Origin of the sequence: Acetobacter oryzifermentans (genome assembly GCF_001628715.1) — a bacterium.
GTDB classification, from domain to species: Bacteria; Pseudomonadota; Alphaproteobacteria; order Acetobacterales; family Acetobacteraceae; genus Acetobacter; species Acetobacter oryzifermentans.
Genome location: NZ_CP011120.1, coordinates 2,682,501 through 2,740,171 on the forward strand (window position 1 = coordinate 2,682,501; position 57,671 = coordinate 2,740,171).

The following is a 57,671-nucleotide window of genomic DNA, read 5'->3' on the forward strand; positions in this document are numbered from 1 at the left end:
TCAATCCGCCTGGAGGCGCGCCCATCAGCAGATTGATCGCATTGATCTGCATAGCAATGCGCTGTTCAAACTGAGGGATAAGCGCACTTGTCCGCTCCACCTCTGAACGCGCGCTATCCACATCCAGCTCGCTGACCAAGCCGCTTTTATAACGTGATGAGCTCAATTGCAGGATTGCTGATGCTGCATCACGATTCTCTTTCGTGATGTGCAACTGTTCCTGCAAGTTACGCAGAGTCATGTAATCTGACGCCAATTCCGCCTGCCGTGCAATCAGAATACCTCGGCGCTCTTCCATAGTCGCGTTCATATACGCTTTAGCAGCTTCGTACTGCCTGCGCACACGGCCCCAAAGATCTACTTCCCAACTGGCCTGCACCCCATCCTGCCACTGATTCAGCAAAGGAATGGAGATGGAAGAGGACTGCGCAGAAAGCATTTCCCCCATACCTGTTCCAGCCGCGTTTTCACCAATACGCTCTACAATACGCTGCAACTGTTTGCTGCTATACTGCGCCCTGCGGTATGATCCAGAAGCTGCAAGATCTGGAAACCGCTCTGCTCCAGCTAGCAGTAACTGACCACGACTAACTGCAAATTGTTCAGTGGCTTGCTGTACATCAAGGTTCTGATCTGCCAGACGTTTTTCAAGCGATGTGAGTTCGGGATCATTAAAAATGGCCCACCACTGCGGATCTGGCGCTTGCGTTGTAGGAACACTCAGCATCTGTGATGTATCTTTATTTGCTGCGCGCTGCCACTGGGAGGGAGACCATGTATCCGGCTTTTTATAATCTGGCCCCACCATGCACCCCGCCAGCATGAAAACCAGCGCCAACGCGCCTGTGCGCTGTGCATTCCGTTTTGCCACCCGTTCACCCTCACCGAAAATGATATGCCTGATAGAAAATACCAGCCCTTGCACTGACCGACCAGTTCGGTCAGCATGGTAACCTACCTTCTTTCCTCTGTGCGTCAATCGCCTGATCTTTAAAGTCTGAAATCCTGATGTCCGAATCTTCCTCCGTTTCCTCCCTCACTTCTGCTTGCACGGGGGAATCAGAAGCAAAGCGAGAGCAGATTTTAAAAGGGGCTTACAACGTGTTTGCTGAACACGGTTACGAAGGCGCCAGCATGTCTGCCATTGCACGGGAGGCTGGTGTTTCTAAGGGCACATTATATAATTATTTCACCAATAAAGCTGATCTCTTTGGGGCTTTTGTAGAAAAATGCTGCCGGGAAAAACTCCCCCCTGCCTTGGCTCCCGTACAAAAAGAGGCATCCCCCAAAGAAACACTTACAGCCGTAGCCCGTGCCATGGTGCAACTGATTACGCAGCCTGAAAGCTTGATGCTTTACAGGATGATTGTTTCTGAGGCCCCGCACTTCCCGCAACTTGCAACCATCTTTTGGTCTCATGGCCCACGCATTGCCATTGAAACTCTGTCTAACTGGATTCGCGAACAAACCCTGCGCGGCACATTAAAAACAGATGATCCTGTTTTTGCTGCAGAGCAGTTTTTCTCACTTTGCCAGACACGAATTGCGCATAGAAAGCGCTTCAACATGCCCTATGACAACATGACTGAGGACGAAGAAAAAATCATTCATGCCTCTGTAAACATGTTTCTGGCCACTTATGGCACATAAAATACCCACTAAAAACAAACCCCGCACACATGATTGTATGCGGGGCTGCTTAAGCAAATAGCTTGGGAGCAAAGATTTATTTCTTCAGCTCTTCAACCAACTGCGGCACAACTTCAAACAAGTCAGCTTCCATTCCATAATCAGCAACCTGGAAAATGGGAGCTTCTGGGTCTTTATTGATCGCCACAATCACGCGGCTATCTTTCATGCCAGCAAGATGCTGGATAGCTCCGGAAATACCGAAGGCCATGTAGAGTTCAGGCGCAACAATCTTGCCTGTCTGCCCCACCTGATATTCGTTCGGCACAAAACCAGAATCCACAGCAGCGCGAGATGCCCCAATAGCTGCACCCAGAGCATCTGCCAGTGGGTCTAACGTATGGAATTTTTCTTCGCTCTGCATTCCGCGCCCACCGGACACCACCACACGGGCTGTTTCCAGATCTGGACGTTCAGAATCAGATAGCTGCACAGCTTCAAACTTAGAAACTGCTGGCGCATCCACTGCTTCCACAGCTTCTACCGGAGCATTGCCGCCCGTAGATGCTGCTGCATCAAAGGAAGCATTGCGCACTGTCAGCACTTTTTTAGCATCTGAGGATTTGACCGTAGCCAGAGCATTGCCTGCATAAATGGGGCGCACAAATGTTTCTGCATCCACAATGCGAACAACGTCTGGAATAGGCTGCACATCCAGCAGAGCAGCTGCTCGTGGCAGCACGTTTTTGCCCGTGGCGCCCGCAGCCGCAACGATATGATCGTACCGGCCTGCCAGAGAAACAATAAGAGCAGCCAGAGGTTCAGCCAGTTCATGTGCATAGCGTGCATCTGCTGCGTGCAGCACCTTGGCAACGCCCGGCACAGCAGCCGCAGCCTGCGCGATGGAGGCATCACCCGCCACCAGCACATGCACTTCACCCAACTGGGTAGCTGCCGTTACAGCAGACAGAGCGGCCTTTCTGATCTGGCCTTCTTCATGATCCAGAAGAACAAGAGCGGTCATGATCAGATCACCTTTGCTTCGTTACGCAGTTTTTCCACCAGTTCCGCAACGGAACCAACCTTGATGCCAGCCTTGCGTTCCGGCGGCTCAGCCACGGAAACAACACTTAGGCGGGGTGTCATATCCACACCCAGCTCAGCGGCTTCAATGGTTTCCAGCGGCTTTTTCTTGGCCTTCATGATGTTCGGCAAAGACGCATAGCGTGGCTCGTTCAGGCGCAGGTCGGCCGTGATGATAGCGGGAAGCGTGAGGGAAACTTCCTCCGTGCCACCATCAATTTCACGGCTAACACGTGCATGGCCATCAGCAATTTCTACCTTGCTGGCAAATGTGCCCTGCCCCCAGCCAAGCAGGCCAGCAAGCATCTGGCCTGTGGCGTTCATGTCATCATCAATGGCCTGCTTGCCCAGAATAACCAGACCGGGCTCTTCCTTTTCAACCAGCTTACGCAGCACTTTGGCTACGGCCAGAGGTTCAGGGCTTTCTTCTGACAGAACGAGAATGGCGCGGTCTGCACCCATAGCCATGGCAGTGCGCAGCGTATCCTGCGCTTTCTGAACACCAACAGAAACCACAACAACTTCAGAAGCAGCGCCTTTTTCACGCAGGCGCACGGCTTCTTCCACCGCGATTTCATCAAACGGGTTCATGGACATCTTGACGCCAGTGGTATCAACACCACTGCCATCTGCCTTCACACGCGGTTTGATGTTGTAATCAACAACCCGCTTTACAGGTACAAGTATCTTCATGACTTCTTTCGCTTGCAGACGCAGGATGGTTCGGACGCAGCCTTACCGTACTTTACTCCAAATTCACATACCGGCCGGATAATTAGGACCACCACCACCTTCTGGCGTAGTCCAATCTATATTCTGGGCGGGATCCTTGATGTCACACGTTTTGCAGTGCACGCAGTTCTGGGCATTGATCTGCAAATGTGGATTTGTGGCTTCGTCTGCCACTTCATACACTCCAGCGGGGCAATAACGGCTTTCCGGCGCACGGAAAACATCCCAGTTCACCGGCTTCCACAGGCTGGGGTTGCGCAGGCGCAGATGCACCGGCTGATCTTCCTCATGATTCGTAGCAGACAAGAAGACCGAAGAAAGACGATCAAACGTTAGCTTGCCATCGGGCTTCGGATAGAACGGCTTTTCAGACAAAGAAGCAGGCTTAAGGGTATCGCTATCTTCATGCTTAAAGTGCAGTGTCCACGGGGCACGGCCACGCAGCAACATGGCATCAATAGCCGCGTACACGGCACCACCCTTGGCACCAAAATGCGCAAAAGCCGGACGAATATTGCGGGCAGAACGTAGTTCTGGCCACAACCATGAACGCCGCACTTTTTCTGTAAATACGCCGGGTTCAACACGGTCGGTTTTTATGGCTTCTACAACGGCTTCTGCCGCCAGCATGCCGGACTTCATCGCTGTATGGGTGCCCTTGATTTTAGGCACGTTCAGGAAGCCAGCAGAATCCCCAATCAGAGCGCCACCGGGGAAAGTTAGGCGCGGGATAGCCTGCAACCCACCTTCAGAAAGAGCACGTGCACCGTAAGAGATGCGACGACCACCTTCCAGATGCTGGCGGAAAGCCGGATGCAGCTTGATCCGTTGCATTTCTTCAAAAGGAGAAAGCCACGTATTGGCGTAATCCAGCCCAACCACAAAACCATAGGACACCAGATTTTCGCCAAAGTGGTACAACCATGCACCACCATAAGTGCTGTCATCCAACGGCCAGCCAAAGCTATGCTGCACCAAACCGGGGCGATGTTTTTCCGCCGGAATTTCCCACACTTCCTTAATGCCAAGGCCGTATGTTTGTGGGTCCACATCCTTGCGCAGATCGTAATGCCCCATCACCTGCTTGGTCAGAGAGCCTCGGCACCCTTCTGCAAACAAGGTGTAACGGGCACGCAGTTCCATACCGGGCTGGTAATTGGGGCCGGGCGTGCCTTCTTTGGTTACACCCATGTCTCCCGTTACAACACCAACCACGCGGTTACGCTCGATAATTACATCGGCACCGGCAAAACCTGGATAGATTTCCACGCCCAGTTCTTCTGCCTGCGTGGCTAACCAGCGGCAGACTTCCCCAAGGCTGACAATATAATTGCCGTGGTTGGCCATGTGCGGCATGACTTTATCCAGCAGGGGCACGCGCAGGCTGCCCGTTTCGGTCAGATACAACATATCTTCCGATGTTACCGGCGTGTTCAGCGGCGCACCACGTTCCTTCCAATCAGGAATGAGTTCTGCCAGTGCGCGGGGTTCAATAACGGCCCCGGAAACAATATGCGCCCCGATCTCGCTGCCTTTTTCAATCAGGCAGACGCTCAGATCTGGAGAAAGCTGGCGTAGGCGAATTGCAGCAGCCAACCCAGCCGGGCCGCCCCCAACAATAACGACATCAAATTCCATCGATTCCCGCACAGGCTCGCTCATTCCCGTTTCATCCCCGTTTAAAGATATGCTGCTTCCCTAAACCCGATTTGGCGCAGAATTGCAAAAACGGGCACGCAGGCCCGTTCTGCCAGAAACAGCCATGTCAGAAAAATTAGTGCTGAACAGAGCGCGGCCCAAACGCCAGTTCGTGCACTGCCCGCCAGTTCTGATCAACAAAATTAACAATCAATGTGCGACGCGTACCTTTAATGGGCCGCTTTACAAAACCGTGCCATGTTTTGTCAGACGGAATAAAAAGCACAGCCGAATTAAATGCCCCAGAAGCACGCGCAACTGATTTGCCATCTGGAGTCATCAAATCTGTCCCCAGTTCATCAGCCCCTTCCCCAGTGGAAAGGGAGATAAGCAGGGTAAGTTTTTTAGCCCCAATATCTGTATGTGGCTCTAACCAGAAACCATCCGAATCCAGACACAATTCCAGACGCAGCGCTGCTGTATCCAATTTTACATTACAGACACGTTCAAACGCATGCCGCATGGCATCACTATCCAGCAAATGCGCCATACGGTTTAAGCGCTCATCTTGCTGACGAACCGCGGGATCAACAAACACGCGAGACTTGTTCCGTGTTTCACGCCGACCGCCCACATCCCCTGCAATAGCCGACTCGCCTGGATCCCATGCCAATAATGCCTTGCAGGCATCTGGCTCCAGCACATTTGCCAACATCCAATGTGGAAAAGGGTGAGAAGCCACTGGCGTTTGCGCCAGCAAATTTGGCAGAGAGAATGTCCCGCTCTGATCGGGAGCAGTGGCATCAGGACTCATGGCGTCCGATCCTTCAGCTGTCACAGAATATCGGCTGGATAAAGGCAGCGCTATGGCTGTCTTGCATAGCTCCCTTTCATGGGAAGCTTTCCTTCCTTGCGCCAAAATACTGGCACAATCAAGGCTTGGTTCTACTTAAAGGGCAGCGGAAAACTGTGGTGCAGCACCTTGCCCTGTTGCCTGTGCCTGCTGCTGCAAAGCACGCCGCCGCGTATCAAACACAGCAGCCACATGCCTTACAAAAGGCCGCCCAAACGCAGTAACACTGATGTTCTGGCCATCAATCTTCACCAACTCATCCTGCTCAAATGGACGAAGTTGTGCAAGCTCTTCAGAAAAATCATACCCCTGCCCTACAGCGGCAAGGTCAACAGCCATATCGCACATAATGCGTTCAATAATGGCCCCGCGCAGTTTGTCATCTTCCGTAAAAGCAACGCCACGCGCTACCGGGAGAGAATCGGAATTTTCAGCCATTGCCCGCGCATAAGCGGCCACACTTGTAATGTTCTGGGCAAATCCAGCAGGCAACATGGAAATGGCCGAAGCCCCCATCCCTAACAAAACAGGGCAGGAATCTGTTGTATAACCCTGAAAGTTACGATGTAGCGCCCCAGCTTTGGCTGCTTTAGCCAAACCATCTTCTGGTAGAGCGTAATGATCTAACCCTATGGGTTGGTAGCCCTGTGCCTGCAAAACCCGATCTATTTCCGCCCGCTGCGCCAGTCTTTCATCAGACTTCGGCAAGGAGGCTTCCGGGATCAGGCGCTGCCGCTTTTGCTTCCACGGCACATGCGCATACCCAAATACCGCCAGCCGATCTGGCCGTAAGGAGGCAATTTTAAGCGCCGTTGCGCCCACGCTTTCTACTGTCTGGTAAGGTAAGCCGTAAATCAGATCAATATTCACGCCAGACACACCAGCGGCACGCGCTGCCTGAATACTTGCTTGCGTCTGCTCAAAAGACTGATGACGACCACACGCTTCCTGCACCCGAGGCTCCAGATCCTGCACGCCGAGGCTAATACGGGTAAAACCCAAATCACCTAGCAACGCAGGATAATCCTGCGGCACATGCCGAGGATCAAGCTCCATCGCCAATTCGGCTTGTGGATCAAACTGAAAAAATGTTCGGATAGAGCGTATAATCTGCCGCAAAGCATGCGGAGGCAAAGTGGTAGGCGTGCCGCCACCAAACTGCACATGCTTTACTGTGCGTTGTTCCCCCACAAGGGCCACAATACGGCGCATTTCCTCACGCAGAAGATCACCGTAAGCTAAGCGCCCATCCTCATGCCGCATAACGGATGTGTTGCACCCACAAAACCGGCAGAGTTCATCGCAAAAAGGAACATGAAAATAGAGGGAGACAGGTTCATTCTCAGGCAGTGCTTTCAACCAACCTGCAACCTGTTGGGGGCCGACCGCTTCCGTAAAGCTGGCTGCGGTCGGGTAACTTGTATAGCGCGGCAGATTCCCACCGTAGCGGGAAATCAGATCAGATACGGATACCGCGCCCATAATGTGCCTTAGAACCGGTAAGCGATACCGGCGGAAACCACTGTCGGATCCAGAGATTCGTGTGCTTTCACCTTCAGGCTTTCTGCCGGGTTTTCAACCCAAGCATGCATACGCACGAACATCTGTTTGACATCTGCGTTGAAGAACCAGTTGCCCACGATCTGGTAATCGAAACCAACGTTAACAGACGGGCCTCCGGTGAAGCCAGCGTTCAGCTTGGTCAGACCCAGAGCAGAACCACGGTTGCCATTCATGTTGTGGAACCACATAGCCGTTGCACCCACACCCACATATGGGTTGAAGCGCTTATGCGGGCGGAAATGCCAAGCGAATGTTAGCGTTGGGGGCAGAACCCATGCGCTACCAACATCCAGCTTGCGGGGGCCACCCAGAGAAGGCACATCGCTACCCAGCGCAGCCACTTCATGACGGGTGCTGGTGGCAATCAGATCAACAGACAGGTTGTCTGTGATGAAGTATTCCACCGTCAGTTCCGGCATGGCCTGATTGGTGGTGGAAAGATGCGTGTTGTTCAATGGCAGATGGTTCAGACCAAGGCCAGGAGCTGTCAGCCAAGCCTTGCTATCACGATCCTGCGGCAGAACGCCCACACCGGACAAACGGATCATGAAGTCCCCACGGCCAAGACCGATTTTTGTGCTGGCGCAGGTTTCAAACAAGCCACAATGCCCCGCACCCGGCTTTGGTGCATCGGGAATGCGCTGCATGACCGGTGCATTCACATATGCAGCGTTAGGAGCTGTTGTCTGAGCTTTGGCGGTACCGGCCAGAGCGGCAACGCCAGCCACCACTGCCGTAAAAAGGGAACGGAACTTGACCATGCCTGTGTGTCTTTCCACTGCGCTAGAGAACAATATCTGAAGCGGGAAAAATCATGCGCGCGTTCTTCCAGCCTTGATTTAGATCAAATCCCACACATCTCCGCCCCATATGCGACAATACTGTGTCATTTTAACCACAGCGCATTTTAAGGCCTATAGCTAGGGCAAATTGTAACCAATCCACCCCAGACAACTGCGCATTATTGATTTATATCAACAAGGACATAATAGTTACGCCACATATTCCTTTTCTTTCCGGTCCAGCACGTTCGCCATAATGCTGAAGGTACCGGGTTTTCCGGATTCTGCTTCCATGCCACCTTCTCCTTCCGCTCAGGCACTTCATCCCGTTGGCAAACGCACCGGACGCACAGATACCGATTCCACTCGATGTTTGATGTGCAAGGTGCGCGAGTATAACCTGTGCAGCAGCATAGAAGATCAGGATGTGGCGGTTTTGGCACACGCCACACGTCAGATTTCCTTGCCTCCGGGCACGGCAGTTATTGAAGAAGGCACACCGGCATCTGCTTTTTTCAATGTTATTAGCGGCACAGTTAAACTGTTTAAATCTCTACCAGATGGACGCCGCCAGATTACCGGATTTGCAGATGCAGGCCAGTTTGTTGGCCTTAGTAACTCACGCACCTATTCTTTTGGGGCAGAAACCGTAAGCACTGTATTATTGTGCCGCTGCACACATGCGCAGATAGAAAATTTATTGGCCGAATACCCAGGATTTGCCCGCCATCTCCTCTCGGCTGTCACGCATGAATTAGCTGATGCACAGGAACAGATGCTGCTGTTAGGGCGCAAAACCGCCAAAGAAAAAGTTGCCAGCTTTCTTCTAGACCGGATCAAACAATATCACCGCACCTATCCGCATGATCCCGATGCAGAAACCACAGCTTCTGTGCCCATGACACGTGTGGATATTGCAGACTATCTGGGACTGACAATTGAAACGGTAAGCCGCACCATCAGCGCCCTCCGCCGTGATAAAATTATTTCGGGCACAGAAAATCACTGCATCCGCATTCTTTCCCTGCCCAATCTGCAAGACATCGCTTACGGCCTTAAATCCATTTAGCCCATAAAAGAAAAAGGCTGGCCCATTTCTGAACCAGCCTTTCCAACGATTCGGATAACCTCAATTTTTTAGTTATCGTCGTCATCACCGCCATCATCAGATGACGGGGCATTATTACTGCCATCTGGAGAGATCGCGATAAACAGAGACTGATTATCGCGCATAACCCGCAACAACACAGGCTTTTTAGACGCCAGTGCGGCCTTTACGCTGGCCACCGCCGCCCGCGGGGAATCCACAGCCTGACTGCCAATTGCCTGAATGACATCTCCTGGCCGAATACCCGCCTGATCTGCCGGGGAACCAGGATCAACGTCACTCACAACAACGCCGCGCACATCTGCCGAAAGCCCCAACTGCTGGCGCACATCGCGAGAAAGGGGTGCCAAGGCAATACCAAGCCGCTGGCCACGTGCAACATCCGTATTGCTGCCGCTGCTGCCATCACTGGAAGCAGTTTTCAGATCTCCGATTGTAACGGCAGCTGTCTGGGCTTTACCGCCACGTAGATAACCGATTGTAGCCTGCTTACCCGGTGCCATAGACGCCACGCGCACAGCCAGATCATGTGGGTTGCTGACTTTCTGCCCATTAAAATCGGTAATCACATCTTCCGATTTCAGGCCAACTTTTTCAGCCGGACTACCGGGGCTTACGCTTGCAACCAGCGCACCCACTGGCGGTGCCCCCGGTGTGGAGGGAGCCGGCAAACCAAGGGCGCGCGCCATAACAGGAGAAATAACCTGTGCATTTACGCCCAGATAGCCGCGCACCACATGCCCCGTTTTGCGAAGCTGCTCGACCACATTGCGCACGGTATCCGATGGAATCGCAAACCCGATGCCAATAGACCCCCCGCCAGAAGGTGAGAGAATGGCGGTATTCACCCCAACAACCTTACCGTCCTGCGTAAACAGCGGGCCGCCGGAATTCCCACGATTAATGGGCGCATCAACCTGAATGAAGTTATCGTAAGGGCCTTCGTTAATATCTCGGCCACGGGCAGAAACAATACCAGCCGTAACAGTGCCACCCAGCCCATACGGATTGCCAACGGCAATCACCCATTCACCGGGCTGCACATCATCTGATTCCCCCAGTTCAATAAAGGGTAGTTTTTCAGACGTTGTCACCTTCAGAAGCGCCAGATCGGTTTTGCCATCACGCCCTACCACCTTGGCAGGCAGCGTTGTGCCATCATCCAATGTTACCGTAACCTTGGTGGCGCCTTTGACCACATGGTTGTTGGTCACCACGTAACCATCGGCTGAAATCACAAAGCCGGAGCCTCTGGCCTCAATCGTCTGATGAGAAGGCTGCGGCATCATCTGGAAAGGAAACGGGAACGGGAAAGGCATGCCGCCCATACCGCCGCCATCCCCTTCCACGGCATCTGCCCGGATCATGGATGTAATAGACACCACGGCCGGCTTAACCTGCTTAACCAGACTGACAAAATCCGGAATACGCTGAGAAGTGGGGGTGTTCGGCTTAATAACACTATCAGCTTCTGCGCGTGCTGGCGTGCTGCACCAGGGAGCGGCGGCCGTTACCAATACACAGCTTGCCAGAAGGGCTGAGAGCCAATTACGGCGTCTGTTCCGCGCCCAAACTTTTGTCACAGATTTTCCCGACATCACGACTTCGACTGTTCCTTGTTTTATCCCGACAGGACAATTCCCGGACGGTCCAAACACCCCTCTCTGGCAGCCACCACAGATTGCCCAGAGTTTACAGTGCCTTACGCCTACAACGCTAACATGGTTTCTCAACCAAGAAAAAAAAGCTGTCTCTTTGATAATTTCACAAGATGTTATCGGCAGCGTAATGTCTGGAAAAAAGTTTTCAGCATTTCCGCCGATTCCTGCTCCCTTACGCCGCCTATAACTTCCATACGATGTAAGGTTTCGGGGCGATGCGGCAAGCGTGCACCGTGCTCTACGCCACCGCCTTTGGGGTCATACGCGCCAAACACCACCCTCCCCAGCCGAAAGTGCGCCATAGCCGCCGCGCACATAGGACATGGTTCAAGCGAGACAAATAAGGTGCAGTCTGCCAGCTTTTGCCCCTGCCGCTGTTGCACGGCTTCGCGCATGACCAACATTTCAGCATGAGCTGATGGATCATGCAGCTCTTCAACGCGGTTACCTGCCTGCGCCAACACTTTTCCGGCGCTATCTAACAGCACGGCCCCCACCGGCACTTCTCCGTTTGCAGCAGCAAGATGCGCCTGCCACAACGCCAGCTCCATGCCGTTTTGTTTAGTCATGCCGTATGCTCACGAAATGTTACTCTCTACCATCCGAAACGTTCAGGTTTTTTTCGCTTTTATCTACTAGAAAATATCCAGATTCTTCTTGCAATCGTGCATGCTTTTTTGTCATCCTGCCTTAAAGGAGCCTTAATCTGTTCTGTAACAGAGCGTGAGGGTGCCTTTGGGGTTGTTTTTCAAGCATACCAAACCCGATTGAGGAGGGTCAGAAACATGCATAGCCTGTCTTTCATTCTGGCTGCTGCGGCCATTGGATTTGGTCTCGCCATTGCAGACGGTGTCAATTACGAACCGGCAACCTTGGCGCCGCCCCCCACCGCCACCAAAACGCTTCCTATCAGTATTCCTTCCTTTCTATCTCGCTAACAAGGCAAGTCAGAAACAGATTGGCCGCACGAGTTTTTGTTTCCCGCGCCAGTACTTTGCTACATACCCCTGAAAGAACGGTATTGCCTCTCTTCCTCCTCCGTTCTTTCAGGATAGTGGCATATGATAGAAAAACGTCCCGTTATTGGTATTACGCTTGATTTGGAAGATGGCGGTGAAGGCCGTTATTCCCGCTTCAAATGGTATGCCATGCGGGAAAATTATATGTCTGCCGTTTCCACCGCAGGCGGGCTGCCTGTTGCGTTGCCTTTGTTTCCGCAGCTTTGTGCCGATTACATGCACCTGCTGGACGGATTGATTATAACGGGTGGCGCATTTGATATTGATCCCTCTTTATATGGGGAAACGCATGTGCACCCCACCGTAAGCCTGCGCCCTCGCCGCACGCAGGCTGAGGCTGCTTATCTGGCTGAGGCCTTACAACGTGATATGCCGGTTTTAGGTATATGCGGTGGCATGCAACTTATAGCCGTGGCCCTTGGCGGCAGCCTGATCCAGCACATTCCAGAAGAATGCCCCACAGCCCTTCCGCACGAACAGCCAAACCCACGGGATGAAGCAAGCCACAGTGTAACGGTCACGCCGGATACCTTATTGGCCCGTATTACGCACAACCCCGCACGTATTGGCGTTAATTCATCCCACCATCAGGCTGTCAAAACACCGGGAAGATGCATTATTAACGCTGTAGCAGAAGATGATATTATTGAGGGGATTGAAGATCCCACACATTCTTTCTGCCTTGGGGTGCAATGGCACCCGGAATTTGGCATAGACCCCGCAGACAAAGCACTTTTCAAAGCCTTCATACAGGCAGCAGGAGATTCAGCGTGACGCAGGAAACCCGAGGGGAACGCATAGCAAAATGGCTGGCCCGCAGTGGCGTTGCCAGCCGCCGTGATGCGGAGCGCATGATAGAGGAAAACCGCATCCGCCTGAATGGCCAGCCGGTAACACACCCTGCCACCTTTGTAACAAATGGCGATATTGTGCAGGTTGATGGAGAACCCGTTTCAGCCCCGGAACGCACCCGTTTGTGGCGTTACCATAAGCCAGATGGCTTGGTGACAACGCACAAAGACCCGGAAGGTCGGCCTACGGTTTTTGCCTCCCTGCCAGAGGGTATGCCACGCGTTATCAGCGTTGGACGCCTTGATCTGAACAGTGAAGGACTGCTGCTACTCACCAATGATGGCGAGCTAGCCCGCAGGCTGGAACTTCCCTCCAACGGCTGGCTACGCCGCTACCGAGTGCGCGTCTTTGGCGTGGTGGATGAAGAACGCTTGGCAAGCCTTGCCCAAGGCAGCGTGTTTGATGGTGTGCGTTACGGCCCTATCCATGCTGTTCTGGATTCGCGCAAGGGTGACAATGCGTGGCTGACAGTTTCCCTCAAGGAAGGGAAAAACCGTGAAATCCGTAAGGTAATGGCGGGCATGAACCTGCACGTCAGCCGCCTGATACGCACCAGTTATGGGCCTTTTCAGCTTGGCACTTTGCTGCGCCGTGAACTGGAAGAAGTTTCTCCCCGCGTGCTGCGTGATCAGCTCCCCAAAGCAACAGAAAAGACCCCAACCACCCAGCGCGCACCTGCAAAACAGGCAGATTAATGGTTCGGATTATTGCTGGCAGCCGTAAAGGGCGACTACTAACAGCCCCCACAGGACAGACCACACGCCCCACGGCAGACCGTGTACGGCAGGCCTTGTTTGATATGCTGCTACATGCACCTTGGGGTGGGCCTACACTTATCTCAGGTGCGCATGTGCTGGACGCATTTGCTGGCACAGGCGCATTAGGGCTGGAAGCGCTTTCTCGCGGTGCAAGCCATGCGACTTTTTTCGAAACCAGTCACCCGGCCCTAGCCGCGTTACGGGCCAATATTCAAGCCTGCAAATGGGAAGATAGCTGCACCGTGATTGCGCGGGATGTCATCTCCCCACCGGCCTGCACGGCCTCGGCTAGATTGGTGTTTCTAGATCCCCCCTATCACCAGAAGCTGCCTGAGCGCGCCCTCAAAGCCCTACAAAGCAAAGGCTGGATTGCTCCAGACGCCATTGCGGTTATTGAAACAGGGCGTGAGGAAGCTTTACCTTTTTCCACCCAAGAAGAAGCGTTAGAAACGGCAAGCACACCTATTTTTCTAGCAGAACGCCAACATGGCGCAGCCCGATTTTCTATCTGGCGGCTTTAAGCTTTCACCTGTTCAGCCAGTGCGCTACATAGGCAGAACGAAAACGGATTTTACGCAAACAAAAGGTAACGGCATTCATGGCTGGCAGCGTTAACAAGGTTATTCTGGTCGGCAATCTGGGCAAAGACCCCGAAGTGCGCTCCAGCCAGAGCGGTGCAAAGATTGTTTCCTTCTCTCTGGCCACCAGCGACACATGGAATGACCGCGCATCTGGTGAACGGCGTGAACGCACAGAATGGCATCGCGTAGTCATTTTTAATGAACGGCTGGCAGATGTGGCCGAACGTTTCCTGCGCAAAGGCCGCAAGGTTTATCTGGAAGGCTCCCTGCAAACCAGAAAATGGACAGATCAGGGTGGTCAGGAACGCTATACAACGGAAGTGATTATTGACCGCTTCCGTGGTGAGCTGGTGCTGCTGGATAGCCGCAATAGTGGCGAAGGTGAAAGCGAAGGCGGCGGTGGCTTTAGCGGTGGAAGTGGCAGCAGCTACGGTGGCTACAACAGTGGAGGCAGCGGTAGTGCTTATGGCGCGCCATCATCCGCACCACGCCAGCCGCCAGCGCAGCGCAGCGGCGGCAATAACTCCGGCGGCTGGGATGCATCTGGCGGCAACGGAGATCTTGATGACGAAATCCCGTTCTAATCAACCCAACTGATTGGAGGCTGGCTGCACTATCTTATGGCCAGCCTTATCCATTCCAGACATGCCTCTTGCTGTTTCTTCCCCATTCCGTATTAAGCTGGCTGGATATCTCACAGCAGCAGGTTTGGTGTGTCTGAGTATCTTCCCATTTTTTCTATTCTATAGCCGCGCCCTTTCGGACACGTTTGCTTCTATCATCGGGGGGCTGTTTCTGTTGCACAGTGTCCTGTTGCAGGACTGGCAATGGATTAAACAACCGTGGCTTAAACTGGCCGCATTATTTTGCGGATTATGCCTGCTTTCTTCCATGCATGTTGGCATTACGGGGGAGTGGGTGCAGGCGCTTTGCCTGCCTCGGCTTTTTCTGTTTTGCGTGGCACTACAATGCTGGCTTCTTACCACTAAAGCACAACGCATGTGGCTGGAACGAATCTGCTTACTGGCCTCTTTGTGGCTGATAAGCCAATGCTGGCAACAGTATCTAACCGGCACAAATCTGATGGGAATGCCGCGCTGGGGTGATGGCAGCCTGACAGGGCCATTCACAAAACCCCGCGCGGGGTTTACGCTGCTGATGCTGTTTTTTCCCGGCATTATGCCAAGCGTTTTACGCCTGTTACGCCAAAATAAGCTGAAATACTGGGTTCTTGGCTGTGCGCTTCTGTTGCTGGGCGTTACAACCATGGTGCTGATCGGCCAGCGTATGAGCTGTGTGCTGCTCTTTTTTGGGCTGTCTCTTACGGCATTTATCTTTCCCCGCTTTCGCCTGCCCTTTGGCCTCATTCTTGCGTGCGCTGGTGGATTGATTGCCTGCTTGCCTGTCATCTCTCCGCCTGTTTACGCCAAACTTGTCCTAAAATTTTCTAATCAGTTGCATCATTTTGCCCAAAGCGACTACGGCAAGCTTTTCCGCTCCGCCATTGCTATGGTTGCCCAACACCCTTGGACGGGGCTGGGTATGGATGGCTTTAGGAATTTCTGCCACGTCCCTATCCAAACACATGCCTTATCTTTTCTAGGCATAGAAACGCTTACAAATGATACGGATCGGGGCTGTAATATTCATCCGCACAACTATTATCTGCAAGTTGCCACAACGGCTGGTTTACCGGGCCTTGTGGCATTTATAGGTTTGGCTTTTCAATGGGTGCGCATTGGCTGGCGAGCGCTGGATGTAGAACATCATCCGCAGCAAGCCATGCTCTTTGTAGCCTGTTGCATTCTGTTATGGCCCATTACTTCAACCAGCGCTGTTTTTTCTTTCCCCACTGCGGGGTGGATTTTTATGTTTGTTGGTTGGCTTATAGCAGCATCAAGCTCACAAAAACGTGCATAATTTTGTTAAGAAAGCGTTTATAAAAACGGGAACTTTCTTAAAATATTTTTTCATTACTCATTTTAAATGCAGTCTTTTCTTACTCTTACTTTATCCTTTGTCGCTTTTCTGCGTTTTAGCCCCATAAAATTGTTGGCGGGTGAGCGGGATGCCGCTATAAGCCGCGTCATTCTTTCAAGGCAGGCTGCCTGTCATTGCAAAGGCTGACGACAGACATGATTACCTTACCGCCAGATTATCGCCCCTCTGAAGATGAAGAGTTCATGAATCCCCTTCAGACGGAGTACTTCCGGCAGAAATTGCTTAAATGGCGCGCCGACCTTCTTAAAGAAGCAGGAGATACGCTTGCCAGCCTTTCTGAAGGCGGCATCCATGAAGCTGATATTACTGACCGTGCCAGTGTGGAAACAGACCGTGCACTGGAACTGCGTACGCGAGACCGTGCCCGCAAGCTGATTGGCAAGATCAACCTTGCTTTGCAGCGAGTTGAAAACGGCACATATGGTTACTGTGAAGAAACGGGTGAGCCCATTGGCCTGAAACGGCTGGAGGCACGCCCCATTGCCACACTTTCCATTGAAGCGCAGGAGCAGCACGAGCGCATGGAAAAAACCCACCGCGACGATTAATTTTTTCGTCTTTTTTACCGTATCTGGTCTTGCGGCGTTCCGCGCGAACAGCTAGAACGCCCGCAGACTAAGCTGCTGTAGCTCAGTGGTAGAGCACTCCCTTGGTAAGGGAGAGGTCGACAGTTCAATCCTGTCCAGCAGCACCAGTCTCTCCCTTAATACTTTATAAGAATTGCTGTTTCTGTGCTGCGTTGTGCAAAACAGGAAGCTGTTCGCCTTTTAGATGGCTGCCCTTACCACCTTAAATCTACCTTGCCAGATGCCGGAAAATGGCATCTCCATTTTCAAAAAACTTCTCTTTACTGAACTTTTCCAGCACAAATTGCCTTGCATTCTGACCAACCTCAGCAAGCTGCCCTGGCTGCGCAAGAACTGTTGCCAATGTATCGGCCAACATAATCGGGTTTTCTGGCGGCACCTTCCACCCGGTTACATTTTCTACAATAGACCGATCCATCTCCCCCACCTCACTGCCAATAACAGGCAAGCCTGCCTGCATGGCCTCATGCATGGCGATACAGAATCCTTCGCGCCGAGATGGCTGAAGATAAAGATGCTGGGTGTATAGAAAATCCTGCGATGAAGATGCAAAGCCTGAAAAACGAATATTCGTGAGCTTTAATTCTTTTGCCATCTGCTCAAGATGAGCCCGCTCCTGCCCTTCTCCTGCAACAGTCACTTCAAACGCAGGCAAGGATGTATAGGCCTGAAGGCGCTTAAGGGCTGCGCAGAGAATATCGTAACCTTTGGCAACATGCAGCCGCCCAAGTGAGCCTGCACGAATCACCTCTCCCTGCGTCCAAGGCTGTGCTGGCTGAATATCCGGCAAAGCTTGAAAAACCGGCCAAGACATAACTTTATTTGCCGACAGTTTGAGGCGTGCGCGCGTAATATCTGCCACGCATTCCGAATCACATACCCATAATTTTGAAAGCGATTTGGCTGCCCGTAAAAGACGAATATTTCCCGGTTTCAAAAACGCATTGTGTTGCCAACTGATAACCGGCACCCGCAAGCTGCGCCCAACTTGCTGCCCGATCAAAGTAGAGCGTGTTAAAGACGTCCAAATCTGGGTGGGTTGCCACGCAGCCAGTTTACGGCGTAACCATAAATATGCTTGGAGGTGATCGCTTTCTCCACCTTCTCTAATGTGTATATCCAGCCCCGCAGCTTGGAGCGCTGGCTCTGCCCGTTTATCCCGTGGGGTCAGCACAAAAACGCCAACATCACACCCACGCGCACGAAAAAAACCCGTAATGGAAGGCACCATAGCGCCCGTGCCACCACCTTCTAGCGAGTTAATAACGTAGGCAATTTTTTTAGGGTACAGCACGCCATCAGCTCCTGCGCAGAGAAACACTAAAACCCATCTGTTCAGAACTGATTAGGTAAGCAAAAAACTGTTTCCAGTAAAAAGGCAGCACCTTCAAACTTTGAAAAATGCTGCCTTGGCAAGATTATCTGTGACCACCACCAGGGCCACCACCGCCACCGGGACCGCCATGACCACCCGGACCACCACCACCGGGACGACCGCCGCCTCCGGGGCCGCCAGGGCCACCACCTGGTGGGCGACCACCACCACCGCCTGGGCGTGGGCCAGGGCCAAAGCCACCGGGGCCACCATGCCCACCGGGTCGGCCACCGGGGCCAAAACCTGGGCGAGGCCGCGGGCCTCGGCCACCACCGCCCCAACGGCCATAACCATAATAATCATCATATACGGGGCCATAGCCTGAATACCCGTATGGATAATACAGGCCGCCATCACCATAATAGGGGCCACCGCATGCGCTTAGGCTGCACAACAGCCCCAAAGCAGACAGTTTTAACGCCAGTTTTTTCACGGTCGCCTCCTTATCGGTCTATCAGGCTGAACCCCCAACCTTCACCAGAACATGATGTTTTTTACCAGCAGAAAGTTTGATGGCTCCATCCACCATATCCTGCTGTGTAATCAGCCTATTTTCATCTTGTATCACATCATTATTAAGGCGCGCCCCGCCACCTCGTACCAAACGCCGAGCTTCCCCATTTGTTTTAACCAACCCTGCTTCTGCAAACAGGCGAAAAACTGGAATGCCTGCGGCCATATCGGCCTCTGCCACTTCATGCACCGGCAGATCTGCCGCAGCTACGCGGCCTTCTTCAAACGTCTGGCGGGCAGCTTCTGCCGCAGCCAAGGCCGCATTGCGTCCATGACATAGAGCCGTTGCTTCTGTTGCCAGAACTTTCTTGGCTTCGTTAATTTCCGCGCCTTGCAGGGCTTCCAGACGTGCACATTCTTCAAGCGGCAGTTCGGTAAACAGCCGCAGAAAACGGCCTACATCTGCATCTTCCGTGTTGCGCCAGAACTGCCAGTAATCAAACACTGGTAAACGTTTTTCAGAAAGCCACACGGCACCGTTGGCTGTCTTGCCCATTTTGGCACCAGATGCCGTTGTAAGCAGTGGTGTAGTTAGCCCCATAACGCTCTTCTGGTCTGTGCGGCGCACCAGTTCCACACCAGAAATAATGTTGCCCCATTGATCTGACCCGCCAAGCTGCAACACGACATCCATGCGGCGGTTCAATTCACGGAAATCGTAAGACTGAAGAATGGAATAGTTGAATTCCAGAAATGTCAGCCCCTGCTCGCGCTCAAGGCGATTTTTTACGGAATCAAACGCCAGCATGCGATTGATAGAAAAATGCACCCCCACATCACGCAGCAGGTCAATATAGGCCAGCTTGTCCAGCCAATCTGCATTGTTCACAAGCACTGCTTCTGATGCACCAGAACCAAAGGTGAGGAACTGGCGCAAGCAACCTTCTATACCGGCCAGATTGGTCTGAATGATATCTTCCGTCATCAACCTCCGGGCTTCTTCCCGGAAGGATGGATCACCAATACGGGCTGTGCCGCCACCCACCAGCGCTATTGGCCGGTGGCCGTGTTTTTGCAACAGCCGTAACATCATAATCTGGATAAGGCTGCCAACGTGCAGGCTATCTGCCGTAGGATCAAACCCGATATAGGCCGCCACGGATTTTTCTGCCATCAGCGCATCCAGCGCATCGGCATCCGTGCACTGGAAAATAAAGCCGCGTGCAGCGGCCTCCCGCATGAAAGAACTCTTAAACCCGTTCTCGACCATTTATCCTGTCCCTTCTCTCCGGCCCCTGTCTGCAGGGCAGAACCAGCAGACAGACGCTCTAGCATGAGAGAGCAGAGAACAGAAACACTCAGCCCAAAAGCATTTGGCTGAAAAAAGCCTTAAGCTGTGCCGCCTACGGTCAGGCCAGTCATTTTAAGGGCAGGCTGGCCCACCCCAACCGGCACGCCTTGCCCGGCTTTACCGCAGGTGCCGATACCGGGGTCTAGCTCCAGATTGCCGCCAATCATGGAAACCTGCGTCATGGCCTCCGCCCCGCTTCCAATCAGGGTAGCACCTTTTACAGGTGCCGTTACACGGCCATTTTCAATCAGATAAGCTTCAGATGCGGCAAACACAAACTTGCCTGAGGTGATATCCACCTGCCCCCCCCCAAAGTGCACCGCGTACAGGCCACGCTTTACGGATGAGATCATTTCCTCCGTTGTAGAAGACCCGGGCTGCATGATGGTGTTGGTCATGCGCGGCAAAGGCATATGCGCGTATGACTGGCGACGCCCATTTCCTGTAGGCGCCATGCCCATCAAGCGTGCATTCAGCCTATCCTGCAGGTACCCCTGCAAAATACCGTCTTCAATCAACACCGTGCGGCCTGTGGGCGTGCCCTCATCATCAATAGTCAGGCTGCCGCGCCGGTCGGGTAGAGATCCATCGTCCACAACCGTAACCCCGGGGGAAGCCACACGCTTACCGATGCGCCCAGCAAATACGGATGTGCCTTTGCGGTTGAAATCCCCCTCCAACCCGTGGCCAACGGCCTCATGCAGCAAAATGCCGGGCCAACCTGCGCCTAACACAACCTCCATGGCACCTGCTGGTGCGGGTTGTGCTTCTAATGCAACCAATGCTTGCCGCAATGCCTCATCCACAGCGCCCTGCCATGTTTCTTCATTCAGCAAGCGGTTGATCTCATACCGGCCACCTAGCCCGTAACTTCCGCTTTCACGCTTGCCATCATGTTCCACCACAACAGATACATTCAGCCGCACCAAGGGGCGCAAATCTGCCGCACGTGTGCCATCGGCCCGCATAATCTGCACAGCCTGCCATTCCCCCGAAAGGGAGGCCATAACCTGCACCACACGATTATCTTTGCCCCGCGCATAGGCATCTATTTTTGAAAGCAGGCCAGAACGGGTTGCAAAATCGCTATCACCCAGCGGGTTGGCGTCTGTGTAAAGCCGCTGGTTGGTGGCCCGTGGCGGTGCTGCCATCTGGCCTGAGCGTCCGGCACGCACAGCGCTTACAGCATCTACAGCACGCAATAAGGAAGACCGGCTGAGTTCATCCGAATGGGCAAAACCCGTTTCTTCCCCCAATACAGCGCGCAGACCGAATCCGCTGCTGGTATTAAAGGATGCCGAACGGATAACACCATCGTCCAATGCAATGCCTTCACTTTCTCTGTATTCCAGAAAAAGTTCACCATCCTCCATTCCGGCCAATGCCGTTTTTGTCAGCTTTTCCGCATCATCTTTATGCAGTTGTGCGTCTGGGCGATGAAAAAACAGCTGGTCCGTAACGGCGAGAGCACCCGGATGCTGAGAGGAAGAAGACATGCACGACAACCCTTCAGGAAGAAATAGCCACACCGTAATGGCGCATACACAAAACATAGGAAGTTAAACCGCCACGTAAACCCGGCATGGCTGGCTTTTCCGTAGTAATTTTGGCTGGGCCCGGCTTATACGCCGGGCAATTCATTTACAGTTACAACGCGCCAGCCCACGTCCAAACGTTCCAGAATGGTTAGCGCCAGATTCTGCACGGAAAAATGAAGTGCTGTTTCCGCATGAATGCGCAAGGCATGGGCCAATGCCGCACGCACTACGCCACCATGCGTTACCGCTATAATATCCTGCTGCGCATATTTTTCTGCCAGCCTGTCCAGCAAGCGGCCCACGCGCGCGCAGACATCAATCATGCTTTCACCCTCTGGCGGGCATTCCGTTGCCCCAACAGCCCAGAACGGATGCGGTGCAAGATTAAGATACTGGGGCAGTTCCTCATAAGGCAGGCCCTGCCATGAGCCTAGATTCTGTTCAATCAGATCTGGCTCTACTGTCAGCTTGGCGGGGCCATAGCCAGCTTCCTGCACGGCCTGCGCTGTGCGTTGTGTGCGAGATAACGGGCTTACAAGCCAATGTGCTGGCTTAGGCAGGCGTTCTGCCAAAGCCCGATACATAGGGCGTTGCGCAATAAGGCTATCGGGGCACAAAGGCACATCCATTGCGCCGTACATGCACATACGGGCATTTTCTTCCACCAATGCGTGGCGGATCAGCCAGAAACGCGTAATACCCGGCGCCAATTTAGGGCCATCCAGAAAATGATCCTGAGATGAAGGTAAAACTTTGGGAAGGTCTCTTATTTCGTTCATAAAGTGTGTTGTGCGGCCAGCTAACTTGTGACGCAAGAGCCGAAATGGCGCCCCCTACAATGCAACAGGAAGCAATACTTCCGCCTCAACATCCACCACGTTTTCAGACTGCGCAGAAGCCGCCTTTTCCTCCGCTTTCTGCAAAAATGGCCAATAGCGCAGGATCAGGGAAATCTTTTCCATGACATATTGAACATTTTGTATCTCCTGATCCAGATACGTTTGATACGCCATACCTGTAGGCATATCTGACCCAGAAATATGGCGGGCACTAACAGAAATTCTTAAAGCACCCGCCATTTGCCCGCGCACCTGTGCATAAGGCACAGCAACAGGCTGTCCTAACTGATAATTTCTGGCCATAATCTGATACACAGAATCTGGACAGCCGAATGGCAGATAGCCAGAGATATCCTGTTTTAACCACACATGTAGCTGGCGACATTCCTCAAGGTTTAAGACGGGAGTCATGCCACTATTACCCCCACCATTGATCAGAAAAGAAAAAATGGTTTGCTGTTGATCCCACGCATCGGGCAGAGCGCTCCGCTTTGCAAAGGTATCTGGCAATAGCTCTATTGTCTGATCCTGCTCCAGAATATGGCGTATTCCACCCAGAAACTGCCCCAAGCGATGGATTTTTTCTGTGGCAGGCACGTCAGAAAAACGTTTGATTTCCGCACATGCACCAACCCAGCGCAGTAATAGCCCCAAATTAAACCCATTGTTTAAAGAAGCTGTTGCCTTACAGGCGGGCCATTCCGCCTGATTAAAATAGGCTACCAGCCCTGATGGCAACACAGCATGATCCAGCCGTTGCCGCCACGCTTCTGGCAATAACAATGACCCACAAAACGCCGGGCCTGTATAAAATTTGGAACCCGTAACCATAACAGCCCAGCCACGCTGCAAATAGGCCTTGATACGCTCAGGCATCAGGCGCGCTTGGCAAGCATCCACCACAACATCAATCTGGCCCGGATATGTATGGCAAAGCGCCTGCACCACCTGCATATCGGGAACAAGCTGGCCCGTTTTAGAGGTATCCAGCAAATAAAGCAGCACACGTTGCCCGGCCTGTATGGCTTTATGAATCTGCTGCTGACAAATATGGAAAATATTTTGCCGAGAATTCAGCTCGCCATTTTCGGTGCGCAATGGGGCTGTTACCAACTGTGTGCCTGCTGGAAACCCAGATATCTTCTCGCTTTTGCGAACACGGAAACCCAATGCAGTTGTGCTTGCAAAATGCCGACCTTGCGTTGCCAATGGCACACCGCTGCCGGTTTCTTCCACACCTGCCAAAACCACACCTACGGCAGGGTTAACAACCAAAGAAAGAGCCAACGCAGCCAGCACGGAATCCGTACCTGATGGCGCTAAAATACAGTTATCTGGTTTTTCAACACCGTAATATTGCGCCAAAAAGGCCTTGGTATCTGCTTCAAGCGCAAGCAATGGTACTTCTGGAGGCTGCACAAGCATCTCCCGCACCAGCCCCAGCCGACATTTCTCCACAGCATTAAATGCATGCAAAGACGGCGATGAGGCCGTGGAAGAAGAATACTGTCCGCCTGTTACAGAAGGACTATAGGTGCAGCCATAACGATTCTGATGGGTTTGAGGATTAAGGCCGAGTCTTTCATCCCCACCTTCTGCCATAAGCACGTCAGAAGATCCGAGGTAAGGCCAGACGCGCTGCACCCACTGGCAAAAATCATTAACATTTTCAGTTTGACCAGAAAAAACCTGCGGATCGTTTCCTACCTGAAATACAGAAGATAACTGCTGTTGGCATACCTGCTGCAACCATTCCATATCAGGCAGCCTATCTGCTGCCAGCGCTTCCACCCATCTTTCCGGGCAGTTTTCTACAGGCCCACCAAAAATCTTCCACCACCGCGCTGCACTGCGGGCGCAAGCTACCCAAATGCGATTTAAATATTTCTTCACATCATGCGCAGGCAGGCTATTCAGCAGAAAAGCCAATTCCAGCGCCATGCGCCCATAAAAAGAAATTTGTTCTTTATTTTCCAGAAACAGTTTCCCAAAAACCGGCGTCCATGCTCCGTTGTGTTGCTCACAAACAAACGGTTTTGATTGCTCTGGTTTTCCAATAACAGGAGAGGAAGCAGCCAGAAATGCCAGTTCCGGAACCATATGCACCCACTGCATTGGATCTGTTTGGCGGGTTCCTGTCATTGAATTAAAAACACCCTCATTTATAGAAGTTCTACCTCAATTAGACTGTGTATATTTTTGTCTAACGGGTGAGATATCCTTCTCTATCCAGATTTGCATAGAAAAAACGTAAGAATGCTGGAGAATTGCTTTCTTCTCCCATATGACTGATAAGCTGTTATCAGGCAATTATATCATTCTGGTCTTGAAGAACGACATAGCATGCGCATCTTATTAACCGGTGGTTGTGGGTTTATCGGGTCTGCCGTTATTCGCCACATCATACACAATACCTCACATTCTGTCCTGAATGTTGACTGCATGACTTATGCAGCTTCTCCTGAGACAGTTGAAGACGCCCCAGAGAGCGAGCGCTATACGTTCTCACAGACCAACATCATAGATACACCTGCGCTGGAAAAGCTGTTCAACAGTTTTAAACCAGATGCAGTTATGCATCTGGCGGCGGAAAGCCATGTTGATCGCTCCATTGATGGGCCGGGCGTCTTTATCCAGACAAATGTGGTGGGCACATACTCCATGCTGGAGGCCGCCCGCAAATACTGGATGACTCTGGATAAGGAAGCGCAAGAAGCCTTCCGCTTTCATCATATCTCCACGGATGAGGTTTTTGGTGCACTCGGCCCCAATGATCCGCCGTTTACCGAAACAACGCCGTATGATCCACGCAGCCCATATTCGGCCAGCAAGGCATCTTCCGATCATCTGGTTCGGGCTTGGTATCATACCTTCGGGCTGCCCACTTTTGTCACCAACACGACAAATAACTACGGCATCTGGCATTTTCCTGAAAAACTGATCCCGCTTATCACCATTAACGCCATTGAGGGCAAAGAACTGCCCGTATATGGCAAGGGTGACAATGTGCGTGATTGGCTGTTTGTGGAAGACCACGCAGAAGCCCTGGTGAAAGCCGTTGAAACGGGCAAACCTGGTGAAACCTACGCCATTGGCGCCCGCCAGCCGCGCACCAATCTGGAAGTTGTGCAGACAATCTGCCGCATTCTGGATGAACTCTCTCCAGATGCCGCAGGCCCACATGAACGGCTGATCCGTTATGTAACAGATCGCCCCGGCCATGATTTCCGTTACGAAATTGATCCTTCCCACGCAGAAAAAGCGTTGGACTGGAAAGCCAAGCATAATTTTGAAACCGGCATCCGCCGCACTGTCCAGTGGTATCTGGACAACCGCGCGTGGTGGGAAAGCATTCGCGCCCGCCGCTATACTGGCCAGAGACTGGGAACCACTGCTCCATGATTCAAAAACCTGCTACTCCTACCCCCATGAAGGGCATTCTGCTGGCTGGCGGATCTGGCACGCGGCTTTACCCCATGACACTGGCAGCCAGCAAACAGTTGCTGCCAGTTTATGATAAACCAATGGTCTATTATCCGCTTTCCACGCTTATGCTGGCAGGTATCAAGGATATCATGATCATCAGCACCCCGCTGGATCTGCCGCAGTTTAAGCGCCTGCTAGGAGATGGCTCTCAGTTTGGTGTAAACTTTGAATACCGTGTCCAGCCTTCACCAGATGGTATTCCGCAGGCCTTCTTGATTGCTGAAGACTGGCTACAGGATGCACCTTGCGCATTGGCTCTGGGTGACAACCTGATCTTTGCCGATCACCTCAGCGCTTCCTTGCAAAAAGCGGCTGCACGCCCACAAGGCGCTACTGTTTTTGCTTATCAGGTACGTGACCCCGAACGTTATGGGGTTGTTTCCTTTGATGAAACAGACCGTGCGCTTGATATTGTGGAAAAGCCCACCAACCCACCTTCAAACTGGGCAGTAACTGGCTTGTATTTCTATGATAACCGTGTGTTGGATTTTGCCAAAAAGGTAAAACCTTCCGCACGTGGTGAGTTGGAAATTACAGATCTAAACCGTTTTTACCTGGAAGAAGGCAACCTGCAAGTTGAGCGTCTGGGCCGTGGTTGCGCCTGGTTGGATGCGGGTATTCCCGATAGCCTGCTAGAAGCCAGCCAGTTTGTGCACACCATTCAGGCACGTCAGGGCATGCTTGTTGGTTCTCCTGCAGAAGTGGCCTTCCGTATGGGGTATATTTCTGCCGATCATCTTAAAGAACATGCCAAACGCATGGGTAAAACAGAACTGGGCCGGGTATTGTTCAACCTCGCTTCATCTGAAGGTGCAGGCCACTAAGGCCTGCTTTTTCCTTTCCCCTATAGCAACGCAGGAGTTTCCCGCGCATGAAATCCGAACGCCTTGCCATTCCCGATGTTATTCTGATTACGCCACCACGCTTTGGTGACAATCGTGGGTTCTTTTCAGAAACCTACAATATCGAACGCATGCGCGAAGCAGGCATTACGGAACCTTTCGTGCAGGATAACCAGAGCCTTTCCCGCCAGAAAGGCGTTATCCGTGGCCTGCATTGCCAGCTTGATCCGTTTGCACAGGGCAAACTGGTACGTTGCACTCGCGGTGCCATTTGGGATGTTGCCGTAGATGCGCGCACGGGCTCCCCTACTTATGGCAAATGGGTTGCGGCTGAACTTTCTGAAGAAAATTGGTCTCAGCTCTGGATTCCACCTGGCTTTCTTCACGGCTTTTGCACCCTGACTGAAAATGCAGAAGTGCAATACAAATGCACGGCTCTTTACAGCAAAGCATCTGAACGCGCCGTTATCTGGAACAGTGCGGAACTCGGGATTGAGTGGCCCGTTAACGCTGAGGATGCCGTATTGTCTGAAAAAGACTTGCTGGCCCCAGAATTTTCAGCAGCCAAGGGATGGTTTCAGTATACGGGGAAAGAAGGCTAAGCATGAGCATTCTGTCTGAAACTGGCGGCCCTGTTCTGGTAACTGGCGGAAAAGGCCAACTGGCAACATCTCTGGTAAATCTCGGTGGCCCGCGCATCCGTTGCGTCGGCCGTCCTGATTTTGATTTTGACCGCCCTGAAACACTTAAAGCTACGCTAGACGCCATCAAACCGGTTGCTGTGGTAAACGCCGCAGCATGGACGGCTGTTGATCTGGCAGAAAGTGAACCTGAAGCCGCAGCTCGTGCCAATACAACGGGGCCAGAACTGCTGGCCCGCCTGTGTGCAGAACGCGGCATACCTTTTATCCATGTTTCCACAGATTATGTTTTTGCTGGAGACAAAGGCGCACCTTATGTGGAAACAGACCCTGTTTCTCCACAGACTGTTTACGGCAGCACCAAAGCTGAAGGTGAACAACGTATTCTGGCGGCTGATCCGCGTAGCATCATTCTGCGCACCTCTTGGGTTTATTCAGCGCACGGGAAAAACTTTGTGCGCACAATGCTAAATGTTGGCGCCAAAAACCCAGCCTTGAAGGTTGTGGGGGATCAACGCGGCAACCCAACCTGTTCAGATGATCTGGCGCAGGCTATTCTTTCCATTCTGGCCACTATTGAAAAAACCGGCTGGAAAGATGAATACGCAGGTATTTACCATGCTTGTGGCACAGGTGAGACAACGTGGCATGGTCTGGCCGAAGCCGCGCTACAAAAAGCGGCTGAATATGGCCAAGCCAAACCCACCATTACAGCCATTCGCACAGAAGATTGGCCAACCCCTGCCAAGCGTCCGGCTGATTCCCGCATGGATAACAGCAAACTCGCGCACGTATTTGGTATCCAAATGCCGCAATGGCAGGAAAGCGTGAACAAGGTGGTACACCAAATCTTCACCACACCTTCCTGACACCTCTCTGGGGAAACAGGCGGCCCCAGAAGGTTATTTCAATCAATACCGCCTGACAAAATGCAGAAGTGAACAGTCAGGTGCAGACACCAAACGTGCAACACGGGATGGATCTTCCCCAATCTCAGGAAACCGTTCCTGTTGCCGTTTTACTTTCTGTTTACAATGGTGCTGCATTTTTAAATGATCTGCTAACATCTCTTAAACAGCAAACGCATACAAACTGGGTTCTGCTGTGGCGAGATGATGGATCTACAGATGCAAGTATCGCATGCATGCATCAGTTTACCATGGATGTCGGCCATCAACGTTGCAGGCAAATTACGTCATCCCCTGCGCATGTGGGGGTTGTACTTTCTTACGCAACACTTCTGAAAGATGTGCCCGCGGGCTTTTTTGTTGCCTTCTGTGATCAGGATGATGTCTGGTTTCCGCATAAACTGGAACGTGGGCTCACAGCGCTAACAACCACCCAAAAACCTGCGCTTTATTGCTCACGCCAACGCTTAACAGACACCAAGCTGCGCCCAATCAGCATTTCACCGCAGTTACCGCCAAATCCATGTTTTCAAATGGCATTAACGCAGAATATTGCCACAGGCTGCACCATTATGCTTGCCCCCGCGGCGGTCTCCCTCTTGCAAGGCAGCTTTCCGCCGCCAAATCATATTCTGCATGATTGGTGGGCTTATCTGGTTGTAACTGGCGCAGATGGCACAGTTATTACAGACAATCAGCCCACACTATTTTATCGCCAGCATGATAATAATGCCGTGGGCGCACCTGCCTTATTTACGCAACGGGCATTAGCCGCCCTTCGGCGCGGGCCTTGGCAGTTTATGTCTATCTTTCGGGATAATCTGGCCTATCTTGGCAAACAAACTTACCTTTCAGCAAACAACCGCCATTTTTTAGATGCATTACAGAGAGTGCTATCACAATCAGGTATAATAGGAAGATGGCACAGATGGCAGATGCTACAGCACTCCCCCAAACTGCGTAGATATACTTGGCCAGAACAAATTATTTTCAGGCTGTGGTTTCTGCTGGGCTGAATAATATCTCGTAGTTTTGAGATTGGCTTTCCGCTTTTCCATTACCGATAGCGTGCAAACAAAACATTATGAGCAAGATAATATGCTCAACACCTGCATTTTCTTTACACCTTCCTTAACAAAACCACGTTCCAGTGCTTCTGCTATAAAGCTGTTCACGATAGATTACCGCTACTGCTAAAACCGAATCATTCTCATCAATCACCCGCAAACATTTTTCTGGCATGCTGGAAACGTGTTTCGGCTTCTGGAGTCAGGATCAACACCCTTGGCGCGCATAAGCCCTACGCAATCCGATCATTATCCCCCATCCTCACACAAAAGCACGTTGCGTTTGCGCCTGGAGGAAGGTGGTGGGCTTGCGCTATGCGTTCTGGCCTGCGCTTTATTGGCTGCACTTGTCAGCTATAATCCCAATGATCCATCCTTCAACACAGCAACAGGCCAGCCGCCTACCAACCTGTTAGGCATAAGCGGGGCCTTTTTTGCCGATACGCTGTTGCAGGGCGTGGGGTTGGCAGCCATTCTGCCCGCGTTAATTCTAATTGCATGGGGCTGGCGGTTTATGAGCCACCGGCTACTGGGCCACGAATCATGGCCTGTATTTGCCATGCGTGTTGTAGCTATTCTGTGCCTGTTACCAGTTTCTGGCGCGTTGCTATCTGCTATTCCTCTGCTCTTCACTGCCCTGCCCGCCATTAACTGGCCAACCCAAGCGGGTGTTGGCGGGGGCATTGGCCATTCCATTGCCCAAACATCCATTGCCGCTGGTATGGCGGCCATTGGTCCGGCTGGTGGTATGGTGCTGTGGCTGCTTGGGTTGCTACTGGCTTTTCTGCTTATGGCTTTAGCAACAGGCCTGCGGCGGGAGGAATGGTTTGCCATCTGGCGGGTAACACTTACGTTGCTGCGCTTGCCAGGCAAGCTTGGGGTGCGCTTTGTGCGTTACTATGCCAGCCGCAAACCCCAGACCGATGCCTATACTCCCACGGAAACAGCCGATCTTTATAAAAACCGACCTCAAGCTTCCTCACAGTCTCTCTTTGCTCATGATGAACCAGAGGTAGAAGAAGTTTCCCACGCAGCACCAATATCTACGCCCGCATCTGCTGGCACCGCCTTGGTTTTGCATAATGAAGAAGACAGCAAAAAACCTGCGGTTTCTTCTTCCATGGAATTAGCACATCATATGCCAGACCCTGCGCCTGCTGCTACGCCGGCTCCAGTCGTCACACAAGCGCCCCCTCCGCCTCTGCAACCCGTTGCAGAAAAAGCGGCTAAATCGGGTATTCTGGGGCGTCTGTTTTCTGGAAGTGCAAATCAGGAAGGCAGCACCAACCCTACGGTTCGTGCAGGCGCCACTGTGCGTAAAGGTGGATGGGAACTCCCACCTCTCAGCCTTCTCAAACCGGCCCCAAGCAATACACGCACAGGCCCTTCCCCAGAAGCGCTTCACGCAACAGCACGACTTCTAGAACAGGTGCTGGCCGATTATGGTGTGCAGGGCAAAATTGTAGGCATGAGCGCAGGGCCCGTTGTTACGCTCTATGAACTGGAGCCAGCGCCGGGTATTCGTTCTGCCCGTATTATCGGCCTTTCAGATGATGTAGCACGCTCTCTTTCTGTGTTGAGTGTGCGTATTGCCACGGTGCCGGGCCGTAACGTGATGGGCATTGAAGTGCCTAATCAAACGCGTGAAACGGTTTACCTTTCTGAGCTGCTCAACCAGCCGACCTGGCGGGATGATCCGGGCCAGCTTCCTCTGGCTTTGGGCAAAGATATTGCTGGTGAGCCGACATTCAGTGATCTGGCGCGTATGCCGCACCTGCTAGTAGCTGGCACCACGGGTTCGGGTAAATCTGTTGGTGTAAACGCCATGATTCTGTCGCTGCTTTATCGGCTTTCCCCCGATGAATGCCGCCTGATCATGATTGACCCTAAGGTGCTGGAACTCTCCATCTATGATGGCATTCCACATTTGCTTACCCCGGTGGTGACAGAGCCGCCAAAAGCCGTAAACGCCCTTAAATGGGTTGTGCGCGAAATGGACCGCCGTTACCGCACCATGGCGCATATGCAGGTGCGGAATATTGCGGGCTATAATGCCCGTGCAGCAGAAGCCCGTGCCGATGGTGAAGTGGTTGTGCGCCGCGTGCAGACAGGGTTTGACCCCGAAACTGGAAACCCGGTTTTTGAGGAACAATCTGTTACGCTAGACCCCATGCCCTATATCGTCGTGATTATTGACGAAATGGCTGACCTGATGATGACGGCCGGGAAAGAAATTGATGCCTGCGTGCAGCGTCTGGCCCAAAAAGCGCGTGCTGCTGGTATTCACGTTATTATGGCCACGCAACGCCCCTCTGTGGATGTAATTACCGGTACTATTAAAGCCAACTTCCCCACCCGTATTTCCTTTCAGGTTATCAGCAAGTTTGATAGCCGCACCATCTTGGGCGAACAGGGGGCTGAACAGCTATTGGGCCAAGGTGATATGCTATTCATGCAAGGTGGCGGCCGCATTACCCGCGTGCACGGCCCCTTTGTGGCCGATAGTGAAGTGGAGCAGGTTGTTAACTTCCTGAAAGAACAGGGAGAACCTGTTTACGATGATGACGTGTTGGCAGAACCCGTGGATGAAACAGCATCCTCCAATAGTGGTTCTGGCCGTTCTGGCGGCGGTGATAACGGTGAATCCGAAATGTATGATGAAGCCGTTTCCATTGTAACCGCTGAAGGCAAAGCCTCTACCTCCTTCATTCAGCGCAAGCTTTCCATTGGCTATAATCGTGCCGCCAAGTTGATTGAGCAGATGGAAAAAGACGGCATTATCAGCCAAGCCGACCGCGTTGGCCGCCGCAAGGTGTTGGTTGGCGCTAATCGGGAGGATTAAACATTCCTCCTTCTTCGCCCCCCATCCTCTATCAGAATCATCATCTGGTTATTTTGAATAAACCGGCAGGCCTGCCTGTTCATGCAGGCCCTGCTGGTGGGCCAAGTGTTGAAGACTGGTTTCCGCTGCTTTCTCGTCGTAAGGATGGGCCATGGCTGGCGCATAGGCTGGATACAGATACATCAGGCTGCTTGGCCATAGCCTTACGCAAGCAACCCCTTCTGGCCTTGCAACAAGCCTTTGCCACCAAAACAGCACAGAAAATCTATTGGGCCATTGTACAAACCGGCCCACAGGCAAACACTGGCCGCATAGACCTGCCACTTGAAAAACAATCCTCTAAAAAAGGCTGGCAGATGGTTGTATCTCCTTCTGGCACGCATGCCGCCACAAAATGGAAAGTTCTTGGCCGAAGCAAGGGGGGGTGCTGGCTGGAGCTTACCCTTGAAACAGGACGCACACATCAGGCCCGCGTGCATTGTGCCGCCATGGGCTGGCCTATTATAGGTGATCCTCTTTATGGCACGCCGCACTCTGAAGGATTGCACCTTCTGGCCAGAAGTTTAACCCTGCCACTTTCTCCCCCCATTACAGCGGTTGCACCGCCCCGCCCCGGCATGGTGCCAGCTTTGCAAGCTTGCGGATGGAAACCTAACGAGGAAGCCAAACTTTAAGCGCCCCAAAAGATGGAAGTTTATTTTCTTTTATGCAGCCACGTTTTGACAATGCCTTCATGTAAAAGCTGCCGTTTTTTTCGGATAATTTCTGCATCAAATTTTTGGGCCTGTTTACTACCTGCAACAGACATCTGGCTGCGCTTTTGCGGATTGTTCATCAAACCACGCAAAACATTCGCTAAAGCCGGAACATCATCCGGGTTAGCATATACCCCGGCATTTCCGACCACTTCTGGCAAACCACCACGAGAGGAAGCGACCACAGCCGCACCCATTCCCATAGCTTCTAGGGCTACCATGCCAAAAGGTTCTGGCCAACGGCTAGGTATGACAACAATAGCTGCCCGCCCCATAGCATCCAACACTTTATGATGGGGTTGATACCCGGCCATCGCCACATGGGCTGCCTGTGCTTGCACACGCAACTGCTTTAAAAAAGGCGTTTGCGGAGAATCCGGGCCGAACCTGTCTGCACCAATAATTTCAGCACGCCATACAGGATGGGAGGGTAATATTTCAGCACAAGCTGCTACAAAGGAATCCACACCTTTATCGGCAACAACACGGCCCGCAAACAGCAACAGATTCTCGCGCTTTTGAGAAACTTCAGGCAAAGCTGAAAAGTCCAGACAATTGGGCAGCACATACACATCCGCAGCAGGTACTGAACTTTTAAAGCGCTTTTGCACCCATTCAGATACGGCAACCACCGCCACCTTGCGTGCCAGCGTTTCTCGTTCTGCTGCTGTGTGCGCTTTCTTCATGCCGCACGGATCATTATGCAGCACTAAAGAAACAGGAAGATGAGGGAAACGCTTGCGCAGCCCCAGTGCAATATCTGGCCGGTTATGAACCTCAACGAGTTCTGGTTGAAGCTGCCGAATTTTTCTGGCTACTCCAGCTATATATCGGCCAATCCGCCCCCACAGATACAAAATGGAAGGAACGGGCTGGAAAGCCACACCCTGAAAACTTGGAACAGATAGAGGTGACCCTACAACAGTTTCACCTTCTAAGGCTGTGCGATGCACCAGTAACGCAATGGCCCCAGCCTGTTGCGGTGCAAATCTTTCTCGGGGGGGCAAAACTGTTAAAACCCGTAAGGCACGCGCCATTTTACCCCTCCGGTATCATACATTCTGTGGGGCACACTGTAGAACGTCACACCGTATCAGGGGATGGATTCATACATATCCAACTGCCACTCTGCCGGTTCATCTGCCGCCTCTTTATACCATTCCCGCATCAGCGGGTGCTGCCGCACGGCTTCCATATAAGCGCGGGAAACATCGGATAGCCCTGTAACGTCATAGGACAGGAATCGGCAGACAATCGGGGCAAACATGGCATCTGCATTTCCAAAAGATGCACCAAACAGATACGGGCCATTAGCCCCATAACGGGCTCTGGCATCTGTCCAGATGGCATCAATTCGGGCGATATCCTTTAACACATCTTCCGCTAAAGGCTCTGCCAGCGGACGAGAATCTCGCCCCAGATTCATCGGCAGAGCAGAACGCACGCCACGGAATCCTGAATGCATTTCTGCTGATATGGAGCGTGCGATCGCACGTTCGCACCGTTCAGACGGCCATAGTGCAGGCTGATGTTCTGCGCAGTATTCCGCAATGGAAAGCGAATCCCACACAACAGCGCCTTCATGCTCCAAATACGGCACACACCCGTTGGGAGACAGTGTTTTAAGCACTGTGGTTCTGCCACCACCTGCTAGCGGCACAACATCTATATCCACGTTCAGTTGCGCCAGCTTTACCATCAGCCAGCCCCGCAAAGACCACGAAGAATACCGCTGCGTACCAATAACAAGCCGACCATCAGCCATCATTCGTGCCCTTTACCCCAAAATTATGCTGGAACAGTTTCTTCCATACGGCGGATAAACCCACCACCCAGAATACGCGTGCCCTGATAGAATACACAGGCTTGCCCAGGGGCGGGCATAGCTGGTTCTTCCAGATACACCATAGCCCCCTCCGGCGTAGGCACCACGCGGGCGGCCCGAGGCTCTTCCCGCGCGCGCATCTGCACGCGGCAGACCAAACCTTCTGGGGGGGCATCTACCAGCCAGTTCACATTCCGCACGGAAAGGGCCGTAACAAAAGATTTTTCCCGCGGACCAATAATCACACGCCTGCGGCCCGGTTCTACACCAACCACCATCTGGCGTTCGCCATTCAGGCGCGCGGCATTCCCCAGCCTTTTGCTTTGGCCTACAGTAAACCGCATAACACCTTCGTGCTGGCCGACAATCTGCCCCTGCTGATCCACAATTTCACCCGGACCAGCCATTTCAGGGTGCATTTTTTCAACCAGATCCACGTAGGAGCCATCGCTTACAAAGCATAGGTCCTGACTATCGGGTTTGCCCGCAACAACCAGACCAAAACGCTCGGCTTCTTTTCTAACGGCAGCCTTATCTGGCATATCGCCTAGCGGAAAGCGCAGAAACTCAAGCTGATCCCGCGTGGTAGCAAACAGGAACCAGCTCTGATCCCGGTCTTCATCACACGGACGGTGCAGTTCTGCACCCTCTGGCCCTTCTACACGACGAACGTAATGGCCTGTTGCCATAGCATCTGCGCCAATTTCACGCGCAAGGCCCAGCAGATCCGTAAACTTTACACCCTGATTGCACGCCACACAGGGCACTGGCGTTTCACCCGATGCATAGGCATCTGCAAAACGCTCTATAACGCTATCCTTAAAACGGCGTTCCGCATCAATCACGTAATGTGGAAAGCCCAAAAGGTCTGCCACTGCACGGGCATCCCGAATATCCTGCCCCGCGCAGCACGCACCTTTTTTTGCAGCCCCACGCGAATCGTAAAGCTGCAAGGTAGCACCCACAACTTCATGCCCTTCCTCCAGAAGGCGAGCAGCTACAACAGAGCTATCCACCCCACCAGACATGGCAACAAGTATACGCATGAGCGCTATATCCTTTTTAAAACGGCTTCAGGCCTTGCTGGGCAGGCGTACAACCAAACCATCCAGTGCATCTGTCATGACAATCTGACAGCCCAAGCGAGATGTTTTTTCCAGCCCAAAAGCCAGATCCAGCATATCTTCTTCATCATCTGTAGGGGCTGCCAGCTTGGGGGCCCAAGTTGGATCTACAATCACATGGCACGTTGCACAGGCCAGAGAACCCTCACACGCGCCTTCAAGATCAATGCCATGCTTGTGGGCAATTTCCAGCACGGAAAGGCCAACCGGCGCATCCACTTTGTGTTCGGTTCCGTCCTGTTCAACAAATGTCATCTGGGGCATTGGTTTTCCATCCTGCCAAAGGCTGTTTCATTGCGGCATGTGGGGTTATGGCGCTTCTGTTGGGTTGCACTTGGTAACTTACGTTACGCTTCGCACCCGCAAGACAGCCTGCGCCAAATTTTCTGCCGCGCGTTCTGCTTCGGCGGCTGAGGTAAAACGTCCGGGAGACAGACGCAAGCTTCTTCCCGCTTCTTCCCTACGCAACCCCATTGCTTCCAGCACATAAGATGGGGCGAGTTCTGCCGAAGAACAGGCCGATCCCAAAGAAACAGCAAGATCTGGCATAACCGCCACAACATCCAAAGCCGAAACGCCTACGGGCAAGCGCAGGTTAAAAATACCCGGCAAACGTGGGGCTGCAACGGCATTAACCTCACACCCCGGCAAAACAGCATTCAGTTTGTTTAGAAAAACGCGTTGCAACATGGATAAATGCTCAAAGCCAGCATCCATCTCCTGCTTTACAATCTGGCAGGCTTCTCCAAACGCAGCCACAAGAAAACCGGGCACGGTGCCAGAGCGCACGCCACGTTCCTGCCCTCCGCCAGAAAACAGAGGCACCAGACGGACACGTGGCCGACGCCGCACAAACAATGCTCCAGCACCTTTTGGGCCATACAGTTTGTGGCTGGAAACAGAAGCCAAAGCCAAACCCCATGCCCGCACATCTACAGGAATTTTCCCCGCGGCTTGCGCCAGATCAGAATGCAGTAAAGCTCCTGCTTCATTCACTAAAGCGCTAAGAACCGGCATGTCTTGCAGCACGCCTGTTTCATTATTCGCCGCCATAATGGAAACAAGTGTTGTGGGCACTTTTAGCGCCTCTTGTAGCACAGATGGATCAAGCAGGCCGTTAGCATCTACTGGCAGCACAACAGGTTCAAACCCTTCCTGCGCCAGATTTCTCACGCTTTCCAAAACACATTTGTGCTCTGTTGCGACAGTTATAACGCGCTTACGCGGGCTACCCTGTGCAGCCAGATGGCGTACAGCCCCTTTAATGGCCAAATTATTGGCTTCTGTAGCACCCGATGTAAAAATGATTTCCTTGGCATCAGCCCCTATCAAGCTGGCAACCTGATTACGCGCATGTGCTACTCTGTCTGCCGCACGCATACCCGCTTCGTGCGTTGTGCTGTGTGGGTTACCATTTTCATGATCCAGAACATCCAGCAGCACTTGGCGCACCCGCGGATCACACGGTGTGGTGGCTGCATGATCAAAATAAATAGAAGATGCCATGATCGAAATTACACCAGAGAATCCATGAGCCCAATAGCTGCCGGGCTTTGCGCCATACGGGTATAAGATTCGATAAAGCGGGCAACATCTTGCTCTGTCACATTCCACGGCAAAGAAACGCGTAAGGCCTGCCCTGCCAAGTCATCCGCCCCCATGGCTTCCAACACGTGTGAAAACGCTACTTTACCCGAAGAACAGGCCGAGCCAGCCGAAACGCAAATACCATCCAGATCTAGACGCATCAGTTGCGCCTGCGCCCGCCTGCCCGGCAATGCCAAAGAAACAGTATTGTTCAGGCGCGGCACATCTGCCCCAAATACTTTGGCGCCTGCGGCCACTGCCGCCTGCTCAATACTATTCCGCAACGGGGCTAGATCTCGCGGCTGCTCCAGCGCCGCACCTAAAGCTGCGGCCAGGCCCGCAATAGCAGGTAGCGGAGGCGTGCCACCACGACGGCCCTGCTCCTGCCCTCCGCCCTCAAATATTGGCAGCACACGTGCTGGGGCTGGCCCACGCAACAACAAGGCCCCCGCCCCTTTTGGTCCACCCATTTTGTGGCCTGAGCACGCAAGGCTATCGATTCCGCTTTTCTCAACAGATAATGGCAAGCGCCCAGCTGCCTGCACCGCATCTACATGCAAATGCGCCCCATACTTCCGACACAGCAAAACCACATCATCAATCGGGTGCAGCACGCCTGTTTCATTATTCGCCAGCATCAAACACACAAAAGCAGGTGTTTCATCCTGCGCCAGCACCTGTTCCAGCTTATCTAACCGTACCTGACCATTGGCATCCACATCCAACCACGCCACGTGTGCATCTTCTGGTGCACCCTTGCGAACAGCATCATGCTCCGTGCGCCCTATCAGGAACCTGCAGCCTTGGCCGAGTCCCCTCATGGCCAGCACATTCGCTTCTGTTCCGCCTGATGTGAAAATACAGTTCAGCGGCGCTACATCCAGATAACGTGCAACCGTATTACGGGCTTGTTCCAACAAAGCGCGAGCCTTACGGCCAGCCCGATGCACGGAAGATGGATTCCCTGTTAAATCAGCAGCTTCCAGCAAGGCTTCACGCGCTTGGGGGCGCAAAGGCTCTGTTGCATTAGCGTCCAGATAAACCACATCTGAACCACCGCTGTTTTTTTCTGTTCTGCTTGTCATGATGCCCCAAATCAGATCGCCTGCCACACAGACATGCCATACCCAAAAGGGCGAAAAACAGCCATTATAACGATTTATGTGGAAATCTTGGTCGCACAGCCGCTATAGAAAGCCGCATGGTCAACACCACGAGGTGCAGCATGCCTAATCACGCTGGGAGAAAAACCTTCCCCCACGCATTACGATCTCCACGGAATCTTGGTGCATGATTATGCCTGTGTCTTCTCCAAGGTCAACGGCAGAAAACACCTTCTGCTATTTTCTCTACACATCAGAGACACCATATACCTAAAGAACCTTTCCTTTCCATTTCCTCCCCACAAACGGAAAGGAAAGGTGTGTTGAACATTTAACTGCGTGGCTTCTGCCCCGCATGGCCTGATTAGGAACGTGGCATCGTTTTTAGCCAGACCTGTTTACAGAACCCGGAAACGTCATGCCCACGGACGTTTTCCATGATCAAGCGGAACCCGAATGCCAGAGGTTATGTTTGCCGGCCCTGATGGTCGTCTTGAAGGGCGCTATCACCATTCAAACGAGCCCAACGCCCCGCTTGCCCTCGTGCTGCACCCCCACCCGCTGCACGGCGGCACCATGAACAACCGCATTACCTATGCGCTGTATCGCACGTTCGAAAAGATGGGCTTTTCCGTCATGCGTTACAACTCGCGCGGGGTTGGCCGTTCTCAGGGGCGGTTTGATGGCGGTATTGGCGAAATTTCAGATGCCGCCGCAGCGCTGGACTGGATGCAGATGGTTAACCCCAACGCCAGTGGTCTGTGGATTGCAGGTTATTCTTTTGGTGCTTTTGTTGGCATGCAATTGCTGATGCGCCGCCCAGAAATTACCGGCTGGATCAGCATTGCACCACCTGCCGCGCATTATGATTTCGGCTTTCTGGCACCCTGCCCCTGCGGTGGCCTGATGATTGCTGGCGGCAAGGATGATATGGCCCCAGAACCTGCCATTCATAAACTGGTAGATAAGCTGAACACCCAAAAAGGTGTAACAGTTGATTACCGCGTTTTCCCCGAAGCGGATCATATCTTTGCCAAACAGGTAGATAAGATTACCAACGCGGTGGAAGACCACGTAACCAAGGCCATGGCGCACCACAATATGCCTTTGGCGGCGGACTAAAAAACCGCTTTACTGCTGCCAGCCATTTTTATGGACTGGCAGCAGATATATTTCCTTAAAAAATATCAGTCTTTTCGGCGCGGGTGTGCCAGCTCTCGTACAACACCATGCAACGTGCGCAGTTCCTGCTCCGTTACCTCACCGCGTGTAAAAAAGTGGCGTAGGTTCCGCACCATACCGGGCCGTTTCTGCTCATTACGCAGAAAACCGCAGCTATCTAGCTCACGCTCCAGATGTTGCAGAAAGTTTTCCAACTCCCCTTTGGTGGCCACATGGGTCTCATTCGTCATGAGTTCATGCGAGGGGGTCTGATCCTCTGACATCCACCATTCATAAGCCATGATCATGACGGCCTGCGCCAGATTAAGCGACATGAAAGCCGGATTAAGCGGATAGCGAATCAGTGCATCTGCCCGCGCCATATCTTCATTATCAAGGCCAGCACGTTCGGGGCCAAACATCAGGCCAACTTTTAACCCGCGCCCTGTTGCCGCACGCAATTCCGCTGCACCACCACGGGCCGTTAAAACTGGCTTGATGATATGCCGAGGCCGTGGGCACGTTGCATACACATGGTGCAAGTCTGCCACGGCATCATCCACACTCTCATGCACCGTTGCGGCTTCCAGAATCCGATCTGCCCCGGAGGAAGCACGCCATGCGCGCTCTTGCGGCCATCCATCCCTTGGGCTGACAAGCCGCAAATGGAAAAGGCCCCCATTGGCCATGGCGCGCGCTGTGGTGCCAATATTTTCCGCCATCTGCGGACGCACCAAAATAACAACTGGCGTATTGCCTATTGGCTCCAGAGGTGCGCCTCCGTCCCGCCCGGTCATGCGCGCCTCCAGCTTGTGCCGTCTTTGGTATCTTCCAGCACAATGCCCTGAGCCTGAAGCTGATCACGTAGCGCATCGGCCTTTGCAAAATCCCGCGCTTTGCGAGCCGCCAGACGTTCGTTGATCAGGGCTTCAATCGCGGCATCTTCATCAGATGCATCACCTTTAAACCACTGCTCCGGGTCACCCTGTAAAAGCCCCAGCATGCCTGCACCCGCTTTAAGCGCGCCTGCGGCTTGTCTGTCTCCTGCCAAAGCTTGCGCTGCAAGAGCGTGCAGCTCCGCAATAGCCTTGGGTGTATTAAGATCATCTGCCAGAGCTTGCAAAACGGCCTCTGGCACATCTGTTTTTGGCACCGGCCCCGCAGCAAGCGCACGGTAGAACCGATCCAGCGTTTTACGCGCTTCCTGCAAACCGGCCTGCGTATAATTGAGCGTAGAGCGATAATGCGCCCCCAACAGCAGCAACCGCAGAGCTTCTGCCGGGGCTTGGGCCAGCACATCCCGAATGGTCAGAAAATTGCCCAAAGACTTGGACATTTTCTCGCCCTCAACCAGTAGCATGGCATTGTGCACCCAATAATTGGCAAACTTGCCATGTGGGAAGCAACACAGGCTCTGGGCACGTTCGTTTTCATGGTGCGGGAACAGAAGGTCTGATCCGCCACCATGAATATCAAAGCTATCCCCCAAATAGCGATGGGACATAGCCGAGCATTCAATATGCCACCCCGGCCGCCCACGGCCCCAAGGGCTATCCCACCCCGGCTGGTCTGCATCCGATGGTTTCCACAGCACAAAATCACCCGGTGCTTTTTTGTAGGGAGCCACCTCTACACGTGCGCCAGCTTCAAGATCTTCCGGGTTGCGGCCAGAAAGTGCGCCGTAGGATGGAAAGGAGCTGACCGAAAACAGCACGTGCCCTTCGGCCTCATACGCGTGGCCGTTTTTAATTAACCGCGCAATCATGGCCTGCATTTCACCAATATTATGTGTGGCGCGCGGCTCTATATCCGGCGGCAGCACATTCATGGATGCTAGATCTTGATGGAATTCTTCTGTCGTGCGCTGGGTAAGAGAACCAATATCCTCCCCATTCGCACGGGCACGGGCGGTAATTTTGTCATCAACATCCGTGATATTCCGCACAAATGTCACACGCGGGTAAACATACCGTAGCAAACGCACCAGCACATCTGCCGTCAACATAGCCCGCAAATTGCCGATATGGGCCAAGTCATACACTGTTGGTCCACAATAATAGACTTTTACATGTGCCGGATCGATAGGCGTAAACGGCACCGTGGCACGGCTTTGGCTATCGTGCAGGGATAGAACTGGATGAGGAGGAAGATGAGAGTGCGGCATGCAGCCTAGATGCGCCAGCAGCGGTTTGGATGCAATATCCTGCCGCCTCAAAAAACCTTCCATCAACGTAAAAACAGGTCTTGACGACAGGGGGTAGTTTCAGCTTAATTCTGCCCCTGCGCAAGACGCATGAGTGCCCTTATAGCTCAGTGGTAGAGCAACCGCCTTGTAAGCGGTAGGTCGTGGGTTCAAATCCTACTGGGGGCACCACTTTTTCTTCCCCATTGAAAACTTGGCGTTTAGTGCAGGCGGCCGATTTACGCGGCCACCCATCCATCCTGCTTAAGGGCTACACCTGCCAGATATAGGCTGCCACAAATCAGCACTCTTGCAGGTGGCTGTGGATTCTGGGCAACCAGCGCATCCAACGCCTCAACCAGCGTTGGCCCAACCTGAGCCTTTCCGCCAGAAGCTTCTACAATAGCTTCCACCGGCAATGCCAAATGCTGCTGAGGCTCACAAATAGCCCACACGCTAGATGCAAATGGCAATACAGGGTGCAAAAACCCTGTTGCATCTTTGGTCTGTTTCATGCCCACCAGCACATGCAGGGGCTGATCTTTCCAGTGCGCCAGTTCCTGCGCCAAAGCATTGCCTGCACCGGGATTATGGCCACCATCCAACCAGAGTTCCCAGCCCTTAGGCAGATGAGAAGCCAATGCACCATGAAGCAGTTGCATGCGTGCAGGCCAGTTTACACGGCCAATGCCCTGCCACGCCTGCTCCGGCACATGCAGGCCGGAAACGCGCAATGCCTCTACAGCAAGCCCCACATTTTCAACCTGCCACGGCCCAACCAACGCTGGCTGAGGCAATGTGAGTTCTCCGGCCCTGTCTGTAAATGTCAGCCTAGCTGTGCCCGACTCCGCACCGTTTTGCGAAAAAACTGACCATTCAGCCCCACGACGATAAAGCGGAGCCCCTACCTTTTCGGCCTGCGCTTGCAGAACTTTCATAACCGCCTCTGGCTGCTTGCCCGTTACAGCAGGCACACCCGGCTTGAAAATACCGGCTTTTTCTCCGGCAATAGCTTCCAGCGTGTCCCCCAAAAATGCCTCATGATCGCGCGAGACGGAGGTAACAATACATGCCACAGGTTTACGCAGCACATTGGTGGCATCACACCGACCACCAAGCCCCACTTCGATAATAGCCAGATCTGCCGGATGGCGAGAAAAAAGCAGAAAGCCAGCCGCTGTCAGAACTTCAAATACGGTAATGGGCGCACCATCATTCACCCGCTCGATTTCTTCCAGCGTGGCAACCAGTTCCGATTCGCTAACAAGTTTACCGGCAATACGAAACCGTTCTGTAACATCCACCAGATGTGGGGATGTCATCACATGCACACACCAGCCTGCGGCCTCACCAATCGCACGCAGAGTTGCGCATGTGCTGCCCTTCCCGTTTGTGCCTGCAACATGGATAACGGGGGGCAGCTTTTCTTCCGGGTGCCCCAGCTTTGCTAGCAGCGCCTCTAACCGCCCAAGGGAAAGATCAATCAGGGCTGGATATAGGTTATTCAACCGCTCCAACACCGCGCCAGTCCGGCCCGTAAATTCTGCTGTTGGGCCAGAGGCTGCTACTTTTGTCATGGAAAAATTACTCTGCGGCGGCGGGAGCCGGTGCTTCTGGGCGCGGCGGCGGTGCTTTTACATCAGCCGGTGCATGCATCAGCAACCCGATCACGCGGGCCAATGTTGTGGGCACATCCTTACGCGGCACCACCATGTCCAACATACCGTGATCCAACAGGTATTCAGACCGCTGAAAACCTTCTGGCAGCTTTTCGCGCACTGTATCCTGAATAACGCGAGGGCCAGCAAAACCGATTAGCGCATTGGGTTCGGCCATCTGCACATCGCCCAACATGGCAAAGGAAGCCGTAACCCCACCTGTGGTTGGGTTGGTCAGCACCACAATATAAGGCAACCCGGCTTCTTTAAGCATTTCAACGGCTACGGTGGTGCGCGGCATCTGCATTAGGCTGATAACGCCTTCCTGCATACGTGCGCCGCCAGAAGCCGTAAATATAACCAGAGGAGCTTTTTGCAGAATAGCCAAACGAGCAGCGGCCACAAAGCGCTCACCAAACGCAGCCCCCATGGTGCCTGCCATAAATTCAAACGCCATCACACCGACAACAGCCTGATGGCCACCAATGGTGCCGTGGGCCACAATAAGCGATTCATCCAGATGGCTTTTTGCGCGCGCATCTTTAAGACGATCTGTATATTTTTTCTGATCGCGGAACCCAAGCGGATCAACCGGAGCAGATGGCAGTTCGATACGGGTGAAGTCCCCGTTATCAAATGTCCATTTCAGACGATCCATAACCGGTGCACGCATATGGTGCCCACAATGGGGGCACACATTCAATGCCTTGTGCAGCTCTTTGGTCAGAATCATCTGGCTGCATGAGTCACAGGTCGTCCACAGATTATCCGGCACATCCCGACGCAGCAGGCCGCGAATTTTGGGACGAACATATTCGGTGATCCAGCTCATTTTGAACCCTGTGACTGCACAATACAAATTGCAGGGACAAATATAATATGGCCCAGCACGCGTTGCATTACGCTGGCTGAAGCTATCTGCCAAGTTTTATGAGAACTTACAGGCTATATGCCCCTGCGGAAACTAAGCCTGAAGCTTGTAATTCACCCCCAAGCTTCAGGCCATAACTGAGGCTCTAATTACAGAGCGCCTTCCACCCATGCCTTCAACTGGCTTTTGGGCAAGGCACCCACTTTTTTATCTACAACCTTACCATCACGCACCAGCATAAGGGTAGGAATGCTACGCACCTGATACGCATTGGGGGTTTCCGGATTGTCATCAATATTTACCTTGGCGACAGTCACCTTACCGGCAAGTTCCTTGCCAATTTCTTCCAGTGCTGGGCCAATCATCTTGCACGGACCGCACCATTCTGCCCAGAAATCTACCAGCACAAGGCCAGATGCCTTGAGAACATCTTTATCAAAGCTGGAATCGCTGACAGCAAGCGTGTGTTCACTCATTTTCTGGTTCCTTAAAATCTCCGGCACGCGCCTGCATGCCGTGAACTGCCTTTACCAATACAGGGTAACAAGTTGAAACGGCTTCCTACCCAACTCTTCCTAACACTTAAGGTTGCGCTTGCTGTGGTCAAGATACAGCCGTAGGCAAAATGCCGGGAGCGTGTTTATCCAACACCGCATCTGGCAGAACATCTGCACGTGGCATTTCTGTCCAAACCAAAACGCAAACCACTGGCCGATCTGGCCATATGCCCTGCAGAAGGGCACGATAAGCCGCCATCTGTCGGAGATATAGAACAGGTGTATCCTGCACCCTACGGGGAGCATGGCGGCCAGTTTTAAAATCACACACCAACACTTTGTTTGGCAGCACACGCAAACGATCCACCTGCCCCACAATAACCTGCCCGCCAGCTACACCGGCCAAGCGCTGCTCTGCCCGTGCAGTAGGATCAAACAGATCAGCCAGTTCCGGCAGCCTCAAAACCGCAATAACCTGTTGTGCAAGCACGGTGGCTTCATGCGATGACAAACCACTTGCTGCCCGTGCCAACCACTGATGCGCCATAGCAGGTTGCTGTTCTACCGAGCAATTTGGCAAAAACTGCAACAAAGAATGTACCAGATTACCACGCCGAAAAGCTGCCTCACGCGCCTTGGCGGGTGTAACAGCAGCAATATCCAGTGGCGAACGCACAGGTGGTAACGGCCCAAGCATGGTATCATCTGGTTTACTTGGCGCCAATGGCCGCGCTAGTGGGCTTTCAGCTTCTGGTAAAATAGGTTTCCATAACGGAGCAGTTCCCATCCACAATGGCAACGAAGTTACGTTCATACGGTTGTCAACAGAACTCGGGCGGGACTTTTGGGAATTAAGCTGTTCCTGCGGCGTTTCTTCTAGAAGCAGCATCGGCCCAGACCATCCTCCTTCCTGAAAATCTACTTCTGTTGCACCTGCTTTTTCAAAACCAACCCGGCATCTTTCGTACCAACTTTCTGCGGGCACATTGCGCCCTGGCTTCCATCCACACACAACCAACCGATCTGCTGCACGGGTAAGTGCCACGTAAAGCAGTCGATTATATTCCTCCACCACACGGCCCCGCATAACGTCCTTAAGGCTTCTCGTTAAACCGACAGACAAAGCATTACGCGGCACATACAAAGGCACATCTACATTTTGTGTTTTATCATGCGCCCAAAACAATCTGTCCTCAAAACGCGGAAGGCCAACTGTATCCGGCAAAATCACCAAACGAGCCTGCAACCCCTTAGAACCATGGGCTGTCATGATTCTTACAGAATCTCCCCCAGCTTCGGCTTCCCGCTTCACAGTTTCTTCTGAATGACGCATCCAATGCAGAAAACCTTGTAAAGAAGGCGGATGCTGATCCTGATATCTTATTGCTGCAGAAAGTAATTCATCAATTGGTTCTGCTGCTTCCGGACCCAATCGTGCAAGAAACCGTGCACGTGCTCCACCCGGCCCCAGTGCAGCAGAAAGAAGCTCATAAGGCGTAAGATAATCTACCTGCCTGAACAAACCATTCAGAAAATTCCACGCTTGTTTCCAATCTGATTGTTCTGTGTGGTGCTCTCGAAGTGCTGACCATAACGGTTCTCCTTTTTCACGTCCCGTAGCCAAAGCCATCAAACTATCATCCGATACACCACCGAGCGGAGATGTGAGCACACACGCTAATGTTAAATCATCTTGCGGCAACAAAAGTGCTGCACATAATGAAAGCATATCCTGTACAGCAAGATGCTCGGCCAATCCCGTACGCACAAGCGTAACCACTGGAATATTATGGCCTTTCAACGCACGCACTAACATCCCCACAAAGGGAGAACGGCGCGGCACAAGAACCAGAACATCTCCTGCTGTTAAAGGATTTTCTCTAGATAAAGATTTTTTATTTAACTGCCGGAAGATATACCCTGCCACAGCATCTGCCAACTTTTGGCGTGAGCTTTGCCGTGTGGCATTTCCTTGTGCTGGCTCCCACGGGCTAATACTATCTTCTTCATCCTCAGTCTCAACCAATGGCCATAACTCTACACGCCCCCCTTCGCCAGGGCGTGCCGTAATATGCTCCATAATTTGCCCAGGTTCTTCAACAACCCCTTTGGCTGCATCAGATTCTGCAAAAACTGCATCAACCAGTTTAAGAACGGGCGCAGTTGATCTAAAGGAAACTGTGAGTTCTGGTTCACGCCACAATAAATGCGCATCCTGAACACGCTTTTTGAACTTCTGACGCCATTCTCGAAAAGAATCTGGATCTGCACCCTGAAACCCGTAAATGGACTGCTTATAATCCCCCACGGCAAAAATAGTCCGCGGCGGTTCCTCTTCACTTCGTCCACCAAGGCCAGCAAAAAATTCTTCTGTAAGATCGCCCGCTATACGCCATTGTTCAGGAGAGGTATCCTGCACCTCATCCAGCAACAAATGGTCTATACCTCCATCCAACTTATACATGACCCAAGCGGCGCCAGGCTCTCGCAAAAGTCCCAATGCACGTTGAATAAGATCATCATACTCAATTTGACCATGTCGTGCTTTTTGCGTTGTATAAAGGCTAGAAACATCTGCTGCCATTTTAAGCAATGCACTTCCCATTTCTGCCAATTTTCGTGCACGCAGTTGCTCTTCCACTCTGGATATACGCTCACCCTCTTTTTGAATATAGAGCGCAATATCAGAATATTTTTCAGAAAGTTTTTTAGAAATTAAACCGGCAGAACGTAGCTTTCCATCTTTTGTAAGAAAACCACTTCGCCACACAGACCATTGCCTTGCCCGCTCAGAGGCAGGCAAGGCAAGCCAATCTAAAAGAGAAAAAGCATTTCTTTTAATTGCTTCCGATCCCTCCTTAGAAAGAATCTGAAACCCCTCTCTTAAATTCTGTTCTTCTGGAAAATCAGAGCATAATTTTTCAAGAAATTCAGAGGTGCTGCCATGTAATATATCAGGTGATAATCCTAGAATCTGGCATAATATAGCCTCAGCCTTATGAGGGGCTTCTACAAAGAGTTTTAGCAACGATGCTGATCTCTCATCTTTTCTTAAAACCCCAGAAATAAAAATAAAATCTCCAAGAGAGATCTGACCTGCCAGTGGAGAGATAACACCTTCTTTTTGCTGCCCTAAAACAGCTTCTACGCACGATTGCAAAGCCAAGGATGCATCTGTTTCTTCCATAACTGTAAAATGCGGATTCATGGAAGCTTCCAGAGGGAAGCGCCGCAACAGAGATTGGCAAAACGCATGGATTGTTCCAATGCGCATACCCCCAGGAAGATCAAGCACCTCTGCAAATAATGCACGCGCACGCCTGCGTGTTTCATCTGTGCAGGGAACGTACAACCCTGCCAACTCTTTATCTAATTCCTCATCCAACAATGTTACCCAACGGCCAAGACGCTTTTGCAGACGAATAGACATTTCCGCTGCGGCTGCCTTCGTAAAGGTTAAGCACAAAATACGGGCAGGTGAACTTCCGGGCTGGATAGAACCATCTTCTGCCAAACGCGGCAGCATCAAGCGCAAAAGGCGGTCAATCAGCAGTTTTGTTTTACCACTTCCCGCAGAAGCTGAAACAAAAACCGAAGCCGAAGGATCCGAGGCCAGAGCTTGCTGCGCGTTCGCCTGAGAAATAGCTTTTTGTAAAGCTTTCTGTGCAGATATGCTCATTCCTCATCCTCCTTACGGGCTGAATTCCACTCAGGCACACGCGCCAGACGTGCATAATCGGCAAAGCGCGGCTCTCTGCCCGGATGGGGATGAGAAAGGTAGGGTTGATCTGGTTGATCGTATGCAGCCACCCGCAATAGCAAATTTTCCCAAGTTTGTTCGGCCAAATCGGTAAGGCTGAGTGCTTCACGGGTCTTCACAACCACCTCTTCTCCCGGATCAGCGCCACCCGTTAGGCGCCAATAAATAAGATCTGATATTTCTCTTGAATGTTCGGGAACCTCTTTAAAACCACCCCGAATAATCATAGCGGCCTCAAGCGGAAGCTGCGGGCTCCAACCGGCCCAAACATCTTTGGCAGAGGGTAATGTGCCCGTTTTATAATCCTGCACAATCACATGCCCATCAGCATTTAATTCTATACGGTCTGCCCGACCAACAATGTCAAACTTACCACCTGGAGCATCCATAATACTCACACGCCCACGAATTTCTGTCAGAATAGCGCGCGGCACACCGTGTTCACTACGTCGTTTTTCTTCAGCCTGCACCACCCATCGGGCAATACGTGTTAATCTGGGCGCCCACCATGCACGCAATGCTGGGCGCAAAACATGTTCCTGTAAACTTGCAGAAAATAAATCGCATAATTTCTTTTCTGCATTCTCTGGCCATGCCACACCATAAGTTTTTACCCAGCGCTCCAACGCCTTATGCACAATCATACCATAGTCAGATGCATCGGCTGCTTCTTCCAACTCTGGCAAGACTTCAAGGCGCAAAACGTGTTTTGCGTAAATAGCGTAAGGATCTCTTATCCAAGTTTCTATTTCTGTCACACTCAAACGACGTGGCCGCAATGCAACGGGGGGCATGGGCTGCGGTGGTGCAACAGGTGTTGCTGGCCCTAATGGCTGATCCAACTTATTCAACCAAACTAAAGCAGGGTGATTAGGAATATACCCATTACGGCCAGCCAAAAAAGCATCAAGCCGCGTAAGCCATCTGGCCGGAACAACAGGTGCACCTTCTCTCCGCCGTGCGCTGGAAAGAATAACTGTATCTGCGGCGGCTGCGCTTGCAAAAAAATCGTGCGCGGCCTGCCCTACTGCCTGCTCTGGAGATGGAAGCCCCATTCTTTGCCGCATAGGCCGGCTCATCCATGGGCCAGCATCTACTACGGGCGGCCACACACCTTCAGAAAGCCCGCCCAGAATAACTGTTTCTGCTGTTTGCAAGCGTGATTCAAACAAACCCCAGATTAAAACACGTGGATGTAAAGATTTGGGGTCTCCACCTCGGCGCATGGCAACGCGTTCCGGGGCAAGAACTGCTGTTAATAAGCCATCCAAAACAACAGGCGGTTGAGGCGGTAAAACCTCTGATGCTAACATCAACTCTGTTAACTGGCTGGCAAGCATATTGCCTTCTTCACCACGCCATAAACGCTCTGATGCGCTTTCTTCATCAGTTGCAACCAAACGCTCTACTGTTGCAATTAATGCAGCAAGTAAGTCTGGCACAGGCGCGCAATGCTGCTCTAAATCTTGCGCTGCCTGCACGCTTGCTTCTACCGCATCCAGCTCCCATCCAAGAACCGGTTCCAGACAAAAAGCTAAACGCTGCATGAAAACAGACAATGCTACCGGACCAAAAGGCCTATCTGCCGTAACACCGCCTTCCAGCTTGGCTTTTGCTCTTTCATTCAGGTTTTCTAAAGCATTACTCACAACCCGACATAAAGCTGCAAACCCAGGAGGAGGTGCTGGACCACGCAAAATAGCACGTTCCAAAAGGCGTGCTGTTGCACGGCAGACACCTGATGAAAAACCGCATGCAACCAAAGGATGTTTTAAAACACTCAAAAGAGAAACTGGCGAAAATCTGCTATCCACCATTTGAGCAACAAGACGTAATAAAACAGCCGCAGGTGTATCCACCAAGGATGAGCCTGCACTGTCATCCGCCAGCACACCCCAGCGTGCCAGTTCCGTTGCCACACGTGCAGCCAATACTCTATCTGGCGTTACAAGGGCGACGCGATGCATTGGTTTTTCGATCGCCTCACGCATGATCATGCTGATTGCAACAGCTTCTTCCTGCTGATCCGCTGCATCTAGCCTGTAAACATTTTCTAACTCAGCACCACCTGGATGAGACCAATCATCCAAAGCTTCAGCCGGAAGAAGAACGCGCGCAAGAATGGCAGCTCGTTCTGCTCCTTTTCCTGTGCCTTCCCAAACTTGAACTTTATTTCGTGTGATTTCTAAATTTTTTAGTAAAGCACTTAACCCAGCCTGAGGGTGACTATCTGGCAAAGAAAGAAAGGTTTCCTCTGCCATCATCATATCCAATCCAGGCAATACAACCTTACCTGCAGGACATTCCAGAACGGCTTGCAACACCTTTACTGTAGGCTGCATAACATGTGTAAACCCGGCCGCCCATATAGGTGTACTATCACCCTGTTGCGCGAGTTTACGCCATAAATCTGCCTGTGCTTCAAGCAACGCAACCTGTCTGGCCACAGGGTTCATAACCCCGTTTTCCCTTAGCCATTCTGGCCATGCCTGTGTTACAATTTCTAGAAATCTTAAAATAATTTGCCAATGTTCTGCAAAGTTTTCTTGCACAGCTTCTGGCAAACGTTCTGCCAGATTAACGCCAGACCACTCGGCTTCATCCATTAAATCTGCCAGAGCTTTTGCCAAAGGCCATGCCTGATCCAGTGTTGGCCGTGTGCCAAATGCTTTATCTGCCTGCAAAACCAGCCGCGCCAATACAGCTAACCTTGTCATACTGGCAACAGCGGGGGGCAAGTCCAATGCCAGCTCACCGCCTATGCCAGCGGACAATCCCAGTTCAGCTTCATCCAGCGCACCGATAGGCACAATGCGTGGCAGCAATACACTCTGCCCATCCATATGGCGCAAAAAAGCTTCTGTTAATGCACGTGCAGCACGTCTGCCGGGCAATACAATAATGCCTTCACCTATAGCTTCTACATCATGATTTGCAGATTCGATCCAACGTATGGCGAGTTGATCAAGGAAAGGAAGGTGTGCGGGAATTGTTGCAAGTTTCATGCGCCAATCCCATAGCCAGCCATATCTATCTTTTTCAATCTTTCTTCCCATCCTGATAATCTGGCTTGGCGCTGCCCGTCAGCCAGAACATGTATTTCAAGATTCAAGGCATCTTCAGGCAACAAGTCTTCCAGTTTTTGGGGCCATTCAACCAGCACCACACCTTCTCGTGCCTCATCCCATCCGAGCTCCTCAAGCTCATCTGGGCCACCCAATCTCCAGAGGTCAAAATGAGACACAATGCATAAAGGAGATTCGTAAGATTGCACTAAAGTATAGGTCGGGCTTGGCACCTCTAGGTTAGGCTCTTGGCAAAATGCTCGCAAAAAAGCACGTGCAAAAAGGCTTTTCCCAGCCCCTAGCGGCCCAGAAAGTAAAATAGCATCCCCTGCTTGCGCATATTCTGCCAGCTTTGTGGCCAGTTTTATTGTTGCATCTTCATCTTGCAGAATCATTTCTCTGGCCATCTTACTCTTCTCCGTTCATTGCCCAGCCATTTGCTGTAAATCACAACAATGAGAGGTTTTTTGTTACGTCAGTTTCGATATCACAAAGAAGTGTAGCTTAAGCTAAGCAAACAAATATTTTCTACATTCCATTGTTTATAAATAACTTTCTTGAAATTTCACGAATAAAATCTAACATTTTTTATCATTTTCTTAATCTTTACTCATTATTATGTTCCTTTCGACATGCATAAAATGCATGATTGATACGCGCTAAAGAGAAGCTCTGAACGAAATATTGTTTGTTTCTTTTTGAAACACGTATAGGTTTAGTGATAACAAAAAATGCAACCATAGAGTGCATTTTGATTCTCTGAACCATAATGAGGTTCCACCATGCGTATTTTGCTTTTAGAAAATAATTGCACCTCCAGCCGGGCCATATTTTCGGCATTAACAAAAGCCTCTTTTTCGGTGGATATGGTTCAGTGTGATCAGGAAGTTATAGAATTACTCAGAAACTATGATTATGGCCTTGCCATTCTTCACCTGCAACACCCTGATATTCATGGATATGACATTCTCAGCACATTACGATCTTTAAAACTCACAACACCTGTTATCGTTATCTCACCAGTTAATAATCCTGAGGTGAAAACCAAAGCTTTTACCGTGGGAGCTGACGATTATCTAACAGATCCTTTTGATTCAACTGAACTTACAGCGCGCATTCAAGCCATTTTACGGCGGGTTCACGGCTATGCTCACCCTATTGTCCACATTGGCAACCTTACAGTTAACTTCAACAGTCATGCCGTAATGGTCAACAACCAGCCCGTTCACCTTACCGGAAAAGAATTTGCCATTCTTGAACTCCTTGTATTGCGCAAAGGCATTGCTCAAACCAAGGAAACCTTCCTCAATCATCTTTATGGAGGACGGGATGAACCGGATATAAAAATTATAGATGTTTTTATCTGCAAACTTCGCAAAAAACTTCAGACTGCAGGTGTAGGAAATCTTATTTCTACGGTATGGGGCAAAGGTTATATTCTGAATGACCCACAAGCACCTAAAGCGTGTGTATCTATGCCTACACTCAGCAAACCCATGGAACAATCTCAATCAGTATCTTCCCGGCATGCTTCCCACCCTCAGCATGTTGCGGAGAATAGTGCCTAAATTACCAAAATATATTTGAATTATAATGTATTTTGGTAATTTATAAGAATAAAAAACACTCGATTGTTGCTGTGCAAAATGAAGCATGGTTATTCAAACATGCTCCAAATTTTGACATGAACATTCTAGGGAAAAGAATTTTCAAAAACTCCTTTCCCTATAGTGTATTTTACGCAGGAACACGTACCTGCTCAAGCACATCGCACATCTGATCAACAACCTCATCAACCAGATTTGCGTCTTCTGCTTCTGCCATCACACGTACCAAAGGTTCTGTACCGCTTTTACGCAGCACCAAACGCCCTCGGCCAGCTAATTTGCGCTCTACATCAGCCTGACGACTTTTTACTTCATCCACATCAAGCGGGCAGACACCTTTGTATCGAACGTTTTTTAGCTTTTGGGGAAACGGTTGAAACAACCGGCAAACTTCACTAGCTGGGCGACCATCCTGCACAAGCACCGCCAGAATCTGCAAAGCGGCAATCAGCCCATCTCCTGTTGTTGCAAAATCTGTCAGCACCATATGGCCAGACTGTTCACCGCCTATATTAGCTTGCCGTTCCAACATGCGTTCTACAACGTAGCGATCCCCCACTGCCGTACGTTCCAGATTTAAGCCCAGATTTTCAAGAAACCGTTCCAGCCCCATATTAGACATAACGGTTGCCACAACAGCCTTGCCTACCAAGCGCCCTTCACGCGCCCAAGACTGGGCAATAAGAGCGAGAATCTGGTCACCATCAATCAGGCGGCCAGTTTCATCTGCAATCAGCACACGGTCTGCATCTCCATCCAGGGCAATACCCAAATCCGCCTTATGTTTTACAACTGCGGCGCATAGGGCTTCAGGATGTGTTGAACCACATTTTTCATTAATATTTACGCCGTTAGGTTCACAACCTATCCGGATAACTTCTGCGCCCAGCTCCCACAATGCGGTTGGCGCAACCCGATAAGCAGAGCCATTGGCACAATCAATAACAATCTTCATGCCATCCAGCCGCAATTTACGCGGGAAGGATGCTTTGGCACTTTCTATATACCGACCAGCAGCATCATTCAGCCGAGAAGCTCGGCCAATATGTTCTGGCGTTGCCAGATATGCGGTAAGGTCTTTTTCCATTAGGGCTTCAATTTCGCTTTCATCCTGATCAGAAAGCTTAAAGCCATCTGGGCCAAACAGTTTGATGCCGTTATCCCCAAAAGGATTATGAGAGGCAGAAATCATAACACCCAGATCTGCTCTAAGAGAGCGCGTGAGCATGGCAATCGCGGGTGTTGGGAGCGGACCAACCAGCGTGACATCCATGCCAGCAGACAAAAAGCCCGAAACCATGGCGCTTTCGATCATATATCCAGAAAGCCGCGTATCCTTCCCCAACAGAACACTATGCCGGTGATCCCCCCGCTTAAAATGCAACCCCGCAGCTTGCCCCAGCTTTTGGGCAATTTCCACCGTCATCGGTGCAACGTTAGCAGTGCCACGAATACCGTCTGTTCCGAAAAAACGCTTCATTCTGCTCATTCCATTCTGTCCGCCTCAGACAGAAAAAGCCCATCCTGCATAAAGAACGGAACTGCCTTCTTGCGGTTTTCTTTTATTTCCTAAAACGGTTTCAGGCTGGAAGAAACCTTGTTCAGCCCGGAAACTTACTTTTTTAGCTCTGATATATTTCTCGCCATACGTTTACAGCCTGCATCATGCCTTTAACATCATGCACGCGCAAAACCGTGCTACCCAAAGCCATAGCAGGAAAAGATGCCGCCTGCGTTCCGGCATCACGCAAATGTGGCGTAGTTTCTCCCGTAAGGTTTCCAATCATCCGCTTGCGGGACACACCAAATACAACCCGGCAGCCCAAATTGGTCAGAAGCAGAATATGCCGCAATAATTGCTTATTCTGTTCAAAGTTTTTTGCAAAACCAAACCCCGGATCTACCATAATCCGATGTCGTGCAATGCCTCCTTGCACGGCAACCTCAATCCGTTGTGCGAGTTCACGTACCACGTCTATACTCACATCTTCGTACACGGCATGTTCTGCCATGGTTTGAGGTGTGCCGCGCATATGCATCAGCACAACACCACAATCTTGTACAGCCAGAAGCGGCAAAGCTGCCGCATCATGCACAAGAGCTGTCACATCATTGATAATATGCGCCCCAGCCGCCAAAGCTTGCTGCATGACATAACTATTCCGCGTATCTACAGAAACAGCCACGCTTGGCAATTCTGCCTTTAAAGCCACAAGAACCGGGCCAATACGCTTCCATTCTTCTGCTGGTGTAACTGTCGCTGAACCGGGCCGTGTACTTTCTCCCCCTATGTCCAGCACGGTTGCGCCAGCGCGCACCATTTCATGCGCTTTTAAAATTGCCTCATCAGCGCTTGCCAGTTTACCGCCATCGCTAAAGCTATCTGGCGTGATATTCAGGATACCCATAATCTGGAGACCTGCTGGTAATCCAACTGATGGTACAGAACGTGTTATCCGCTCAAGTTCCAGCGCCCATTCCTGCGGTACTTTCTGAACAGGCATCAAGCCGATTGTCTGGTATCCCTCTATCAAACGCACATACGTAAATGCCACCGGGCCACCGCATAAAGGTAAAGCATCACCCTGCTTGATAGCTGCTTGCGCTATGTTGCCATAGACAAGCCCCAAAGGTTCAACCAGCCGTACATACGTCATCTTATCTGCCTATCCCAAACAAAAAGAGGCGGCATTTCTGCCGCCTCTTTCCACTCTACATCTTTATTAGAAAGTTAGCTTGGCTGAGGCACAGGAGCTGGGCCCCCGTTTTCATTCTCCGGTTTATCCGAACCCTGCGCATCTGCCCCACCAACCTGAGGCACAGAAGAACGCCTGTTAACTGGCCCGCTTTCTTCCTCTTCCTTACGTTCGATAGGCTGCCCCCGCATGATCTGACGGATTTCTTCACCGCTCAGGGTTTCATATTCCAGCAGGGCTTCTGCCAGACGGCGCAGTTCATCAATATGATCATGCAGATAGTTCCGAGCCTGCACATAGGCTTCATCTACAAGCCGGCGAACTTCCTCATCAATCTCACGGGCTGTTTCTTCCGAGAAGTTGCGAGAGGCCCCAGCAAAGAAACCACCATTCTGATCATCATCTGCGTAGGCAATCATGCCCAGCTTGTCACTCATACCCCATTCGGTCACCATGCTGCGGGCCACGCGGGTTGCCATTTTAATGTCACCCATTGCGCCGTTGCAGACGTTATCCTTACCGTAGATAACTTCCTCCGCAACACGGCCACCCATAGCCACTACAAGATGCGCAAATGCGTTTTTCTTGCTCATGGACAGGCGATCATCTTCTGGCAGACGCATCACCATACCCAGCGCACGACCACGCGGAATAATGGTTGCCTTATGAATGGGCTCACTTTCCGGAACCAGAACAGCCGTAATAGCATGCCCTGCCTCATGGTAAGCTGTGCGCCGCTTTTCATCATCGCTCATAACAAGGGAGCGACGTTCAACACCCATCAGCACCTTGTCTTTGGCATCTTCAAACTCACGCATGGAAACAGTGCGACGCCCCAGACGTGCAGCAGATAGCGCGGCTTCGTTTACCAGATTGGCAAGATCAGCACCGGAGAAACCAGGGGTACCACGTGCAATAATGCGTGGGTCCACATCGGATGCCAGTGGCACTTTGCGCATATGCACACGCAGAATTTTCTCACGGCCAGACACGTCAGGATTTGGCACTACAACCTGACGGTCGAAACGACCGGGGCGCAGCAATGCCGGGTCAAGCACATCTGGACGGTTGGTGGCGGCAATCAGGATCACGCCTTCATTGCTTTCAAAACCATCCATCTCAACCAGCATCTGGTTCAGTGTCTGCTCGCGCTCATCATTGCCGCCACCCATACCTGCACCACGATGGCGACCAACGGCATCAATTTCATCAATGAAGATAATGCAAGGAGCTGATTTTTTACCCTGTTCGAACATGTCACGCACACGGGATGCACCAACACCTACGAACATTTCCACAAAGTCGGAACCAGAGATGGTAAAGAACGGTACATTGGCTTCACCTGCAATGGCGCGGGCCAACAGGGTTTTACCAGTGCCCGGCGGCCCCACAAGCAGCACGCCTTTGGGAATTTTACCGCCCAAGCGCGTAAACTTCTGTGGGTCTTTCAGAAAATCCACGATTTCCTGAAGTTCCCCTTTAGCTTCATCAATCCCGGCTACATCATCAAACGTGACGCGACCATGCTTTTCTGTCAGCATTTTGGCGCGAGATTTACCAAAGCCCATGGCCCGGCCACCAGCGCCCTGCA

At 51.9% G+C, this 57,671-nt stretch carries 50 protein-coding genes and 2 tRNA genes (2 of these 52 cut by a window edge); 20 read left to right on the plus strand and 32 right to left on the minus strand.

Translation table 11 applies throughout. From position 1 onward, the window contains the following. Window positions 1-925: the 5' portion of an efflux transporter outer membrane subunit gene (locus WG31_RS12665; RefSeq protein ID WP_063354743.1), read on the minus strand. 665 nt of this gene lie to the left of the window's left edge; only the first 925 of its 1,590 coding nucleotides appear in the window; it begins with the start codon at window positions 923-925; the stop codon falls past the left edge of the window. An 83-nt stretch (window positions 926-1,008) separates the two neighbouring features. On the opposite strand from WG31_RS12665, the gene WG31_RS12670 reads away from it, so the two are divergent. Continuing rightward, window positions 1,009-1,650, plus strand: a complete 642-nt coding sequence (locus tag WG31_RS12670; RefSeq protein WP_063354744.1) for a TetR/AcrR family transcriptional regulator — start codon at window positions 1,009-1,011, stop codon at window positions 1,648-1,650. A gap of 76 nt (window positions 1,651-1,726) precedes the next feature. Here WG31_RS12670 and WG31_RS12675 read toward each other — a convergent pair whose 3' ends face one another. From WG31_RS12675 to WG31_RS12700, 6 genes are all read right to left on the minus strand, one after another. Beyond that, window positions 1,727-2,653 carry an FAD-binding protein gene (locus WG31_RS12675; protein ID WP_063354745.1) on the minus strand — a complete coding sequence of 309 codons (927 nt, stop codon included), beginning with the start codon at window positions 2,651-2,653 and terminating at the stop codon, window positions 1,727-1,729. A 2-nt stretch (window positions 2,654-2,655) separates the two neighbouring features. Continuing rightward, window positions 2,656-3,405, minus strand: a complete 750-nt coding sequence (locus WG31_RS12680; protein ID WP_006115584.1) for an electron transfer flavoprotein subunit beta/FixA family protein — start codon at window positions 3,403-3,405, stop codon at window positions 2,656-2,658. A 63-nt stretch (window positions 3,406-3,468) separates the two neighbouring features. Then, window positions 3,469-5,106, minus strand: coding sequence for an electron transfer flavoprotein-ubiquinone oxidoreductase (locus WG31_RS12685; protein WP_063354746.1), 1,638 nt, complete (start codon window positions 5,104-5,106; stop codon window positions 3,469-3,471). 112 nt (window positions 5,107-5,218) lie between these two features. Continuing rightward, the gene (locus tag WG31_RS12690; protein ID WP_063354747.1) at window positions 5,219-5,896 is read right to left on the minus strand and encodes a 2OG-Fe(II) oxygenase; all 678 of its coding nucleotides are present in this window, start codon (window positions 5,894-5,896) and stop codon (window positions 5,219-5,221) included. A gap of 135 nt (window positions 5,897-6,031) precedes the next feature. Further along, window positions 6,032-7,417 carry an oxygen-independent coproporphyrinogen III oxidase gene (gene hemN / locus WG31_RS12695; RefSeq protein WP_063354748.1) on the minus strand — a complete coding sequence of 462 codons (1,386 nt, stop codon included), beginning with the start codon at window positions 7,415-7,417 and terminating at the stop codon, window positions 6,032-6,034. A gap of 8 nt (window positions 7,418-7,425) precedes the next feature. After that, complete coding sequence (locus tag WG31_RS12700) at window positions 7,426-8,259, minus strand: OmpW/AlkL family protein (protein ID WP_019088903.1); 834 nt, start codon at window positions 8,257-8,259, stop codon at window positions 7,426-7,428. Window positions 8,260-8,536: 277 nt separating this feature from the next. Between WG31_RS12700 and WG31_RS12705 the strand changes: the two genes are divergently transcribed. After that, a complete protein-coding gene (locus WG31_RS12705; RefSeq protein WP_063354749.1) occupies window positions 8,537-9,349 on the plus strand; it encodes a Crp/Fnr family transcriptional regulator in 813 nt (270 codons plus the stop codon). Between the two features lie 68 nt (window positions 9,350-9,417). Here WG31_RS12705 and WG31_RS12710 read toward each other — a convergent pair whose 3' ends face one another. Together WG31_RS12710 and WG31_RS12715 are read right to left on the minus strand one after the other, a co-directional pair. Further along, window positions 9,418-10,986, minus strand: a complete 1,569-nt coding sequence (locus WG31_RS12710) for a Do family serine endopeptidase (protein WP_063354750.1) — start codon at window positions 10,984-10,986, stop codon at window positions 9,418-9,420. A 176-nt stretch (window positions 10,987-11,162) separates the two neighbouring features. After that, entirely contained in the window at window positions 11,163-11,618 is a 456-nt protein-coding gene (locus tag WG31_RS12715; RefSeq protein ID WP_063354751.1) for a nucleoside deaminase, read from the minus strand. A gap of 216 nt (window positions 11,619-11,834) precedes the next feature. Here WG31_RS12715 and WG31_RS15855 point away from each other — a divergent pair, with 216 nt between their 5' ends. The 8 genes from WG31_RS15855 (at window position 11,835) to WG31_RS12750 (ending at window position 16,954) form a co-directional block, all read left to right on the plus strand. Then, a complete protein-coding gene (locus WG31_RS15855; RefSeq protein ID WP_003626506.1) occupies window positions 11,835-11,987 on the plus strand; it encodes a hypothetical protein in 153 nt (50 codons plus the stop codon). Between the two features lie 123 nt (window positions 11,988-12,110). Beyond that, entirely contained in the window at window positions 12,111-12,842 is a 732-nt protein-coding gene (locus WG31_RS12720; protein WP_063354752.1) for a gamma-glutamyl-gamma-aminobutyrate hydrolase family protein, read from the plus strand. After that, window positions 12,839-13,615: a pseudouridine synthase gene (locus WG31_RS12725; RefSeq protein ID WP_006115595.1), complete on the plus strand. Its 777-nt coding sequence runs from the start codon at window positions 12,839-12,841 to the stop codon at window positions 13,613-13,615. The genes WG31_RS12720 and WG31_RS12725 overlap by 4 nt, the downstream gene beginning before the upstream one ends. Next, the gene (gene rsmD, locus WG31_RS12730; RefSeq protein WP_063354753.1) at window positions 13,615-14,199 is read left to right on the plus strand and encodes a 16S rRNA (guanine(966)-N(2))-methyltransferase RsmD; all 585 of its coding nucleotides are present in this window, start codon (window positions 13,615-13,617) and stop codon (window positions 14,197-14,199) included. Before WG31_RS12725 ends, rsmD begins: the two co-directional genes overlap by 1 nt. Window positions 14,200-14,276: 77 nt before the next feature. Then, complete coding sequence (ssb, locus tag WG31_RS12735) at window positions 14,277-14,843, plus strand: single-stranded DNA-binding protein (protein ID WP_006115597.1); 567 nt, start codon at window positions 14,277-14,279, stop codon at window positions 14,841-14,843. Between the two features lie 61 nt (window positions 14,844-14,904). Further along, a complete protein-coding gene (locus WG31_RS12740; RefSeq protein WP_063354754.1) occupies window positions 14,905-16,179 on the plus strand; it encodes an O-antigen ligase family protein in 1,275 nt (424 codons plus the stop codon). 215 nt (window positions 16,180-16,394) lie between these two features. Then, window positions 16,395-16,808, plus strand: coding sequence for an RNA polymerase-binding protein DksA (gene dksA / locus WG31_RS12745; RefSeq protein ID WP_003626519.1), 414 nt, complete (start codon window positions 16,395-16,397; stop codon window positions 16,806-16,808). Between the two features lie 71 nt (window positions 16,809-16,879). After that, window positions 16,880-16,954 (plus strand) — tRNA-Thr (locus WG31_RS12750). Window positions 16,955-17,055: 101 nt separating this feature from the next. Here the strand turns inward: WG31_RS12750 and WG31_RS12755 are convergent. The 6 genes from WG31_RS12755 to WG31_RS12780 form a co-directional block, all read right to left on the minus strand. Further along, window positions 17,056-18,141 (minus strand): glycosyltransferase family 4 protein, encoded by a 1,086-nt coding sequence (locus tag WG31_RS12755; protein WP_209439351.1) that lies wholly within the window; start codon window positions 18,139-18,141, stop codon window positions 17,056-17,058. A 124-nt stretch (window positions 18,142-18,265) separates the two neighbouring features. Continuing rightward, on the minus strand, window positions 18,266-18,655 hold the full coding sequence (locus tag WG31_RS12760; RefSeq protein ID WP_081461414.1) for a hypothetical protein: 390 nt from the start codon (window positions 18,653-18,655) through the stop codon (window positions 18,266-18,268). Between the two features lie 21 nt (window positions 18,656-18,676). After that, window positions 18,677-19,945 carry a tyrosine--tRNA ligase gene (tyrS, locus tag WG31_RS12765; RefSeq protein WP_006115601.1) on the minus strand — a complete coding sequence of 423 codons (1,269 nt, stop codon included), beginning with the start codon at window positions 19,943-19,945 and terminating at the stop codon, window positions 18,677-18,679. A gap of 119 nt (window positions 19,946-20,064) precedes the next feature. Beyond that, on the minus strand, window positions 20,065-21,522 hold the full coding sequence (gene tldD, locus WG31_RS12770) for a metalloprotease TldD (RefSeq protein WP_063354756.1): 1,458 nt from the start codon (window positions 21,520-21,522) through the stop codon (window positions 20,065-20,067). Between the two features lie 125 nt (window positions 21,523-21,647). Continuing rightward, window positions 21,648-22,343 (minus strand): histidine phosphatase family protein, encoded by a 696-nt coding sequence (locus WG31_RS12775; RefSeq protein WP_035353066.1) that lies wholly within the window; start codon window positions 22,341-22,343, stop codon window positions 21,648-21,650. Window positions 22,344-22,397: 54 nt separating this feature from the next. Further along, the gene (locus WG31_RS12780; RefSeq protein WP_063354757.1) at window positions 22,398-24,545 is read right to left on the minus strand and encodes a hypothetical protein; all 2,148 of its coding nucleotides are present in this window, start codon (window positions 24,543-24,545) and stop codon (window positions 22,398-22,400) included. A gap of 201 nt (window positions 24,546-24,746) precedes the next feature. Here WG31_RS12780 and rfbB point away from each other — a divergent pair, with 201 nt between their 5' ends. The 7 genes from rfbB (at window position 24,747) to WG31_RS12815 (ending at window position 32,863) form a co-directional block, all read left to right on the plus strand. Beyond that, window positions 24,747-25,805 (plus strand): dTDP-glucose 4,6-dehydratase, encoded by a 1,059-nt coding sequence (gene rfbB, locus WG31_RS12785; protein WP_006115606.1) that lies wholly within the window; start codon window positions 24,747-24,749, stop codon window positions 25,803-25,805. Beyond that, entirely contained in the window at window positions 25,802-26,713 is a 912-nt protein-coding gene (rfbA, locus tag WG31_RS12790) for a glucose-1-phosphate thymidylyltransferase RfbA (protein ID WP_035353063.1), read from the plus strand. Before rfbB ends, rfbA begins: the two co-directional genes overlap by 4 nt. A 47-nt stretch (window positions 26,714-26,760) precedes the next feature. Continuing rightward, window positions 26,761-27,333, plus strand: coding sequence for a dTDP-4-dehydrorhamnose 3,5-epimerase (gene rfbC / locus WG31_RS12795; RefSeq protein ID WP_063354758.1), 573 nt, complete (start codon window positions 26,761-26,763; stop codon window positions 27,331-27,333). A gap of 2 nt (window positions 27,334-27,335) precedes the next feature. Then, entirely contained in the window at window positions 27,336-28,241 is a 906-nt protein-coding gene (gene rfbD, locus WG31_RS12800; protein WP_035353060.1) for a dTDP-4-dehydrorhamnose reductase, read from the plus strand. Window positions 28,242-28,321: 80 nt separating this feature from the next. Then, window positions 28,322-29,296 carry a glycosyltransferase family 2 protein gene (locus tag WG31_RS12805; protein WP_193562035.1) on the plus strand — a complete coding sequence of 325 codons (975 nt, stop codon included), beginning with the start codon at window positions 28,322-28,324 and terminating at the stop codon, window positions 29,294-29,296. 235 nt (window positions 29,297-29,531) lie between these two features. Next, window positions 29,532-32,189 (plus strand): DNA translocase FtsK, encoded by a 2,658-nt coding sequence (locus tag WG31_RS12810; protein ID WP_209439352.1) that lies wholly within the window; start codon window positions 29,532-29,534, stop codon window positions 32,187-32,189. A gap of 53 nt (window positions 32,190-32,242) precedes the next feature. Beyond that, entirely contained in the window at window positions 32,243-32,863 is a 621-nt protein-coding gene (locus WG31_RS12815; protein WP_245191522.1) for an RluA family pseudouridine synthase, read from the plus strand. A gap of 20 nt (window positions 32,864-32,883) precedes the next feature. Here the strand turns inward: WG31_RS12815 and WG31_RS12820 are convergent, their stop codons facing one another. The 6 genes from WG31_RS12820 to WG31_RS12845 all read right to left on the minus strand — a co-directional run bounded on the left by WG31_RS12820 (window position 32,884) and on the right by WG31_RS12845 (window position 38,592). Beyond that, entirely contained in the window at window positions 32,884-33,981 is a 1,098-nt protein-coding gene (locus WG31_RS12820) for a glycosyltransferase family 4 protein (protein WP_063354761.1), read from the minus strand. 56 nt (window positions 33,982-34,037) lie between these two features. Continuing rightward, a complete protein-coding gene (locus WG31_RS12825) occupies window positions 34,038-34,709 on the minus strand; it encodes a glutathione S-transferase (RefSeq protein WP_063354762.1) in 672 nt (223 codons plus the stop codon). A 23-nt stretch (window positions 34,710-34,732) separates the two neighbouring features. Continuing rightward, on the minus strand, window positions 34,733-35,815 hold the full coding sequence (gene mnmA / locus WG31_RS12830; RefSeq protein ID WP_063354763.1) for a tRNA 2-thiouridine(34) synthase MnmA: 1,083 nt from the start codon (window positions 35,813-35,815) through the stop codon (window positions 34,733-34,735). A gap of 27 nt (window positions 35,816-35,842) precedes the next feature. Then, window positions 35,843-36,157: a ferredoxin family 2Fe-2S iron-sulfur cluster binding protein gene (locus WG31_RS12835; RefSeq protein WP_006115619.1), complete on the minus strand. Its 315-nt coding sequence runs from the start codon at window positions 36,155-36,157 to the stop codon at window positions 35,843-35,845. A gap of 78 nt (window positions 36,158-36,235) precedes the next feature. Then, entirely contained in the window at window positions 36,236-37,399 is a 1,164-nt protein-coding gene (locus WG31_RS12840) for a cysteine desulfurase family protein (protein WP_063354764.1), read from the minus strand. A gap of 8 nt (window positions 37,400-37,407) precedes the next feature. Then, entirely contained in the window at window positions 37,408-38,592 is a 1,185-nt protein-coding gene (locus tag WG31_RS12845) for a cysteine desulfurase family protein (protein ID WP_082823218.1), read from the minus strand. A 447-nt stretch (window positions 38,593-39,039) separates the two neighbouring features. Here WG31_RS12845 and WG31_RS12850 point away from each other — a divergent pair, with 447 nt between their 5' ends. Continuing rightward, a complete protein-coding gene (locus tag WG31_RS12850; RefSeq protein ID WP_003623374.1) occupies window positions 39,040-39,705 on the plus strand; it encodes an alpha/beta hydrolase in 666 nt (221 codons plus the stop codon). A 65-nt stretch (window positions 39,706-39,770) separates the two neighbouring features. Here WG31_RS12850 and WG31_RS12855 read toward each other — a convergent pair whose 3' ends face one another. Together WG31_RS12855 and cysS are read right to left on the minus strand one after the other, a co-directional pair. Then, on the minus strand, window positions 39,771-40,541 hold the full coding sequence (locus tag WG31_RS12855; protein ID WP_063354766.1) for an RNA methyltransferase: 771 nt from the start codon (window positions 40,539-40,541) through the stop codon (window positions 39,771-39,773). After that, on the minus strand, window positions 40,538-41,971 hold the full coding sequence (gene cysS / locus WG31_RS12860; RefSeq protein ID WP_082823219.1) for a cysteine--tRNA ligase: 1,434 nt from the start codon (window positions 41,969-41,971) through the stop codon (window positions 40,538-40,540). Before cysS ends, WG31_RS12855 begins: the two co-directional genes overlap by 4 nt. A 72-nt stretch (window positions 41,972-42,043) precedes the next feature. On the opposite strand from cysS, the gene WG31_RS12865 reads away from it, so the two are divergent. Then, window positions 42,044-42,118 (plus strand) — tRNA-Thr (locus tag WG31_RS12865). Window positions 42,119-42,165: 47 nt separating this feature from the next. On the opposite strand, the gene WG31_RS12870 is transcribed toward WG31_RS12865, so the two are convergent. The 6 genes from WG31_RS12870 to tsaE all read right to left on the minus strand — a co-directional run bounded on the left by WG31_RS12870 (window position 42,166) and on the right by tsaE (window position 52,184). Next, window positions 42,166-43,503 carry a bifunctional folylpolyglutamate synthase/dihydrofolate synthase gene (locus tag WG31_RS12870; protein WP_063354767.1) on the minus strand — a complete coding sequence of 446 codons (1,338 nt, stop codon included), beginning with the start codon at window positions 43,501-43,503 and terminating at the stop codon, window positions 42,166-42,168. A 7-nt stretch (window positions 43,504-43,510) separates the two neighbouring features. Beyond that, window positions 43,511-44,416: an acetyl-CoA carboxylase, carboxyltransferase subunit beta gene (accD, locus tag WG31_RS12875; protein WP_063354768.1), complete on the minus strand. Its 906-nt coding sequence runs from the start codon at window positions 44,414-44,416 to the stop codon at window positions 43,511-43,513. A gap of 188 nt (window positions 44,417-44,604) precedes the next feature. Next, window positions 44,605-44,931 (minus strand): thioredoxin TrxA, encoded by a 327-nt coding sequence (trxA, locus tag WG31_RS12880; RefSeq protein ID WP_035353042.1) that lies wholly within the window; start codon window positions 44,929-44,931, stop codon window positions 44,605-44,607. A 127-nt stretch (window positions 44,932-45,058) separates the two neighbouring features. Next, window positions 45,059-48,631 (minus strand): double-strand break repair helicase AddA, encoded by a 3,573-nt coding sequence (gene addA / locus WG31_RS12885; RefSeq protein ID WP_063354769.1) that lies wholly within the window; start codon window positions 48,629-48,631, stop codon window positions 45,059-45,061. Continuing rightward, entirely contained in the window at window positions 48,628-51,717 is a 3,090-nt protein-coding gene (gene addB, locus WG31_RS12890) for a double-strand break repair protein AddB (RefSeq protein ID WP_063354770.1), read from the minus strand. The genes addA and addB overlap by 4 nt, the downstream gene beginning before the upstream one ends. Further along, window positions 51,714-52,184: a tRNA (adenosine(37)-N6)-threonylcarbamoyltransferase complex ATPase subunit type 1 TsaE gene (tsaE, locus tag WG31_RS12895; RefSeq protein WP_063354771.1), complete on the minus strand. Its 471-nt coding sequence runs from the start codon at window positions 52,182-52,184 to the stop codon at window positions 51,714-51,716. The genes addB and tsaE overlap by 4 nt, the downstream gene beginning before the upstream one ends. Before the next feature lie 375 nt (window positions 52,185-52,559). On the opposite strand from tsaE, the gene WG31_RS12900 reads away from it, so the two are divergent. After that, window positions 52,560-53,345, plus strand: coding sequence for a response regulator transcription factor (locus tag WG31_RS12900; RefSeq protein WP_063354772.1), 786 nt, complete (start codon window positions 52,560-52,562; stop codon window positions 53,343-53,345). Window positions 53,346-53,514: 169 nt separating this feature from the next. Here the strand turns inward: WG31_RS12900 and glmM are convergent, their stop codons facing one another. The 3 genes from glmM to ftsH all read right to left on the minus strand — a co-directional run. After that, window positions 53,515-54,873, minus strand: a complete 1,359-nt coding sequence (glmM, locus tag WG31_RS12905; protein WP_006115634.1) for a phosphoglucosamine mutase — start codon at window positions 54,871-54,873, stop codon at window positions 53,515-53,517. Window positions 54,874-55,006: 133 nt separating this feature from the next. Next, complete coding sequence (folP, locus tag WG31_RS12910; RefSeq protein WP_063354773.1) at window positions 55,007-56,041, minus strand: dihydropteroate synthase; 1,035 nt, start codon at window positions 56,039-56,041, stop codon at window positions 55,007-55,009. Between the two features lie 74 nt (window positions 56,042-56,115). After that, window positions 56,116-57,671, minus strand: partial view of an ATP-dependent zinc metalloprotease FtsH gene (gene ftsH / locus WG31_RS12915; protein WP_063354774.1) — the 3' portion only. Its footprint extends 382 nt past the window's final position; 1,556 of the gene's 1,938 nt are visible here — the last part of the coding sequence; its start codon lies beyond the right edge, outside the window; it ends in the stop codon at window positions 56,116-56,118.

Bases quoted from the DNA above. Each gene is read 5' to 3' on its own strand.
- rfbB (WP_006115606.1), top strand. From the start codon at position 24,747: ATGCGCATCTTATTAACCGGTGGTTGTGGGTTTATCGGGTCTGCCGTT.
- mnmA (WP_063354763.1), bottom strand. From the start codon at position 35,815: ATGCGTATACTTGTTGCCATGTCTGGTGGGGTGGATAGCTCTGTTGTA.
- ssb (WP_006115597.1), top strand. From the start codon at position 14,277: ATGGCTGGCAGCGTTAACAAGGTTATTCTGGTCGGCAATCTGGGCAAA.
- WG31_RS12870 (WP_063354767.1), bottom strand. From the start codon at position 43,503: ATGACAAAAGTAGCAGCCTCTGGCCCAACAGCAGAATTTACGGGCCGG.
- WG31_RS12840 (WP_063354764.1), bottom strand. From the start codon at position 37,399: ATGGCATCTTCTATTTATTTTGATCATGCAGCCACCACACCGTGTGAT.
- WG31_RS12825 (WP_063354762.1), bottom strand. From the start codon at position 34,709: ATGGCTGATGGTCGGCTTGTTATTGGTACGCAGCGGTATTCTTCGTGG.
- WG31_RS12780 (WP_063354757.1), bottom strand. From the start codon at position 24,545: ATGACAGGAACCCGCCAAACAGATCCAATGCAGTGGGTGCATATGGTT.
- WG31_RS15855 (WP_003626506.1), top strand. From the start codon at position 11,835: ATGCATAGCCTGTCTTTCATTCTGGCTGCTGCGGCCATTGGATTTGGT.
- tsaE (WP_063354771.1), bottom strand. From the start codon at position 52,184: ATGGCCAGAGAAATGATTCTGCAAGATGAAGATGCAACAATAAAACTG.
- WG31_RS12740 (WP_063354754.1), top strand. From the start codon at position 14,905: ATGCCTCTTGCTGTTTCTTCCCCATTCCGTATTAAGCTGGCTGGATAT.
- WG31_RS12680 (WP_006115584.1), bottom strand. From the start codon at position 3,405: ATGAAGATACTTGTACCTGTAAAGCGGGTTGTTGATTACAACATCAAA.
- WG31_RS12710 (WP_063354750.1), bottom strand. From the start codon at position 10,986: ATGTCGGGAAAATCTGTGACAAAAGTTTGGGCGCGGAACAGACGCCGT.
- hemN (WP_063354748.1), bottom strand. From the start codon at position 7,417: ATGGGCGCGGTATCCGTATCTGATCTGATTTCCCGCTACGGTGGGAAT.
- WG31_RS12720 (WP_063354752.1), top strand. From the start codon at position 12,111: ATGATAGAAAAACGTCCCGTTATTGGTATTACGCTTGATTTGGAAGAT.
- rsmD (WP_063354753.1), top strand. From the start codon at position 13,615: ATGGTTCGGATTATTGCTGGCAGCCGTAAAGGGCGACTACTAACAGCC.
- WG31_RS12715 (WP_063354751.1), bottom strand. From the start codon at position 11,618: ATGACTAAACAAAACGGCATGGAGCTGGCGTTGTGGCAGGCGCATCTT.
- tyrS (WP_006115601.1), bottom strand. From the start codon at position 19,945: ATGGTCGAGAACGGGTTTAAGAGTTCTTTCATGCGGGAGGCCGCTGCA.
- WG31_RS12900 (WP_063354772.1), top strand. From the start codon at position 52,560: ATGCGTATTTTGCTTTTAGAAAATAATTGCACCTCCAGCCGGGCCATA.
- accD (WP_063354768.1), bottom strand. From the start codon at position 44,416: ATGAGCTGGATCACCGAATATGTTCGTCCCAAAATTCGCGGCCTGCTG.
- WG31_RS12855 (WP_063354766.1), bottom strand. From the start codon at position 40,541: ATGACCGGGCGGGACGGAGGCGCACCTCTGGAGCCAATAGGCAATACG.
- WG31_RS12690 (WP_063354747.1), bottom strand. From the start codon at position 5,896: ATGAGTCCTGATGCCACTGCTCCCGATCAGAGCGGGACATTCTCTCTG.
- rfbD (WP_035353060.1), top strand. From the start codon at position 27,336: ATGAGCATTCTGTCTGAAACTGGCGGCCCTGTTCTGGTAACTGGCGGA.
- dksA (WP_003626519.1), top strand. From the start codon at position 16,395: ATGATTACCTTACCGCCAGATTATCGCCCCTCTGAAGATGAAGAGTTC.
- addA (WP_063354769.1), bottom strand. From the start codon at position 48,631: ATGAGCATATCTGCACAGAAAGCTTTACAAAAAGCTATTTCTCAGGCG.
- folP (WP_063354773.1), bottom strand. From the start codon at position 56,041: ATGACGTATGTACGGCTGGTTGAACCTTTGGGGCTTGTCTATGGCAAC.
- cysS (WP_082823219.1), bottom strand. From the start codon at position 41,971: ATGGAAGGTTTTTTGAGGCGGCAGGATATTGCATCCAAACCGCTGCTG.
- rfbC (WP_063354758.1), top strand. From the start codon at position 26,761: ATGAAATCCGAACGCCTTGCCATTCCCGATGTTATTCTGATTACGCCA.
- WG31_RS12705 (WP_063354749.1), top strand. From the start codon at position 8,537: ATGCTGAAGGTACCGGGTTTTCCGGATTCTGCTTCCATGCCACCTTCT.
- WG31_RS12675 (WP_063354745.1), bottom strand. From the start codon at position 2,653: ATGACCGCTCTTGTTCTTCTGGATCATGAAGAAGGCCAGATCAGAAAG.
- tldD (WP_063354756.1), bottom strand. From the start codon at position 21,522: ATGTCTTCTTCCTCTCAGCATCCGGGTGCTCTCGCCGTTACGGACCAG.
- addB (WP_063354770.1), bottom strand. From the start codon at position 51,717: ATGAAACTTGCAACAATTCCCGCACACCTTCCTTTCCTTGATCAACTC.
- rfbA (WP_035353063.1), top strand. From the start codon at position 25,802: ATGATTCAAAAACCTGCTACTCCTACCCCCATGAAGGGCATTCTGCTG.
- WG31_RS12685 (WP_063354746.1), bottom strand. From the start codon at position 5,106: ATGAGCGAGCCTGTGCGGGAATCGATGGAATTTGATGTCGTTATTGTT.
- WG31_RS12850 (WP_003623374.1), top strand. From the start codon at position 39,040: ATGCCAGAGGTTATGTTTGCCGGCCCTGATGGTCGTCTTGAAGGGCGC.
- trxA (WP_035353042.1), bottom strand. From the start codon at position 44,931: ATGAGTGAACACACGCTTGCTGTCAGCGATTCCAGCTTTGATAAAGAT.
- glmM (WP_006115634.1), bottom strand. From the start codon at position 54,873: ATGAGCAGAATGAAGCGTTTTTTCGGAACAGACGGTATTCGTGGCACT.
- WG31_RS12700 (WP_019088903.1), bottom strand. From the start codon at position 8,259: ATGGTCAAGTTCCGTTCCCTTTTTACGGCAGTGGTGGCTGGCGTTGCC.
- WG31_RS12775 (WP_035353066.1), bottom strand. From the start codon at position 22,343: ATGAACGAAATAAGAGACCTTCCCAAAGTTTTACCTTCATCTCAGGAT.
- WG31_RS12670 (WP_063354744.1), top strand. From the start codon at position 1,009: ATGTCCGAATCTTCCTCCGTTTCCTCCCTCACTTCTGCTTGCACGGGG.
- WG31_RS12835 (WP_006115619.1), bottom strand. From the start codon at position 36,157: ATGCCCCAGATGACATTTGTTGAACAGGACGGAACCGAACACAAAGTG.
- WG31_RS12820 (WP_063354761.1), bottom strand. From the start codon at position 33,981: ATGGCGCGTGCCTTACGGGTTTTAACAGTTTTGCCCCCCCGAGAAAGA.